Raw genomic sequence first — 56689 nt, forward strand, 5'->3', positions numbered from 1 at the left:
TTTTGTGCATCCGAAGATGCTGGATATCGTCTTGTGAGTGCCCACACAGATTGTCTGATAAATTGTTAAAGAGCAGTGAGTTACGCGCTTTCGCTTGCTAACTCGAGGTGGCGTATATTACGCTTTCCTCTTTCAGAGTCAACCTCTTTTTCAGAAGTTTTTTCTCTTTCGTCCCGGCCGCTTGTGAAGTGAATCACTTGCGCCGTGTCGATGGAGGCGCATTATAGGGAGCTGGCTCAGGATGGCAAGCAAATATCTTCACCTTTATTCTGCATGCTCTCTTTTCAAGCAATACGCTTATCTTTTGCGCTTTTTAATCGCTTCCGGCAGGTCTGCCAGGCTATTTAACACCCAATCGGCGCTATTTTCCCCTGCTTCCGTTACCGGCTTGCCGCTCCGGACCAGGACTTTCGTCCCTACCCCGGCCGCCAGGCCTGCCAGCATATCCTCTGGCTTATCCCCTACCATATAAGAAGCAGCCATATCGATGTTGAGTTCCTGTTGTGCGGCCAGCAGCATACCAGGCTGAGGCTTGCGGCATTCACAGTTCTGGCGATAAGCCTCAACGCTGCCTTCCGGGTGATGCGGGCAGAAATAGATGCCGTCAAGATCCACATCACGATCGGCCAGTGACCAATCCATCCACTCCGTCAGCTGCATAAACTGATCTTCCGTGAACATCCCCCGGGCGATGCCTGACTGGTTGGTCACAACGACCAGCGCAAAGCCCATCTTTTTCAGGGCCTGACAGGCTTCAATGACGCCCTCTATAAACTGGAAGTTATCGATCTCATGCACGTACCCGTGATCAACATTTAAGGTACCGTCACGGTCGAGAAAAATTGCTGGAACTTGTTGTGCCACGTTTTGGCTCCTGATGGCTGGAAAACCCGGTCAGTATCGCATGTTTTTATCCGGCGTAAGAGTGCCGGGGCGCAGCAATCTGCGTTGACTTGGACGTCTAGACACCTTACCATCCGCCCCATGCCCCGGCAGTCATGTCAGGGCCACTTTTATCACGCCACAGGCAACAGCGATAAAATAAGAAGAACATGATTAAACTTTCCAACATTACTAAAGTGTTTCAGCAGGGCTCGCGCACTATTAATGCGCTCTCTGACGTGTCACTTCACGTCCCTGCCGGGCAGATCTATGGGGTTATCGGTGCTTCCGGCGCAGGTAAGAGTACCCTTATCCGCTGCGTTAATCTGCTGGAGCGCCCTACCCACGGGCAGGTCCTGGTGGACGGCACGGATCTGACCACGCTCTCTGAGAGCCAGCTGGTACGCGCCCGCCGCCAGATTGGCATGATCTTCCAGCACTTCAATTTGCTCTCATCGCGTACCGTCGCCGGTAACGTCGCCCTTCCGCTGGAACTGGACAACCAGCCCGCCGCCGAGATCAAACGCCGCGTCACCGAACTGCTGGACCTGGTTGGCCTGGCAGACAAGCATGATGTCTATCCGGCCAACCTTTCCGGTGGCCAGAAACAGCGTGTGGCGATTGCCCGGGCACTGGCCAGCAACCCTAAGGTATTGTTGTGTGATGAAGCCACCAGCGCGCTGGACCCGGCCACCACCCGCGCGATCCTGGAGTTGTTGAAAGACATCAACCGGCGTCTCGGCCTGACGATTCTGCTTATTACCCATGAAATGGACGTCGTGAAACGCATCTGCGATCAGGTTGCGGTCATCAGCGGCGGCAAGCTGATCGAGCAGGATAAAGTCAGCGAGATGTTCTCGCACCCGAAAACCCCGCTGGCCCAGGCCTTTATTCAGTCCACCCTGCATCTGGATATTCCGGATGATTATGCAGAGCGGATGATCCCGGAACCGGCTGCCGGCCGCGTGCCGCTGTTACGGCTGGAGTTCACCGGCCAGTCAGTGGATGCCCCGCTGCTGTCTGAGGCGGTACGCCGTTTCAACATTAATAACAACATTATCAGCGCGCAGATGGATTACGCCGGCGGCGTTAAATTCGGCATTATGCTGACAGAGCTGCATGGTGACGAGGCATCTACGCTGGCGGCAATTCAGTTCCTGAAGGAACATCATGTGAAAGTTGAGGTTCTTGGTTATGTCTGAGGCAATGATGTGGTTATTAGGCCGCGGCATCTGGGAAACCCTGATGATGACCTTCGTCTCCGGTTTCTTTGGGTTTGTGCTGGGGCTGCCGGTGGGCGTACTGCTCTATATTACCCGCCCGGGCCAGATCAGTGACAACAAGAAGCTTTACCGTTTCCTGTCGGCACTGGTGAATATTTTCCGGTCGATTCCTTTTATCATCCTGCTGGTCTGGATGATCCCGTTCACGCGCGTTATCGTCGGCACCTCTATTGGTCTGCAGGCGGCGATTGTGCCGCTGACCGTAGGCGCTGCGCCCTTTATTGCCCGGATGGTGGAGAACGCCCTGCTGGAGATCCCAACCGGCCTGATTGAGGCGGCCCGTGCAATGGGTGCCACCCCGATGCAAATCATCAAAAAGATTCTGCTGCCGGAAGCGCTGCCGGGCCTGGTGAATGCCGCGACCATCACGCTGATCACCCTGGTGGGCTACTCTGCAATGGGGGGTGCCGTCGGTGCCGGCGGTCTGGGGCAGATTGGCTATCAATACGGTTATATCGGTTATGATGCCACGGTCATGAATACGGTCCTGGTGCTGCTGGTTCTGTTGGTTTATCTGATCCAGCTCTGCGGTGACCGCATTGTCAAAACTGTCACACATAAATAACGGTCGTCATAATAGCGCCCTGCGGGGCGCATAATTAATATCCGTCTATAGAGGAAAAGGATATGGCTTTTAAGTTTAAATCTCTCGCGGTAGTGGGTGCGCTTCTGGGTACGCTGGCCCTGGCCGGGTGTGGGCAGGAAGAGAAAGATCCTAACCATATTAAAGTCGGCGTGATTGTCGGTGCTGAACAGCAGGTTGCGGAAGCGGCACAGAAAGTGGCCAAAGAGAAATATGGTCTGGATGTGGAGCTGGTCACCTTTAACGATTATGTCCTGCCGAATGAAGCACTGAGCAAAGGCGACATCGACGTCAACGCCTTCCAGCATAAACCTTACCTGGACCAGCAGATCAAAGATCGCGGGTACAAGCTGGTGTCAGTGGGTAATACCTTTGTCTACCCTATCGCCGGTTACTCTAAAAAGATCAAATCCCTGTCTGAACTGCAGGATGGCTCCCAGATCGCCCTGCCGAACGACCCGACCAACCTTGGCCGCTCCCTGCTGCTGCTGCAGAAACAGGGCCTGATTAAGCTGAAAGAGGGTGTAGGCCTGCTGCCGACCGTGCTGGACGTAGTAGAAAACCCGAAACAGCTGAAACTGGTTGAGCTGGAAGCCCCGCAACTGCCGCGCTCCCTGGACGACCAGCAGATCGCCCTGGCGATCATCAACACCACCTACGCCAGTCAGATTGGCCTGACCCCGGCGAAGGACGGCATCTTTGTGGAAGACAAAGACTCGCCTTACGTGAACATGATCGTTTCCCGTGAAGACAATAAAGACGCGGAGAACGTGAAGAAGTTTATCCAGGCCTATCAGTCTGCTGAAGTGGATGAAGCGGCCAATAAAATCTTCAACGGCGGTGCGGTAAAAGGCTGGTAAATCTCCTGTTTCCGGTTTTTAACCTGATATCTCTGAGACGGGCTGCGGCCCGTCTTGTTATTTGCGCGATAGATTGTTTCAATAACGCCACTTTTTTATAGCAGAGGAACTCCCATGCGCGCTTTACCTCTCTGTTTGCTGGCGCTGCTGCTTGCAGGATGCACCACTACGCCGACCCACCCGCCGGCTTCTGCCAACAAACCGATCTTCTCCTCCCCTAAACCCGCCCGGCCTAAGCCCGTCGTGCATACCGCGCCGGTGAAGCTCTATAACAGCGCCGAAGAGCTGGTCGCCCAGCCGTTCCGCGACCTGGGCCCGGTGTCCGGAGAGTCCTGCCAGGCGACGGCGCAAGCCGCTGCGCCTAACCTCGCCACTGCCCGCAAGAAAATGCAGATCCGCGCCTCCACCATGAAAGCCAATGCGGTGCTGGTCCATAAATGTGAAGTGGTCAGCAATACGGCGGGCTGCTATCAGCAGGCGGTTTGTCAGGGCACCGCACTGGACGTCACCTTTAAATGACCGCTTTCAGCTTTCAGCAGATCGGGGTTATCCGCTCTCCTTATAAAGAGAAATTTGCCGTGCCCCGCCAGCCCGGGCTGGTCGAAGACGGCGGCGGCGAGCTGCATCTGCTGCCCCCCTATAATCAGCCGGAAGCAGTGCGCGGCCTGGAGGCGTTCAGCCACCTGTGGGTGATGTTTATCTTTCACCAGACGATGGAAGGCGGCTGGCGCCCCACGGTACGGCCGCCGCGTCTCGGCGGCAATGCCCGGATGGGCGTGTTCGCCACCCGCTCTACCTTCCGCCCCAACCCGCTGGGCATGTCGTTGATTGAACTGAAAGGCATCCGCCAGCAGGGCAATACGGTGATTTTGCAGCTCGGCAGCCTGGATCTGGTCGACGGCACCCCGGTGGTGGACATCAAACCCTATCTGCCGTTTGCTGAAAGCCACCCCGGCGCGCGCGCTGGCTTCGCCCAGTTGGCCCCGGCGGCGGATATGCCGGTGCGCTTTTCCGCCCTGGCGGAGCAGCAGTTACAGGCGGAAAGCCGTGCTTATCCGCAGTTGCGCCGCTTCCTCACCCAGGTGCTGGCGCAGGACCCCCGCCCCGCCTACCGCAAAGGGGACGAGGAAAATCGTGACTACGCCGTCCACCTGCTGGCGTTTAATGTGCGCTGGCGGGTGCAGCAAAATGAAACGGAAGTGCTCAGCCTCGACAGGGTGTAATTTTCTTGCCGCTCTCTTTTGCGCAAGCCCGCGGCACTGGTAAACTAAGTGACTTTTCATATTTTGGCCGCCCTCCCGGCAGCCTGATGCAATTTGCTGTTCTAATTGGAACCACTACATCATGCGTACTAGTCAATATCTGCTCTCCACCCTCAAGGAGACCCCAGCCGACGCAGAGGTCATCAGCCACCAGCTGATGCTGCGCGCCGGGATGATTCGCAAGCTGGCCTCCGGGTTGTACACCTGGCTGCCGACGGGCCTGCGCGTTCTGAAAAAAGTCGAAAACATCGTGCGCGAAGAGATGAACAACGCCAACGCCATCGAAGTGTCGATGCCGGTGGTACAGCCTGCGGACCTGTGGCAGGAGAGCGGCCGCTGGGAGCAGTACGGCCCGGAGCTGCTGCGCCTGGTTGACCGCGGCGATCGCCCGTTCGTCCTCGGCCCGACGCATGAAGAAGTGATCACCGACCTGATCCGCAACGAAATCAGCTCCTATAAGCAGCTGCCGCTGAACTTCTTCCAGATTCAGACCAAATTCCGTGACGAAGTGCGCCCGCGCTTCGGGGTAATGCGTTCACGTGAATTCCTGATGAAAGATGCGTACTCCTTCCACACCACGCAGGAATCCTTGCAGGAAACCTACGACGCGATGTACGCCGCCTACAGCAAAATCTTCACCCGCATGGGCCTTGATTTCCGTGCCGTACAGGCGGACACCGGCTCCATCGGCGGCAGCGCCTCCCATGAGTTCCAGGTGCTGGCCTCCAGCGGTGAAGATGACATCGTCTTCGCGACCGGCTCCGACTATGCCGCCAACATCGAGCTGGCAGAAGCGGTCGCCCCGAAAGCGGAACGTGACGCGCCGGCTGAAGCGATGCGTGAAGTCGAGACGCCGGATGCGAAAACCATCGCTGAACTGGTTGAGCAGTTTAACCAGCCGATTGAGCAAACCGTCAAAACCCTGCTGGTTCATGCCCGTGAAGAGAGCGGCCATAAACTGGTGGCCCTGCTGATCCGCGGCGATCACGAGCTGAATGAAGTGAAAGCGGAAAAAGTGGCGCTGGTTGCCGCCCCGCTGACTTTCGCGACCGAAGCGGAGATCCGTGAGCTGGTCGGCGCAGGCCCGGGCTCACTCGGCCCGGTCAACCTGCCGGTGCCGGTGGTGGCTGACCGCGCCGTCGCCGTGATGAGCGACTTCAGCGCCGGTGCCAACCGTGACGGTAAGCACCTGTTCGGCATCAACTGGGAGCGCGACCTGCCGCTGCCTCAGGTGGCGGACATCCGCAGCGTCAAAGAGGGCGACATCAGCCCGGATGGCCAGGGTACGCTGCTGATCAAACGCGGTATCGAAGTGGGCCACATCTTCCAGCTCGGCACCAAATACTCCGAGGCGATGAACGCCACGGTTCAGGGCGAAGATGGCCGCAACCAGACCATGACCATGGGCTGCTACGGCATCGGTGTCACCCGTGTGGTCGCGGCAGCCATTGAGCAGAACCACGACGAACGCGGCATCATCTGGCCGGACGCCATCGCGCCGTTCCAGGTGGCGATCCTGCCGATGAACATGCACAAATCTTTCCGTGTGAAAGAAGTGGCCGAAGCGCTCTACAACACCCTGCGTGCCCAGGGTGTGGATGTCATCCTCGACGATCGTAAAGAGCGCCCGGGCGTGATGTTTGCTGACATGGAGCTGATCGGCGTGCCGCACACCATCGTCATCGGCGATCGTAATCTGGACGCTGAAGAGGTGGAGTACAAAAACCGCCGCTCCGGTGAGAAGCAGATGCTGAAAACCGCTGAGATGGCGGACTTCCTGCTGAGCCAGATCCCGCGCTAAGCCAGACTTATACGTAATAAAAAACGCCCTTGATTGGGCGTTTTTTTATGCGCTTTTTTCAAGCGTCACTCACACTGTTTACCGGGGTGAAGCTGCGGCGCGCTGTCCGGCACCACAACCCGTTGCGATGCGTCACTCTCCGGCCCCTGCTGAATGGCATAATGGCCCTCCAGCGTCAGGAAAACCGGCTCCGCTGCCAGATCCTCACCGCGCAATTTGCCCCATGCCTGCGCCAGCGCCCCCTGCTGCTCCACCGGGTAGCGCTGACCTGTGGCACAGTCGTGGAAGGTCGCTTTGCCCGCCTGTTGCCGGAACATGCCGCGCATCGCCATCGGCGTGGACGGCAGCGGCGCAGTTACAGAATGCAGGGTGTAGTTGAACGCGGAAGTGATGGGCGTCCCGTTGCGGTCAAGCATCTCCAGGCTCTTTTCGCGGGCGCGGAAGTACCGCTTTTCACCCTCAGGCGAGGTCAGCACCAGTTTGTCGGCGGTACGCGCCCAGCGGCCATAACCGGCAAACACCCGCTTTTCCGCACCCGCTTTCTCATTGCCGGTATAATTTTCCTGCAAAATATAGGTGCCGTCTTCGGCCAGAAACAGCGTGGTGTCAATGCCGCTGCAATCCGCGCACGGCAGCAGGCCGCGATAGCTCTGCTCCATCGGTTGTAAGGATTGCTCATGCGCATGAAAGGCGCGGTGGCAGCCAAACAGGGAGAGCGCGCCCAATGAAAACAGCAACGCCAGGGTTATTTTTTTCACAGTATCTCCTGCTGTGTGCTTCTTCCTGGTTAAGGTGAAGCCCGCCTAAACCGGCCGGACTTTGCCGCGCAAAGCTTTGGTGGAGGCCTTGCGGCTTTTGCCTTCCAGCCGCCGTACTTTTGAGGCTTTGGTCGGCCGGGTGGCGCGGCGCACCTTCTCCACAACCACGGCCTGCTGAATCAGCGCCACCAGCCGGCTCAGCGCCGCCTCGCGGTTCATCTCCTGGCTGCGGTACTCCTGCGCCTTGATAATCACCACCCCTTCAGCAGTGATGAGATGGTGGGTCATCGCCAGCAGCCGCGCCTGGTAAAAGGGCGGCAGGCTGGAGGCGCGGATGTCAAAACGCAGGTGGATCGCCGTGGAGGTTTTATTCACATTTTGCCCACCCGCGCCCTGCGCGCGGATTGCCGTCAGCTCTATTTCGTGGTCAGGCAGTGTCACACTGTTTGAAATAATTAATGCCACTTAGCTCGCCTGTTGCCATTCGGTGAAATGGATCTCCAGGTTGGTCTGCGCATCAGACAACCAGAGGGTGCCTTCCTGAAGCGTAGCCTGTAAATCCATGTTCCGGTTAGCTAAACCTGCCAGCTTCGCCATCTGGGCATCATCCAGAAAACGCACACTAAGGTTTTTCATCGCCCGTGCTTTCGGCTCCATCTGCGCCCACCAGACGGTGGCGGCCCGTTCGCCATACGCATACAGCACCACGCGCGGCGACTGGTTGCAGGCTTTTTTCAGCCGCTTTTCATCCGGCAGGCCGAGCTCAATCCACAACTCCAGGCCGTTATGGTTGTTGCGCTGCCACAGTTCCGGCTCCCCTTCGGCGCTCAGGCCGCGGGTAAAGTGCAGCCGTTCGTCGGCGTGGCAGATCCAGGCCAGCAGCCGCAGCATCATGCGCTGCTCCGTTTCCGAAGGGTGCTGGGCAACCGTCAGGCTGGCGTCATAAAAAAAATTACGGTCCATGTCGGCAATGTTTATCGCCGCTTTATAAATAGTGGCTTTCAGCGCCATGTTTCATCTCTCCTGTTCAGGGCGACAGTGTACTTGAAAGCGTGGGGCAACGACCAGCGGTGCCCGCTGCGGCTAAATGCCTGATGTCAGATGAAACCCTGAGCGGGGCGCTGAACTCTCAGCGTCGCCTGTGCTATAGTCGTTAGATAATGAGCGTTTATCTTCGTAGGGCAATCGGCACGCTGGGCGCGTAGCCTACTGGGATAAGCGTTCAGGGGAGGATATTGTGCGACAATATTGCGAGTTAGTACGCCGGTTTTATGCCGAGATCGGCAGTGGTGATCTCGGCTATGTGCCCGATGCGCTGGGCTGTGTGTTGCAAACATTGGACGAAGTGGCCGCTAACCCGGCCCTTCCGTCCTCCGTTAGGGACCAGGCGGCATTTGCCGCCGCTAACTTATTGGTGAGCGATTATGTCGATGAATGATGAGTATCAACCCATCAATTGTGATGACTACGATAATCTTGAGCTCGCCTGTCAGAAGCATTATGTATTGACGCTGAAGATGCGAAGCGGAGAGATTGTGGAAGGCAAGGCAAGCGATCTGATTTCACGTAAGCGCGTGGAATATCTGGTGATCGAGGAGGCCGGCAATGCACGGGAAGTGCGGCTGGATTACATTGCCAGCTTCAGCCACCCGGAACTGGGCACCGTGGACGTCAGCATCGACTGACATCCCCCGAAACGACAAGGGCAGCCAGAGGCTGCCCTTTTACTTTTCTGCACACTCAGGGCTTCTGCGCTGCGTACCAGGCGGCCAGATCCTGAATATCCTGATCCGACAGCTCGGACGCATACCCGCTCATAATAGCCGCCTGCCCGGCGCTGCGGTCGCCGCTTTTATACGCGTGTAACGCCGCTTCAAGGTAATCCTGCTGCTGCCCGGCCAGATTAGGGTAAACCGGCGCGGAAGATTTGCCCGCCTCCCCGTGGCACGCCATACAGGCTGCGGCTTTCTCTTTGCCTGCTGCACTGTTGCCCGCTGCCAGCGCCGGGCCGCTCAGCCCGCACGCCAGCATCACTACACCTGCCCACTTCATGCCTGTTCCTCAACGTTATAGGTGACCGCTTTCTGCCAGGTCACGCGCCAGCCCGGCTGACCGGCAGACGCCGCGCCCTCACGGGTAACAAAAATACCGGGGGCGGCAATCAGGTGCTCGCCATAAAAGATCAGCGGCGTACGGTTACGCTCCCACGGCGGAATGGCCAACTCCTGCCAGAGTTTTTTGATCTGCCGCGAATGCGGGCGGCCAACAATATAGAACGATCCTTCCGCATGAAAACGCACGGTCACCGGCTCATCCGGCCGCGCGCGGCGGATCCACTGCGCTTTCTCGGCGGTAAACTGCTCCGTGACCTGCAGGCTGCCCACGCCATCCGGCAGGGTCAGCGCCGTGGGCGGTGCCCATGCCAGCACCTGGTCATCAATCTCCTGCATCGGCGGCAACAGGTAGAGGCGCTGGCGGAAGCGGCGCACCGACCCGCCGCCCAGCTGCAGCTGTGGTTCTGCATCGGCGCGGCTCTCTGCCACTTCCCGCCACAGCCGCTGAAGCTGCTCGCGGGCGGGCATCGGCATGGCGTGGCGCGCCATCCAGCGGCGCAGCAGCGCGGCACGTTTCGCCTCTGACATCGGCCGCAGCGCCTCTATCGCCAGCGAGCCTTGCACATCCAGCAGCGAGGTCAGCGTCTCCTCCAGCAGCTCATCCAGCAGGGCTTCCTGCTCGGCGCAGAGCGCGGCACTGCGGCTGGTGGCCGCGGCAAAGTGCGGCCAGCGCTGGTGCAGCACCGGCAGCACCTGCCGCCGCAGGAAATTGCGGTCAAACCGGTCGTCCTGGTTGCTGTCATCATTGATCCAGCTCAGCCCCTGCTCACCGGCATACCCTTCCAGCTCCTGGCGGGAGACATCCAGCAGCGGGCGCAACAGCCGGTGGCCGTGAAACGTGGTGATGTTTTTCATCGCCGAAAGTCCGGCCGGGCCACTGCCGCGCTTTAGCGCCAGCAGGAACGTTTCACACTGATCGTCGAGATGCTGGGCGGTCAGCAGGGTTTCGCCCGGTTGCAGGGTAGAAGCCAGCGCCTGATAGCGCGCGTCGCGGGCGGCAGCTTCGACCCCACCCTGCCGCGGATCGGGCGTGACGCGCAAGGTGGTCAGCGGGATCTGCCACTGCGCACACAGCGCCTCACAGTGGGCGGCCCACTCATCGGCAAAGCGGCTCAGCCCGTGGTGGATATGCACCGCGCGCAGCGGGAGATCGCGCCCGCCGTGGCGCAGTGCCGCCAGCAGGTGCAGCAGCACGGTGGAGTCCAGCCCGCCACTGAAGGCGACGCAGCAGGCGCGGCTGTCGCCCAGTTGGGTGGTCAGGTGTGATAACAGCGTTTCATCATTCATACAGCGGGTTTTCCTGCGCCTCACTCTTTCATGACGCGCACGTTACCCACTCAGGCCCCGGCAGGCAAGCGCTCGATGGTGGCCGCGTCCTCATTGGCAGCCGGGCGTACCTCATACAGCTCCAGCGGCAGGCCGTCCGGGTCGCTGAAGAAGGTGAACCGCTGGCCGGTCAGGGGATCGATGCGCACCGGCTCACAGGTCACGCCGGACGCCGCCAGCGCTGCCACCGCCTCCGCGATGTTTTCCACCGTAAACGCCAGGTGGCGCAACCCGCAGGATTCCGGGCGGCTTGGGCGCGCCGGAGGCTGCGGGAAGGAGAACAGCTCAATGGTATAGAGACCGTTCAGGGCCAGATCGCCTTTCCAGGAGTCGCGCTCTTCACGGTAAAACTCGCCCAGCAGGCTGAAGCCCAGCACATCACAATAGAACTGTTTGCTGACCTGATAGTTGCTGCTGATGATGGCGATATGGTGCACCTGGCGTAACTTAAGCATTCCTCACTCCTTATGAATGTCGTTCTTATTTTCTAAGACCCCGCACGTTAACCAGCCCGCCAAACAGCGTCAATGCGGTTACTCCGAGAAAGCCCGAAATTCCCGCGCCTGTGCAGAAACAGACAAAGTGAATGTTAATAAACTGTGTAATTTTACTGACTGCGACGTGAAAAAGTTGAGCAAGCCTGAACTTCCGGCACCAAAGTCACAAAGTGCTCGTGCCTTGCTGTACAGGCCTTTTACTATGGTGGCAGGACAAAAAGCGCAGATGCGTTCTGCCTACTGCAATGCGGGAGCATGCCGATGAAAGTTAACTTTTATGTAACCTGTATTGGTGACGCGATCAAAGCCAACATGGCTAAAAAAAGCGTGTTGCTGCTGGAGAAGCTGGGGTGCGAGGTGCTTTTTCCGGAGCGCCAGGGCTGCTGCGGCCAGCCGGCGATTAACGGCGGCTATGTCAACGACGCCAAACCGGCGATGAAATCCCTGATTGCGGCCTTCGAGGAGAATGATTACCCGATCATCTCCCCCGCCGGCTCCTGCACTTATGCGATCAAAAGCTACGCCGGTTACCTGGCGGATGAGCCGGCCTGGGCGCGCCGGGCGCAGGCGATCGGCGACCGGATGCAGGATCTCACCTCCTTTATTGTGAATACCCTGGGGCTGAGCGATGTCGGTGCGCGCCTGCCCGGCCGGGCGGTCTACCACCCGTCGTGCAGCCTGTTCCGTAAGCTGGGAGTCAAAGAGGAACCGCTGACGCTGCTGCGCCATGTCGCCGGGCTAGAGCTTTTACCGATCCGTAACCAGGAGACCTGCTGCGGCTTTGGCGGCACCTTCTCGGTGAAAATGGCGGAGATCTCCGGCGAAATGGTGAAAGAGAAAGTGGTGCATATGATGGATGCCCGGCCGGATTACCTGATCGGCGCGGACGCCAGCTGCCTGATCAATATCGGCGGCCGCCTGCACCGTGAGCGGCAGCCGGTCAAAGTGCTGCATATTGCCGAAGTCCTGATGAGCCGCTGAGGAGCCGCCATGTCAATGAAAACCAGTGCGGTGGCCTTCAAGCCGCGCATCCATATCCAGATGCAGGACAGCGTCATGCGCAATGCGGTGGCGATGGCGCAGGAGCGCATCGGCACCAACCGGCAGATCATGGTCGATGAGCTGGGCAACTGGGAAGCATGGCGCGACCGGGCGGAGCAGATCCGCAACCATGTGCTGGAGAACCTCGACGCTTACCTTTACCAGTTGTCGGAAAATGTCACCCGCAATGGCGGCCACGTCTTTTTCGCCCGCACCAAAGAGGATGCCACCGCCTACATCAGCGACGTCGCGGCGCGCAAGCAGGCGAAAAAGGTGGTGAAGTCAAAATCGATGGTCACGGAAGAGATCGGCATGAATGCCGTGTTACAGCAGCAAGGGATCGAGGTGATTGAAACTGACCTCGGCGAATATATTTTACAGCTCGACGAGGATCCGCCGTCCCACATCGTGGTGCCGGCGATCCATAAAGATCGCTTCCAGATCCGCGACGTGCTGCGTAACAAGCTGGGCTATGACGGCCCGGAAACGCCGGAGGCGATGACGCTGTTTATCCGCGGCAAAATCCGCGAGCATTTCCTGACGGCGGACATCGGCATCACCGGCTGTAACTTCGCGGTGGCGGAAACCGGCTCCATCTGCCTGGTGACCAACGAGGGCAACGCGCGCCTCAGCACCACCCTGCCGAAGACCCACATCGCGGTGATGGGCATGGAGCGCATCGCGCCGACCTTTGAAGAGGTGGATGTGCTGATCACCCTGCTCTGCCGCAGCGCCGTCGGCTCACGCCTGACCAGCTACAACACCTGGCTGACCGGCCCGCGTGAGGCCGGGCATATCGACGGGCCGGAGGAGTTCCACCTGGTCATCGTGGACAATGGCCGCTCCCAGGTGCTCGGCTCTGAGTTCCGCGACATCCTGCGCTGCATCCGCTGCGGGGCGTGCATGAACACCTGCCCGGCCTACCGCCATATCGGCGGCCACAGCTACGGCTCGATCTACCCCGGCCCAATCGGCTCGGTGCTGTCGCCGCTGCTCGGCGGCTATGAGGATTTCAAAGACCTGCCCTACGCCTGTTCGCTCTGTTCGGCCTGTAACCAGGTCTGCCCGGTGAAAATTCCGCTGGCGCAACTGCACCTGAAACACCGGCAGAAGCTGGCCGAACAGGGGATGACGCCGAAAGCGGAACAGCGCATTACCCGGCTGTTCAACTATGCCAACGCCCGCCCCGGCCTGTGGAAAGTCGGGATGAAAATCGGCGCCAAAGCGGCAGGCTGGCTGATTAAAGAGGGCAAAACCCCCTTCAGCCCGGCAGCGATTGGGGAATGGACACAGGCGCGTGACCTGCCGGACGCAGACGGCGAAAGCTTCCGCAGCTGGTTTGCCCGCCATCAGGCCACGGGAGAAGAGTAATGCTGAACCCACAAAACCGTCACGATTTTCTACAAGAGATTGCCCGCCAGCTGGGGCGGCCGGTGCGCCGCGAGGCGGCCGCCCCGCCGCCGCCGGTCAGCAATTTCGCGGCATCACGCCTGACCGAGCTGACGCAGGAGGAACTCTGCGTCGCCTTTTCCGTTTACGCACGGGATGTGCTGAAGGTGAACTGCCAGCGGGTCAATGAGGACCAACTGATCCCCGCGGTGCTGGCCCTGTGCGAAGAGTATGGCCGCGCGCCGGTGATCGTCAGCGGCGACAGCCGTTTACAGGATCTGGGGGTGACGCAGGCGCTGCAACAGCAACTGGGGGCGGCGGTCTGGCAGCCGGACGCCGGGGAGGAGAACCTGACGCGGGCGGAAAAAGCGCAGGTCGGCGTGGTGTATGCCGAAGCGGGGTTGACGGAATCGGGCAGCGTGGTGCTGTTCTCCGCGCCGGAGCGCGGCCGCGCTGTGAGCCTGCTGCCCACCGCCTCGATCTTTGTGCTGCGCAAAAGCGCCATTCTGCCGCGGGTCGCCCAACTGGCGCAGCAGCTTCACCAGCGGGCGCAGCGCGGCGAACGGATGCCGAGCTGCATCAACCTGATTGCCGGGCCAAGTTCCACCGCGGACATTGAACTGATCAAGGTGGTGGGCGTGCACGGCCCGGTGCACGCCGCCTATGTGATTATTGAGGATTGCTGAGTCACACCTGGTGTAACTTGCCCTCTTCCCCTTCGGGGACTTTCAGCACATTCACCAGATAACGGCCATCCTCGGTAAGCTTCGCCCCGTGGATGTCCGTTTCAAAGCCCGGATAGTGCCGGCCGATGGAACAGAGCATCAGCAGGAAATCGAGCACCGCGCGGCTCTGCTCGGTGATCATCTCGCCGGGCATCACCACCGGCACCCCCGGCGGATAGGGCAGGATCATGTTCGCCGAGACTTTGCCCACCAGCTCGCTCAACTCGCACACCTCAACGTTCCCTTTCACCTGCTGCTGGAACATCTCATACGGCGTCATTTCCATCTCCGGCAGCACATCAAAGGCTTTCAGCATCAGCCGGGGCAGATCGTGCCGGACGATCAGGTTATGGATGCCCTTCGCCAGATCCTGAATACGCATGTTGCGGTAGAAATCCGGGTCTTCCGCGTAGAGGTCCGGCAGCATGTTCCGCACCCGCAGGTTGAGGTCAAAAGCGCGCTTGAACTCCGTCAGGCCGCGCAGCAGGCTCAGCGCCTTGGTTTTGTCGATGCCGATACTGAACAGGAACAGCAGGTTATAGGGGCCGGTCTTCTCCACCACCACACCGCGCTCATCCAGGAACTTGGCCACCAGCGCCGCCGGAATGCCGGACGCCTCCAGGTTGCCCTGCTCATCCATGCCCGGCGTCAGAATGGTGACTTTGATCGGGTCGAGATACATGTGCTCCGGGTCGGTCGCGCCGAAGCCGTGCCAGTTATCATCCGGGTTCAGCGGCCAGCACTCCGCCTCGGTGATATTTTCCGGCTGCCAGACATCAAAGAACCAGCTGTCGGACTCCTGGCGCAGCCGCTGGATTTCGCTGCGGAAATGGAGCGCACGCTCCACCGACCGGTTAATCAGCCGCCGCCCCGGGTTGCCGCGCAGCATCGCCGCGGCCGTCTCCATCGACGCCACAATGCTGTAGTTCGGCGAGGTGGTGGTGTGCATCATGTAGGCTTCGTTGAAGGTCTCTTCCCGGTAGTCGCCTTTGATATGGATCATCGACGCCTGCGAGAAGGCCGCCAGCAGCTTATGCGTGGACTGGGTTTCATAGATCACTTTGCCGGGGATGCGCTCGCCGCTCATGCCGCTTTTCCCGGCATAGATCGGGTGGAAATTGGTGTAAGGCACCCAGGCGGAATCGAAGTGGATCGACGGGACATCCAGTTCCTGTTTGATGAAGTCGGTGTTGTAGAGCAGGCCGTCATAGGTGGAGTTGGTGATCACCGCATGGACCGGCCAGCCGGCATTCGGGGTCTGCGCCACTTTCAGGGCGATGCTTTCGCGGCTGAACTCACGGCGCGGAATACCACCCAGAATGCCGTAGGCGTTGCGCACTGGCCGCAGGTAGATCGGGATGATGTTGGTCATCATCATCAGGTGTGCCAGCGACTTATGGCAGTTACGGTCAATCAGCACCGTGCTGCCGGCCGGGGCAGCATACATCCCGACAATTTTATTCGCGGTCGAGGTGCCGTTGGTCACCATGTAGCTCTGTTCAGCATTAAAAGTGCGGGCGATGTACTCCTCCGCCTCCAGATGCGGGCCGGTGTGGTCAAGCAGTGACCCCAGCTCCGTCACCGAGATGGAGACATCCGCCTTCAGGGTATTGGCCCCGAAAAAGTCATAGAACAGCGTACCCACCGGGCTTTTCTGGAAGGCGGTGCCGCCCATATGGCCGGGGGTACAGAAGGTGTATTTCCCCTCCTTAACGTAGTTGAACAGCGCCCGGGTCAGCGGCGGCGTAATCGCCTCGCGGTATTCATCGGTGTATTGCTGGATACGCTGGGCGATATCTTCCGCGGCGTTCAGCGCATACTCGAAGAAATAGAGCACCATGCGCATCTCATTGAGCGTGACGTCCAGCGAGGAGTGGGTGTTGATAAAGGCATAGAGCGGCAGGTATTCATTGAGGTCATTGATCTCGGTGCACAGCTCCATGCTGTACTGATCCCAATCGAAGATCACGCCGCAAATCCGCGCATTGTGCTCGATAAGCTTCAGCAGGTCCGCGGCATTCTGCGGATAGACCAGCTGAAACCCGCGCCGGGTCAGGGCAGCATCCAGCTCACGCATCGGCTCATCTTTATAGTAGGCCGCAGGCGGCGAAAGAATGGCGATGATATTCATGCAATGATCCTTATTGGTTTTCGGATTGTCCTTCATTGAAACATAGCAAAACAGCCGGCGTTACGCCTGCTGTCCGAAAACCGGTTACCGCATAAAAATGGGCGGGTTGCCCCGCCCAGTGACTCCTTGCGTCAATCACACCGCTTATTTACAGCTTTTAATCAGCTTCCATTGTGACCAGTCACCGGTGAAGTCCGGGTTCCCGGGTTCATTGTTTTGTGTCCAGTAGTTTGCGCGGTACTCATTGCCTTTCCAGACAACACTTTCACCCCCGTAATAGATTTTATTCTGCTCCCAGGAGTTGGCGCAGCCGGTAGTTGCATCCGGGATCGGCAGCACTTTCGGCGACACTTTCAGTTCGTAACGGGCAACGCTGCTGCTTTTGCCGTCCGACACGGTCAGGGTAAATTTATAGGTGGTCTCTTTGGTCACGACCGGTGCCACGAAGCTCAGGCTGGTTTTGTCGGCCAGGCTTCTGCCGTTCGGCAGCAACCAGGTATAGCTCAGGGTATTGCCGTCAGCGTCATGGGAGTCGCCCGCGTTCAGCGTTACGTTCGCCTGGCTCTCCACGGCACCAATCGGGCCGGCAATCACGGCAACCGGCGCATGGTTTTCCGGCGTGGCCGGGGTGTCCGGCACCACAGGTTTGGTATCAGGAACCACCGGTTTAGTATCCGGAACCACAGGTTTGGTATCCGGTACGACCGGCTCAGCGGAACCGCCCTCACCCGGCGCGCCTTCAATGGTGACTTTAAAGTTATGCTGAACACAGCGCACATAGTCACCCTCTTTAAAGGCGGTGAACGGCGTCTGGTAACCTACCAGTTTACAGGCGTAAGTACTGCCGTCCGGGGTATCGGGGCTCCATCCCCAGTCCTGCTCCCAGTAGATCGGCAAGGCACCTGCGCCGCCTTCATCAAACTGTTTCATGTTGGCGCAGCCCAGCACCTCATCGGCCGGTACCGGCACTTTCAGGTACTCCGCTTCGCTCTTATAGTAAGAGATACGGTTCAGGCCCTGGGCGATATCCTGCGGCCCGCCGCACTCAACGCCGCCATTAATGATCTGAATCGAGGTGCCGAAGCCGGGGACCAGCCCATTGGCTTTGTCATGGTCGTTGGGCACCCAGGTGCCGTCGATCACATGCAGCATGCTGGGTTTCGGTGGCTGCGGGTAAACGAAGAAGAATACCGCACTGGCCAGGTTCAGCCAGGTGTCGGCGACCAGGTCCGGGCGGTCAAGCAGGGTGCGCACGGTGCCGTACATCGCGTCAGAGAATGGCCCGTAGTTATAGTTATAAGAGAGCTGTTTGGCCCCCCGGCCAAAGTAACTGAGGAAGTTCCCCTCGGCGTCTTTACCGCACGGCCAGGTCTGGCCCTGCCACACGTCCGGGTTACATTCGCCGTTATAGCCGCCCGGCTGGCCTTCGGCCCAGCCCATTTCACGCAGCCACACCAACCCCTGCCGCCACTCCGCTTCCGGCCGCCAGCTTTCATGGCCGCCGGTCTCCTGCGCGAAGTGGGCAAACATGGTCGCCAGCACTTTACGGCAAATTGCCTCGGAATCCCGCCCGTCGGTATAGGTGCCGCACACCGCCGGGAATTTACCCATCGCTTTAAGGAAATTACTGTAGCTGTATTCCGGCGCACGCAGCGGGAAAATATAGTCCCAATCCTTATTCGTTAATATTTTCTCAACCCGTTTTACGTTTTCTGGATTAGAGGGTTTTCCCGGTTCAATCTGTTCCACTAATGTATTATCCAGCGTGCGGATAGATTCTTTTACGCTCAGCATTAATGGGTCGGTCGTCAGCTCTTTTTCTTTATTAACTAAATCACTGTATTTTACAACGTAAGGTTCAGCCGTTTTGGTGGTTGTGGTTTCTGCTGCCTGAAGCGGCAGATAAGCACACAGCCCCAGTGAAAGCGCAATCGAATTCAGCGCTATTTTTTGCGTGGATGTCATTGTCATAGTTAACCCCTTTGAGAACAAAATAGCGGCCGCCACGCTAATGTCTGCCATCGCGCCGGCCGCCGTAATTATTCCGCCTGACGCGAAACATGTTCAGCTTAAATAGCGCCGGCCGGGTGACAAACTCAATTCATCTCAATGGCGAACATGATGAATGAAGGGGGAATAAAATAAAGAAAAGTGAAAGGCATAAATAATAAAAAGAGAAACCCGCCGGGAGTGAATGAGAATAAATCATTTATCTCTGCCGGCAGCGGCAATAAAAAAGCCCGCCCCCTTGCGGGGGCGGGCTGTCTGCGTACGTTAACCTGTCAGCAGTAGCCGTAGGTCATCAGACGCTGGTAGCGGCGATTGCGCAGCTCTTCTTCATTCAGCACGTCGAGGTCGCTGAGGTCAGCCAGCAGCTGGGCTTTCAGGGACGCCGCCACCGCCGGGATGTCGCGGTGCGCGCCGCCCAGAGGCTCCGGGATCACCGAGTCGATCAGCTTCAGCTCTTTCAGGCGCGGGGCGATGATGCCCATCGCTTCTGCGGCCAGCGGCGCTTTGTCGGCGCTTTTCCACAGAATGGAGGCACAGCCTTCCGGCGAGATCACCGAGTAGGTGCTGTATTCCAGCATGTTGACTTTGTCACCCACGCCGATGGCCAGAGCGCCGCCGGAGCCGCCTTCACCGATCACGGTGCAGATGACCGGCACCTTCAGGCGAGACATCTCACGCAGGTTACGGGCGATCGCTTCTGACTGGCCGCGCTCTTCCGCGCCAACGCCCGGGTAAGCGCCCGGGGTGTCGATGAAGGTGATGATCGGCATTTTGAAGCGCTCGGCCATCTCCATCAGACGCAGGGCTTTGCGGTAACCTTCCGGTGCCGGCATACCAAAGTTACGGCGGATCTTCTCTTTGGTCTCGCGCCCTTTCTGGTGGCCGATGATCATCACCGGGCGGCCATCGAGGCGGGCGATGCCGCCGACAATCGCTTTGTCATCCGCGTAGGCACGGTCACCGGCCAACTCGTCAAACTCAGTGAAAATATGTTCGATATAATCCAGCGTATAAGGGCGGCGCGGATGGCGCGCCAGCTGGGCGATCTGCCAGGCCCCCAGATCGGAGAAGATTTTGCGGGTCAATTCCACGCTTTTCTCACGCAGGCGCTGAACCTCTTCGTCCAGATTAATATCTAATTTTTCGTCTTGACGACTGACTGCAGTCAGCGAGTCAATTTTCGCTTCAAGCTCTGCAATCGGCTGTTCAAAATCAAGAAAATTCAGACTCATAGTATTCCTATATTAGTCAAATTCCAGTTCCACCTGCTCATTACCGACCAAGGTGCGTAAATCCAGCAATAAGCGATCGGTCGGCGTGACGCGCCAGGTTGCCCCGAAGCGCAACCGTGCGCGTGCATCTTCGCGCTGGTAATACAGATGCACTGGAATCGTCCCCGATCGGTGGGGTTCCAACGATTGACGGAGACGGTTCAAAAGCTGGTCATCAATTTGCCTGTCAGTCAGCGAGATAGCAAGCCCGCGAGCATATTTTTCCCGGGCTTCACTGATGTCCATGAGTTCACGGGCCGTCATTTTAAGGCCGCCGCTGAAGTCATCAAAGCTGACCTGTCCGGTGGCAATCAGGATACGGTCTTTTTCCAGCAAATGCTGGTATTTTTCCAGCGCATCGGTGAACAGCATCACCTCCAGACGCCCTGAGCGGTCATCCAGCGTACAAACCCCGATGCGGTTACCCCGTTTGGTCACCATAACGCGTGATGCCACCACTAATCCTGCCGCAGTGGTCATTTTGCCCCGTTCCGTCGGGTGCATATCTTTCAAACGTTGCCCGCCGGCATAACGTTCGATCTCCTTCAGGTATTGCGTGATGGGGTGGCCGGTGAGGTATAACCCCAGCGTTTCGCGCTCCCCATCCAGCACTTTCTGTTCCGGCCACGGCGCGACGCTGGCGTAGGACTGCTCCACCTGCTCCGGGGCCTCGGCCAGCACGCCGAACATGTCCACCTGGCCGATCGCTTCCGCTTTCGCGTGCTGATCGGCGGCTTTCAGCGCGTCGCCCAGCGAATTCATCAGCGCGGCGCGGTGCGGCCCCAGGCGGTCAAACGCCCCGGACATGATCAGCTTCTCCAGAATCCGCCGGTTCAGCTTTTTGATGTCAGAGCGGGCGCAGAGGTCAAACAGCTCTTTGAAGTAGCCGTCTTTATTACGCGCCTCGATGATCGCCTCAATCGGCCCTTCCCCGACGCCTTTGATCGCGCCGATGCCATAAACAATCTCACCGTCATCATTGACGTGGAAATGATAGAGGCCGCTGTTGATGTCCGGCGGCAGGATTTTCAGCCCCATGCGCCAGCATTCGTCCACCAGCCCGACCACTTTTTCGGTGTTGTCCATGTCGGCGGTCATCACCGCGGCCATGAACTCCGCCGGGTAGTGCGCCTTGAGCCACAGCGTCTGGTAGGAGACCAGCGCATAGGCGGCAGAGTGGGATTTGTTAAAGCCGTAGCCGGCAAACTTCTCCACCAGGTCGAAAATTTTCACCGACAATTCGCCGTCGATGCCGCGTGATTTCGCGCCGTCCTCAAACCCGCCGCGCTGCTTGGCCATTTCGACCGGGTTCTTTTTCCCCATCGCACGGCGCAGCATGTCTGCGCCGCCCAGCGTGTAACCCGCCAGCACCTGCGCAATCTGCATCACCTGCTCCTGATAGAGGATGATGCCGTAGGTCGGCTCCAGCACCGGCTTCAGCGACTCATGCTGCCACTGGATGTCCGGGTAGGAGATCGCTTCGCGGCCATGTTTACGGTCGATGAAGTTGTCCACCATGCCCGATTGCAGCGGGCCGGGGCGGAACAGCGCCACCAGGGCGATCATATCTTCGAAGCAGTCGGGTTTCAGGCGCTTGATCAGATCCTTCATGCCGCGCGATTCGAGCTGGAACACCGCGGTGGTCTCCGAGCGTTGCAGCATGTCGAAACTTTTCTTGTCATCAAGCGGGATCGAGGCGATGTCGATCGGCTCCAGCCCCTGTTTGGCGCGCCGGGCGTTGATCATCTCCAGCGCCCAGTTGATGATGGTCAGGGTACGCAGGCCGAGGAAGTCAAACTTCACCAGCCCAGCGTACTCCACGTCATTCTTGTCGAACTGGGTAACCGGCTGGTTCCCTTCCGCATCGCAATAGAGCGGCGCAAAATCGGTAATTTTCGTGGGCGCAATCACCACGCCACCGGCGTGTTTACCGGCGTTACGCGTCACCCCTTCCAGCTTGCGGGCCATGTCGATCAGTGCGCGGACTTCCTCATCCGCCTCGTAGATCTCCGGCAGCTGCGGCTCGGCGGCAAAGGCTTTCTCCAGCGTCATGCCCGGGTCGGGCGGCACCAGCTTGGAGATGCGGTCCACAAAGCCATAGGGGTGGCCCAGCACCCGGCCGACGTCACGGATTACCGCTTTGGCCGCCATGGTACCGAAGGTGATGATCTGGGAGACCGCGTCACGGCCATACAGCTCCGCCACGTGCTCAATCACCAGGTCACGCTTCTCCATGCAGAAGTCGACATCGAAGTCGGGCATCGAGACACGTTCCGGGTTCAGGAAACGTTCGAACAGCAGGTCAAATTCCAGCGGATCGAGGTCGGTGATTTTCAGCGCGTAAGCCACCAGTGAACCGGCACCCGAACCACGCCCCGGCCCCACCGGCACGCCGTTGTCTTTTGACCACTGGATAAACTCCATCACGATCAGGAAGTAGCCGGGGAAGCCCATCTGGTTGATGACGTTCAGCTCAACCTCAAGGCGATCGTCATACTCCGGCCGCTTCTGCGCCCGCACCTCCGGGTCAGGGAACAGGAATTCCAGCCGCTCCTCCAGCCCCTCGCGGGATTTCATCACCAGGAAATCTTCGGTGGTCATCTCCCCGGTGGGGAACTGCGGCAGGAAGTACTCGCCGAGCCGGATCGTCACGTTACAGCGTTTGGCGATCTCCACGCTGTTTTCCAGCGCCTCGGGGATGTCGGCAAACAGCTCACACATCTCCTCTTCGCTGCGCATGTATTGCTGCGGGCTGTAATTGCGCGGCCGTTTGGGATCGTCGAGGGTAAAGCCGTCATGGATAGCCACGCGGATTTCATGCGCATCAAAATCGTCGGCCACCAGGAAGCGTACATCGTTGGTCGCCACGACCGGCACACCGCGTTCTGTGGCCAGTGCTACGGCCGCATGGAGATAGGCCTCCTCATCCGCGCGCCCGGTGCGGATCAGCTCCAGGTAGTAGCGGTTGGGGAAATGCTCGGCATAAAACGCCAGCGCCTGATCGACCAGCACCTGGTTGCCGCGCAGCAGGAATTTGCCGACATCACCCAGGCGGCCGCCGGAGAGCAGCAACAGCCCCTCTTTCTGCTCGGCCAGCCACTCCCGGTCAATGATCGGGCCGGCTGCGCCATAACCGCGCTGATAGGCGCGCGAAATCAGCAGGGTGAGGTTCTGATAACCTTCATTATTCATCGCCAGCACGGTGAGCTGGGCCAGCTCGTCGCCCAGCTCCGCGCTCTGCACATGGAAATCCGCGCCGATGATCGGTTTGATCCCAGCGCCGTGTGCGCTGCCGTAAAACTTCACCAGCCCGCAAAGGTTGGTGAAATCCGTTATTGCCAGGGCAGGCATAGCGAGGGCAGCCGCTCGCTTAACCAACGGGCCCACTTTGGCTAGCCCATCGATCATGGAATAGTCACTGTGTACACGCAGGTGAACAAAACGAGGTTCGGCCATATCGAAATACCAGAATAGAATGAATAGAAGCCTGCGCACCGGCGGGTGCACAGGGCATGATATTACTGCGCGGTCAGCGTCAGTAAGCGCCTGACCGGGCCAAAACTGCGCCGGTGGTGGATTGTCGCACCGAACTGCGCCAGCCTCTCCAGGTGAAAGGCGGTAGGGTACCCTTTATGCTGGGCAAAACCGTAGTCCGGGAACTGCTGATCCAGCTCGGCCATCTCGCGGTCACGGGTCACTTTAGCCAGGATCGACGCGGCGCTGATCTCCGCGACCCGGCTGTCCCCTTTGACCACCGCCTGGGCGGCCATCGGCAACGGCGGGCAGCGGTTGCCGTCAATCAGCACCATATCCGGTGTCACGGCCAGCCCGGCGACCGCCCGCTGCATCGCCAGCATGGTGGCGTGGAGAATATTCAGCTCATCAATCTCTTCCGGCTCGGCGCGCCCGAGGCTCCAGGCCAGCGCCTTCTCCGTGATCTCATCAAACAGCGCCAGGCGGCGCTTTTCACTGAGTTTTTTGGAATCTGCCAGCCCGGCAATCGGGCGGGCCGGGTCGAGGATGACGGCAGCCGTCACCACCGCCCCTACCAGGGGGCCGCGGCCTACTTCATCCACACCGGCGATACAGCGTGCGGCGGGATAGACAAAAATTTCACTCATGGATGAGCCAGTTCCAATACGGCTTGCGCCGCCTGTTCATCGGCGTCGCAGCGGATGTGCTGATGTAATTCGAGGAAAGTCTGCTTCAGTGCCTCGCTCTGCCCGCCCCCGGCCAGCAGCGGCAACAAGGCGGCGGCCAGTTTCTCCGGCACGCAGTCGTGCTGCAACAGCTCGGTGACAATCTCACGCCCGGCCAGCAGGTTGGGCAGTGACACATACGGCGTTTTGATCAGCCGCTCGGCCAGCCAGAAGGTGAAAGGTTTCATCCGGTAACCCACCACCATCGGGCATTTTGCCAGCATACACTCCAGCGCGGCAGTGCCGGACGCCAGCAGCGCGGCGTCACTGGCGATCATCGCATCCCGTGACTGGCCGTCCAGCAGGTGCATTGGCAACGCAGGCGCTACCTCCGCTTTGATACGCTCAAACTGCTCACGGCGCCGGGCATTCACCAGCGGCACCACGATTTCCAGATCGGGATAGGTCTCACGCAGTAACAGCGCAGTACGCAGGAAATCGGCGCTGAGCATCTCTACTTCGGCATTGCGGCTGCCCGGCAATAACGCCAGGCAACGCGCCCCGGCCGCGATACCGAGCCGCTGGCGCGCCTGCTGTTTATCCGGCTGCAACGGCATCGCATCAGCCAGGGTATGGCCGATAAAGCGGCAAGGCACATTAAATTTATCGTAAAACGCTTTTTCGAAAGGCAGGAAAGCCAGCACCAGATCGGTGGCTTTGCCGATTTTGAAAACGCGTTTTTGCCGCCAGGCCCAGACGGAGGGGCTGACGTAGTGAATAGTACGGAGGCCGCGCTGCTTCAACCGCCCTTCCAGGGTGATGTTGAAATCCGGGGCATCAATACCGACAAACACATCGGGTTGTAACTCGCTGAAGCGCCGGGTCAGGTCGCGGCGGATTTTCAACAGGCGTGGCAGCCGTTCAACCACTTCCACCACGCCCATCACCGCCAGCTCTTCCATCTCATACCAGGCTTCACACCCTTCGGCCTGCATCAGCGGCCCTGCGACACCCACAAAGCGGGTGTCGGGGTGGTGTGCTTTCAGCGCGCGAATCAAACCGGCGCCAAGAATGTCGCCGGAAGTTTCACCGGCCACCAGGCCGATCGTCAATGGACGCTTTTGCATAGGTCAGCGAATAATGCCGCGCTTGGAACGGGCAAAGAACTCACTGAAAGGTTTGACCGCAGGATGTTGCTCAGCGATAGCAGCAATCTCCGGCAACGCCTCTTCCAGCGTTTTCCCGCTGCGATAGAGCACTTTGTAGGCATTACGGATAGCGTGCAGTGACTCTTTCTCAAAACCGCGGCGTTTCAGCCCTTCGATATTGATGCCGAACGGCGTGGCATGGTTGCCCTGCGCGATGACAAACGGCGGCACATCCTGCGCCACACCGGAACACCCGCCTACCATCACATGCGCACCAATCACACAGAACTGGTGAATCGCCGTCATGCCGCCGATGATCGCGAAATCATCGATATGCACATGGCCGCCCAGGGTGGCGTTATTGGCCAGAATACAGCGGTTACCGATCACACAGTCGTGCGCCACATGCGCATTAACCATCAGCAGATTGTCATTGCCAATCTTCGTCAGGTTGCCGCCCTGGGTGGTGCCGCGGTGAATGGTGACGCTTTCACGGATGCTGTTGCGATCGCCGATCTCAGTGCGCGTCGGTTCCCCGGCGTACTTCAGATCCTGGTTAACTTCACCAATGGTAGCGAACTGATAGATCGTGTTATCACGGCCAATTTTGGTGACGCCATTGACCACAACATGCGATTTCAGCACCGTCCCTTCACCGATCTCAACGTCTGAGCCGATATAGCAGAAAGGGCCGATATGCGCGCCGGCACCGATAACGGCACCCTCTTCAACAATAGCGCTGGGATGGATATAGGCGGATTTGTCAGTCACGAATTAACTCTCCCGACGACGGGCGCACATCATTGTAGCTTCGCAGGCCACTTCACCGTCAACTTTGGCGACACCTTTGAAACGCGCTACGCCACGACGTTCTTTAATGAATTCAACTTCCAGAATCATCTGGTCACCCGGTAATACTGGACGTTTGAAGCGGGCGTCGTCAATGGCAGCGAAGTAGTAGAGTTCACCCGGCTCGAGTTTTCCGACGCTTTTAAAGGCCAGAATACCGGTAGCCTGAGCCATAGCCTCAAGGATCAGTACACCTGGGAAAATCGGCTTACCAGGGAAATGGCCCTGGAAAAACGGTTCGTTGACTGAAACGTTTTTCACTGCACGAAGGAATTTACCTTCCTCGAAATCCAGAACGCGATCGACCAGCAAAAAAGGATAGCGGTGCGGAAGCAAGTCCAGAATCTCTTCAATATGCAGAGTATGAGTGTCAGTAGTCAAAATACTCTTCCTGTCTAAAAAAACTGATGGCATTAATAACACGGCCTGCTTAACCCCCAAAAGGAGGGCATAAGGCAGGCCGCAAATAGGGGTATGTATAGGCAAAATGCTGCTGCACTTTGCGGCCCTGCCCACTGCTTAGCGGGCAAGGGGTGGTGATTAGTCTTTTCCGACTTTACGCTCAACAGCTTTTAAGCGCTTGTTTATTTCGTCAATATTCATCACCAGCGCGGCAGTTTTGCGCCACGCTTTATTGGTTTGCAACGGAATGCCCGAAGAGTATACCCCAGGTTCAGTGATTGGTCTCATAACCATTCCCATTCCGGTGACCACCGCCTGATCGCAGATCTCCATGTGACCATTGATCACACTGGCCCCGCCAATCTGGCAGTAACGGCCGATTTTCAGGCTGCCGGCCATGATAACACCGCCCGCAACCGCCGTATTGTCGCCAATCACGACGTTATGCGCAATCTGACATTGGTTATCAATGATAACACCGTTGCCGATCTGGGTGTCATCCAGTGCACCACGGTCGATGGTAGTGCAGGCACCAATCTCTACCCGGTCACCGATTTTTACCGTGCCGAGCTGAGGAATTTTGATCCAGTTACCACGATCGTTAGCATAGCCGAAACCGTCTGCGCCAATGACCGTGCCGGATTGTATCAGGCATTGCTGGCCGATTTCGATATTGTGGTAAACCGACACATTGGCCCACAGACGGGTGCCTGCGCCAATCCGGGTATTTTTACCGATAAAACATCCCGCGCCGATCACCACGTTGTCGCCCAGGACAACGCCGGACTCAATCACCGCGTTGGCACCAATGGCCACATTGGCCCCCAGGCTCGCCTGCGGGGAGATCACCGCACTCGGTGCGATATCTTCCGCCGGTGACGGGGTCGTATCCATCAGCTGCGCCATGCGCGCGTAGGTCAGGTAAGGGTTTTTCACTACCAGTGCAGCCCCGTGCCAGAACGGCAGGTCAGCTTCCGTTAAGACCACAGCGCCCGCCCGGCAGGCGGCAAGTTGGTCACGGTAGCGGCTGTTGGAAAGGAAAGTGATGTGCTCAGAATCTGCGGAATGCATAGAAGCAATGCCGGTGATGGCGAGATCGCCATCACCGTGCACGTGTGCATCCAACTGCTGCGCAAGATCAGCCAGTCGAATTGAAGACATGGATTATTTAACCTGTTTCAGCACGTCAGCCGTAATGTCTTTGTCAGCATTTGCGTAAGCCACGGCGTTTGCGTCGATGACCACGTCATAGCCTTCTTTGCTGGCAACGGATTTCACTGCATCCTGAATACGGCTCAGGATCTTGTTACGCTCTTCCATCTGGCGGCGGCGGTTATCCTGCTCGAACGCCTGCGCTTTGCTGGAGAAGGTTTCACGCTGGGCCATCACGCTTTTTTCCAGTTTGCTGCGCTCACTGGCTTTCATGGTAGAGCCATCGCGTTGCAGTTTTTGCATCTGGGTTTGCAGATCACGTTCCATTCCCTGCAATTCAGTGGCACGGCTTTTGAACTCGCCTTCCAGTTGCTTGGCAACTGCATCACGAGCAGGAAGCTGCTGGAAAATGCTGGAAACGTTAACGACTGCAATTTTGTCAGCAGCCTGAACGCCTGCAGACGCAGCCATTGCTAAACCGAGGCTCGCGGCACACAACCACTTTTTCACTATAAACTCCTTAACATCACCCGTTTGTGTCAGAGACACTTGAATTACACAACCCATCAAGCAAAACACACTGCCTTTTCCCAGAGCTCGCCTGGGAAAGGGCGCGGCCGCGTGATGTCGTCGTGATCTAACTGGGTACGCAGCCCGCAGGCTGCATTACCACGTTTTCCCAATATTAAACTGGAACTGCTCCGCCTTGTCGCCATCATATTTCTTAATTGGCTGTGCGTAGGAGAAGACCAGCGGCCCCAGCGGAGACATCCACTGCAGCGCGATACCAGACGACACGCGGAAGTTATCCGGCGAGCTGTAATCCGGCACACCGGCAGCATCCGTCGCGGAGGTGTTTTCCCAGTTGGTATCCCAGACCGTACCGCCATCCACAAACAGGGAGGTGCGCACAGAGTTGGCATATTTATCACTGATAAACGGCGTCGGTACGATAAGTTCAGCACTCAGAACCGCCATGGCGTTACCGCCCACTGCGTCATCCGAGTTCTCCACCGGGCAACCTGCATAGCTGGTGTTACCGCTGTTACAACGGTAATACGCCGCTTTCGGGCCAATGGTGTTGGACTGGAAGCCACGCACGGTGCTTGAACCACCGGCATAGAAGTTGTCGTAGAACGGCACTTCTTTGCCGCCCAGGCCATCGGCATAACCGGCACGGGCACGGCCCATCAACACCCACTCGCGGTTTTCGCTCAGCGGCAGGTAGGAGGTCGAGTCGAAGGTGATTTTGTAGTATTCGTTATCGGAACCCGGCACCGTGACCTTGCCGTTCAGGCTGGCACGCGTCCCGGAAGTCGGGAAGTAGCCGCGGTCAAGGTTGTTGTAGGTCCAGCCGAGGTTCAGCATGAAGTCATCTGCGCTGAAGTCGGTGGTGTTGGTATCTTCACCTACGGTCACCGCCGGGTTAACACCGACGGAGTTCAGGTAACGCCACATATTGACCTGCGGCTCCATATCGGACAAGTCGTTATGGACGTAATCCAGCCCCAGGCGCAGCGAGTTATTCTCGTTGACCGGGAAGCCCAGCGTGGTGCCGAGGCCATAGCTGCGGTTGGTATAGTCCGACAGGTCGGCGTCGTCTGCTTTAAAGTCGTTATAGAACAGACGACCGCCCAGGCTGACCCCGTCCACCGTAAAGTACGGGTCGGTCAGGGAGAGTTCTGCGTAGGTCTGGTAGTCGTTCTTGGTGCCGCTGATGCCCACGGTATTCCCGGTGCCCAGCCAGTTGTCCTGTTGAACGCCAACCTGGAAACTCACGCCGCTTTCGGTACCGTAACCCACACCAAAGTTAAAGGTACCGGTGTTGCGCTCTTTCACCTTATAGGTCACATCGACCTGATCGGCCGTGCCCGGAACACGCTGGGTGTCCACGTCCACGCTTTCAAAGTAGCCGAGGCGGTTAAGACGCTCTTTACCCTGGTCAACCTGATCGTTGCCCAGCCAGGCCCCTTCCATCTGGCGCATTTCGCGGCGCAGGACGGAGTCCTTGCTGGTGTCATTGCCTTCAAAGCGGATATGACGCACGTAGAAGCGGTTGCCGGCATCCACTGCAATATGCAGTTTTACCGTTTTGTCCGCATCGTTGATTTCCGGCTGGGTAATCACGCGCGGGTAGGCGTAACCATAACGGCCCAACATCTGTTTGATGTCGTTTTCCATTTTGGTCACTTTGGTGCCGTTATAAAGCTCGCCCGGCTCGATTTTAGTCAGGCTGGTGACTTCCGCCGAGTGCCCGGCCATGTTGCCGTTAATTTCTACGCCGGAGAGTTTGTACTGCTCGCCTTCGGTGATATTCAGGGTGATGTAAATGCCCTTCTTATCCGGCGTCAGGCTCACCTGGGTAGAGTCGATATTGAAACGGGCGTAGCCACGGTCCAGGTAGAAACTGCGCAGGGTTTCCAGATCTCCGGCCAGCTTCTGCTTCTGGTATTTACGGTCACCTACCAGATTCCACCACGGCACTTCATCACGCAGCTGGAAGCGCGAGATAAGCTCATCGGTCGGGAACGCATGGTTACCCACGATGTTAATCTGCTGGATTTTGGCAGAGACGCCTTCCGTAAAGACCAGTTTCAGGTCAACACGGTTACGCGGCAACGGCGTGACCACTGCTTTCACAGAGGCGCTGTATTTACCGACGCTGTAATAGAAATCCTCCAGGCCTTTCTCAATGCTGGAGAGAGTCGTGCGATCGAGCGCTTCACCAACGCGGACGCCGGAGGCTTCCAGGTTCTGTTTGAGCATGTCATCTTTCACCGATTTATTTCCGGAGAAAGTGATGCTGGCGATTGTCGGGCGCTCTTTCACTTGGACGATTAAGGTATCACCATCACGCAGGACACGGACATCCTCGAAGTTCCCTGTGGCAAACAGGGCACGGATGGTGCTGCTGATATCTTCATCATTCACCGTATCGCCTACGCGAACCGGCATATTGAGTAACGCCGCACCGACGGCAACTCGTTGCAGGCCTTCGAAATGAATGTCCTTCACTACGAACCCGTCTGCACCGTATACGGTGGCGCTGCCAAACAGCAGCGACGCTATGAGCAACTTTTTCATCGCCATCGTTGTTATGCGTTCTTCCTAACCTATCCCCCACCTCAGAGGCGGGAGAAATCATTGAAAAGTGCAAGCCCCATCAACAGCACCAGCAATACCGAGCCGATGCGATAGCTGAAGTCTTGTACTCGCTCAGAAACCGGCCCACCCTTCAGCTTTTCAATCGCCAGGAAGAGCAGGTGTCCACCATCCAGTACCGGCAGTGGGAACAGGTTAATAATCCCGAGGTTCACGCTGATAAGCGCCAGGAACATCAGGTAATAGACCAACCCAAACTCCGCTGACATCCCGGCGCCCTGTGCAATCGAAATCGGGCCACTCAGGTTGTTCAGCTTGACATCACCGGTAATCAACTTGCCCAGCATCCCGACCGTCAGCTTCATGAGCTGCCAGGTTTTATCCCCGGCCTCATAAAATGCGGTAAACGGCCCATACTGGCGGATCGTCTTGTATTCATCAGGCAGCGGGATCACCTTAGGAACCACACCGGCAAACCCTTCCCCCCCAGCCTGACCTGCCGGCTTTGTATCCGGAATCAGGGTCAAAGACAAGGGGGAACCGCCCCGCTCAATCTCAAGCGCCAGTGGTTTACCCGGATTATCACGCACCAGCGTGACAAAACGTTGCCACTGCCCCAAAAGCTGACCATTGACTTTAACGATCCTGTCACCGGGTTGCAAACCCGCTTTTACCGCAGCTGACCCGGCCTGCACCTCAGCCAGTACCGGTTCAATCTGCGGGCCGCGCGGCATAATGCCCAGTGCCACGACGGGATCCTGCTTGTCCGGCTCGAACTGCCATTGGCGTAAATCCAGTGTCTTCTCAGTGACCTGCGAAGACCCGAACGGTGCCACACCTACCGTGGTTTGTGCATCGCCAATTTTACCAATCAGCTCCAGACGCACTGAATCCCAATCAGGCGTTTCGATGCCGCCAAGTGACTTAAGTTCCATGCCCGGCGAAATTTCCGCGCGTGCGGCAACGGAATCCGGGGCTATCTCCCCGACTACCGGGCGCAGGCTCGGCACGCCGATGATGAACACCAGCCAGTAGGCAAAAATCGCGAAGATAAAGTTGGCCACCGGCCCGGCGCTGATAATCGCTGCACGCTGCCAGACGGTTTTATTGTTGAAGGATTGATGACGTAATTCAGGCGGGACGGCCTCGACCCGCTCGTCGAGCATTTTGACGTAGCCGCCCAGGGGAATAAGCGCGATAACATATTCCGTCCCCTGCCGGTCGGTCCGCCGCCAGAGCGCGCGGCCGAAACCGATAGAGAAACGTTCAACACGGACACCACAGCGACGGGCGACCCAGAAATGGCCGAACTCATGCACGGTGATCAACACCCCCAGCGCAACGATAAACGCCGCCAGGCTCCAGAGTATGTTCATCATATTCCCTAAACTCCCCGTCTCAGACGGCTTAAAACACCAACAGCATCAGGCAGGCAAACACCGGTACTGCCGCTGTCAGGCTGTCAATCCGGTCGAGAATCCCGCCATGGCCGGGGATAAGACTGCCGCTGTCCTTGATACCGGCTTCACGCTTGAACATGCTTTCGGTCAGGTCGCCCAGCACGGAGGCCAGCGCCGCCACGATGGAGCAGACCAGCAGGGTCATCGGCTGGATGCTCAGCGGCGCGTAGCGGCCGAAAGCCCAGGCGATCACGGCCGAGGTCACCAGCCCGCCAATCAGCCCCTGCCAGGTTTTCCCCGGTGAAACTTTAGGAGCGAGCTTATGTTTTCCGAACAGTTTGCCGAAGATATAGGCCCCGGAATCCGCACCCCAGACCAGCAGCATCACATACAGCAGCCACCATGCGCCGGTGGCCGGGTTTTCGTCATACCCATACTGGCGCAGCGACACCATGCCCCAGAAGAACGGCACGATGGTCAGCAGGCCAAACAGCAGCCGCAGCGGCGTTGAGTTGCGCCACGCCCCGGCTGATTTGGGGTAGAACAGCACCAGCAGCAGTGCCGCGCCCCACCACACCAGGGAGGCCCACAGAGAGAGGCTCACCTGCGGGACATGCGCCGTCTGGTGGTACGCCGGAATGGTCAGCATCATAAGTGCCAGCAGGAAGCCGCACAGAATAGCCAGCCAGACGCGCTGGTTCCGTGAGGTAAAACCGGCGAGCTGCCCCCACTCCCAGGCCGCCAGCATACAGACGACCAGGGTAACGACAGCGAACCCAACCGGCGGAAGCAGAAACAGCGCAGCGATGACGATCGGGATTAAAATAAACGCGGTGATGAGGCGATACTTCAGCAAAAGTTCTCCCTAGGACGCATCGGCGCCGATAGGTGTTGTTCCCCCGAAGCGGCGCTCGCGATGTGCAAATGCATTCAGCGCACCTTCAAAGACATGTTCATCAAAATCAGGCCAGAGGACATCAGTAAAGTAAAGCTCAGCGTAGGCAATCTGCCACAGCAAAAAATTACTGATACGGTGTTCCCCGCCCGTCCGGATCACCAGATCCACAGGCGCCTGCTCATGCAGGCAGACCAGCTCGCTCAGGCCCTCTTCGGTAATCTGCTCCGGCAGAAGCTCACCGGCCTGAACCTGTCGCGCCAGCGTTCTCACTCCCTGAATAATATCCCAGCGGCCGCCATAGTTCGCGGCAATGTTAAGCGTCAGGCCATCATTATTTTCAGTCAGCGCTTCGGAACGCCGGATCCGCTCTTGCAGACGGGCGCTGAACCGGCTGGTATCGCCAATGACCCGTAAGCGGACGTTATGTTTATGCAGGCTTTTGACTTCGCTGTCCAGCGCCCTGACAAACAGCTCCATCAGTGCGGTCACTTCCTGTGCGGGACGATTCCAGTTTTCACTGCTGAAGGCATAAAGCGTGAGTGCATCAAGATGGTGGTTGGCAGCGAAACTCACTGCGCGGCGCACCGATTTCACCCCTGCTTTATGACCAAAGATCCGTAACTTTCCCTGACGTTTAGCCCAACGCCCATTGCCGTCCATAATAATGGCGACGTGGCGTGGTCCCGGGATGGGCAGGTCAGCCCCTTGTTGATTTGCGGACGACATAACGCGTACTTATTTCCTCAATCAGAAATACAACAGTGCTACCGGAACATAAGGCCCTGTGTGCGCAAAAAAGCCGTGAACAGGCACGGCTTACCCTAAAAAGCCCCCGGTCTGCCGGTCGCAGCGCGCCGCTGAAAATCCTTTTTACTGATATTCATGACAGGTGCCGGGAGGCGCTGACTATACCATTTTCACCTATCGGCGACAAATTGCCGTAAATGCAAGCAGATAGCTCAGCGTGAGGACACGTTCAGCTGCCGCAGGGCGGCGTCACGTGCCTGGCGGTCAATCTCCAGCACATCCCCGACGCTTTGCGGCTCAGTCAGTGCCAGTGTATCAAGCACGCCACGGTTTATTGCGGCAATGTCAGTGAAGCGGATCTCATTATCCAAAAATGCCGCCACGGCAATTTCATTAGCCGCGTTCAGGGCGGTGGTCGCCGCCTGGCCGGCATTGCAGGCATCAATGGCCAGCTTCAGACAGGGGTAGCGCTGATAGTCCGGCTCCATAAAGGTCAGCGCGCCGGTGCGGCAGAAATCCAGCGGCGCCACGCCCGCCTCAACCCGTTGCGGGTAGGCCATCGCATGGGCGATCGGCGTGCGCATGTCCGGGGAGCCGAGCTGGGCCAGGACGCTGCCGTCACGGTAGCGCACCATGGAATGAATGACCGATTGCGGATGCAGGATCACTTCCATCTGTTCAGCCGAGGCATTGAACAGCCAGCGGGCCTCAATATATTCCAGTCCTTTATTCATCATGGTGGCGGAATCGACGGAGATTTTACGGCCCATCGACCAGTTAGGGTGCGCGCAGGCCTGCGCCGGGGTGACGGCCGGGAAATCGGCCAGCGGCGTATCGCGGAACGGGCCGCCCGAACCGGTCAGGATGATGCGCGAGACACCATGATCTTCCAGGGAAGCATACCCCAGACGGCGCTGAATACTTTCCGGTAAACTCTGAAAAATCGCGTTATGTTCGCTGTCGATAGGCAGGAGCTGGGCGCCGCTCTGGGCCACGGCATCCATGAAGATGCGCCCGCAGGTCACCAGGGACTCTTTATTCGCCAGCAACACCTGTTTGCCGGCCCGGATCGCGGCCAGCGTCGGCAGCAGGCCGGCCGCGCCGACAATGGCCGCCATCACCTGATCAACCTCAGGCAGGCCCGCCAGGGCGCAGGCGGCCTGTTCGCCCGCCATCACCTCAACGCGGACACCCATCTCCGCCAGCCGCTCACGCAGCTGCCCGGCCGAGGGCTCATCCGCCATCGCGGCATATTCAGGCCTGAATTCAGCACACTGTTGTGCCATGACATCGACATTGCGCCCGGCAACCAATGCCTTAACCGCAAATTGCTGAGGGTTGGCACGAATAACAGCCAGCGTGCTGGTGCCAATAGACCCGGTAGAACCCAGAATGGTCAGTTGCTTCATGAGGATGCTCTGAATAACTGTTTATTATGATAGGAAGGCGTCCAGTCTGAAACCTGCAACCTCTGTTGTCTATGGGATTTCAGCGACAAACAGAAATATCACCTTATAAAATAATAAAGCGCCGCCGGGGCGACGCTTTATTTCACAGCGGGAATCAGAATTCCATCAATTCCGCTTCTTTATCTGCCAGCGCGGCATCGATTTTCTTAATGAAAACATCGGTCATTTTCTGGATATCATCCTGAGAACGACGCTCTTCATCTTCGCTGATCTCTTTATCTTTCAGCAGGACTTTCACTTTTTCATTCGCATCACGGCGGACGTTACGCACAGAAACGCGGCCCTGCTCAGCTTCGTTACGCACGACTTTGATCAGGTCCTTACGGCGCTCTTCCGTCAGTGCCGGCAGCGGCACACGGATCACGGTACCCGCAGAGGACGGGTTCAGGCCGAGGTCAGAGGCCATAATGGCTTTCTCAACGGCCGGGCCGAGGCTACGGTCAAAGACGGTAATCGCCAGGGTGCGTGAATCTTCAGCCACGATGTTGGCCAGCTGACGCAGCGGCGTTGCGGAACCGTAATATTCCACCTGAATACCGTCCAGGATATTCGGGGAAGCACGGCCGGTACGGATTTTACTGATGTGGTTTTTAAACACTTCCACGCATTTTTCCATACGCGTTTCAGCATCTTTTCTGATTTCGTTAATCACGTTGCGAACCCTTGAAAACTGGTTACTTGGCAGACTCTACACTCAGTATAGTCGGTAAATATTCAAACCAGCAGCGAGACTGGCTAAAGATAACAGGGGAGCACCGGCAGCCTGTGCCGCTCCCGCGTGCGCCCATGATACCAAAATTACGGGTACGCCGTTATTTACAGATCAGCGTGCCTTCTTTTTCGCCCATCACGACGCGGCGCAGCGCGCCCGGTTTGTTCATATTGAACACACGGATCGGCAGGTTATGGTCACGTGCCAGGGTAAAGGCCGCGAGGTCCATGACTTTCAGCTCACGTTCCAGCACATCGGCATAGGAGAGCTGGTCGTACAGCGTGGCGTCCGGGGTTTTCACCGGGTCAGCGGAGTAGACACCGTCTACTTTGGTCGCTTTCAGTACCACGTCAGCTTCGATTTCGATGCCGCGCAGGCAGGCTGCGGAGTCAGTGGTAAAGAATGGGTTACCGGTACCGGCAGAGAAGATGACCACGCGGTTGTTACGCAGCAGGCTGATCGCTTCGGCCCAGCTGTAGTTGTCACACACGCCGTTCAGCGGAATTGCAGACATCAGGCGGGCATTCACATAGGCACGGTGCAGCGCATCACGCATCGCCAGGCCGTTCATCACGGTGGCCAGCATTCCCATGTGATCGCCCACTACGCGGTTCATGCCGGCCTGAGCCAGGCCCGCACCGCGGAACAAGTTACCCCCGCCAATGACCACACCGACCTGGATGCCCAGCTCGACCAATTCCTTTACTTCCTGTGCCATACGATCCAAAACGCTAGCGTCGATACCAAAACCTTCTGCGCCTTGCAGGGCTTCGCCACTCAGCTTTAGCAGGATACGCTGATATACGGGTTTTGCATTGGTTGCCATGGTGTTCTGTCCTAAGAAGCAGTGAGAGTAGTGGGGTTTTTTGTGTATCACATCACAACTTTGTTGCAGGCGCTACAAGGCAGGATGTCATTGGGATTAATCTGGCTGGATAAAACGGAACCGCCTGATGGCGGCTCCGTAACGTCATTAAGACTGCTTGCTCATGGCTGCAACTTCAGCAGCGAAGTCAGTTTCGACTTTCTCGATGCCTTCGCCCACTTCAAAGCGGATGAAGTTGATCACGTCAGCGTTGTGCTCTTTCAGCAGCTGGCCAACGGTTTTGTTCGGGTCCATAACGAAGTTCTGGCCGGTCAGAGAGATCTCACCGGTGAATTTACGCATACGGCCTTCAACCATTTTCTCAGCGATTTCGCGCGGCTTGCCGGACTGCATGGCGATGTCCAGCTGGATCTGGTGCTCACGGGCAACCACGTCAGCCGGGACGTCTTCAGACTTCACGTATTCCGGTTTGCTTGCAGCGATGTGCATCGCTACGTGCTTCACCAGCTCTTCGTCAGCGCCGGTTGCAGCAACCATCACGCCGATACGCGCGCCGTGCAGGTAGGTACCCAGCACGTCGCCTTCCAGCACAGCCAGGCGGCGGATATTGATGTTTTCACCAATTTTTGCCACCAGCGCGGTGCGCTGCTCTTCGAATTTCGCTTTCAGCACTTCAACGTCGCTGATTTTTTCGTCCATCGCCGCAGCGATAACGTCATCACCGAAGGCTTTGAAGCCGGCGTCTTTGGCAACGAAGTCAGTTTCGCAGTTCAGCTCAACGATCACGCCATATTTACCGTCTGCAGACACTTTGGTCAGAATCACGCCTTCAGCAGCCACACGGCCTGCTTTCTTAGCAGCTTTCGCCTGACCGGATTTACGCATGTTGTCGATAGCCAGCTCGATGTCGCCGTTAGCTTCAACCAGTGCTTTCTTACATTCCATCATGCCTGCGCCGGTACGTTCACGCAGTTCTTTTACCAGGGAAGCGGTAATATCAGCCATTCTATTTTCCTCGGTTATCTCGTGGGGGAGCGAGAGGCTCTCACAGAGACGGTTCTCGCATTTAAGATAAGCAAAGGGGGCCTATAAAGGCCCCCTAACCAACCATATTCAATACCTGGTTAATAAGGGCTCAGTGGTGAGCTTGCCTTATTATTCAGCTTCTACGAAGCTGTCTTCTGCCTGAACAGCCAGATCTTGCGAACGGCCTTCACGTACAGCGGCAGCCACGGCGCTCAGGTACAGGTTTACTGCACGGATTGCATCGTCGTTACCTGGGATGATGAAGTCAACGCCATCCGGATCGGAGTTGGTATCAACGATGGAGAATACCGGGATACCCAGGTTGTTTGCTTCTTTGATCGCGATGTGTTCGTGGTCAGCGTCGATAACAAACAGTGCGTCCGGCAGGCCGCCCATGTCTTTGATACCGCCCAGGCTGTTTTCCAGCTTGTCCAGCTCACGGGTACGCATCAGCGCTTCTTTCTTGGTCAGCTTGTCGAAAGTACCGTCTTGAGACTGGATTTCCAGATCTTTCAGGCGCTTGATGGACTGACGAACAGTTTTCCAGTTGGTCAGCATGCCGCCCAACCAGCGATGGTTCACGAAGAACTGGTCGCAGTTGTTGGCTGCTTCTTTTACCGCTTCGCTTGCAGCGCGCTTGGTACCAACGAACAGGATCTTACCTTTACGGGAAGAGATCTTGGTCAGCTCAGCCAGAGCTTCGTTGAACATCGGTACGGTCTGCTCAAGGTTGATGATGTGAACCTTGTTACGTGCGCCGAAGATGAATGGCTTCATTTTCGGGTTCCAGTAACGGGTCTGGTGACCGAAGTGAACACCAGCCTGGAGCATGTCGCGCATGGAAACAGTTGCCATGATAAAACCTCTATAGTAGATGTTGGGGTTATGCCTCCACGTATCCCATACCGCCGACCTGTCAGAGCATGCTGCTCCTCAAGGCACCCCGGCGTATGTGCCGATACGTGTGTGTTATACACATATGAGTTTAGTTGGCCGATACCGTCTGGTCATTATTCACGACGCAGATGCGGTTCGCCGGCGCGCTTTATACCATAAACCCGCACCTGACTCCACTACTTGTTATCCTCCCGCGGGCGGGAAAATCAGCGTTTGGCAGCCCATTGCCGGGCTGATACCATATTGTGATGCACGTTATTTTTGCCGGCTGACCGGCCGGCCCCCTGAACATCTGCGGAATATTTCATGGCAATTTCGATTAAAACCCCTGAAGACATTGAAAAAATGCGCGTCGCCGGCCGCCTGGCCGCGGAAGTGCTGGAAATCATTGAACCTTATGTCAAACCCGGTGTGACCACCGGCGAGCTTGACCGCATCTGCCACGACCACATCACCAACAAGCAGCAGGCCATCTCCGCCTGCCTGAACTACCACGGCTTCCCGAAATCGGTCTGTATTTCGGTGAATGAAGTGGTCTGCCACGGCATCCCGAGTGAGGAGAAGGTGCTGAAAGAGGGTGACATCGTGAACATCGACGTCACGGTGATCAAAGACGGCTTCCACGGCGACACCTCCAAAATGTTTATCGCCGGGAAACCGACTATCCAGGGCGAGCGCCTCTGCCGCATTACCCAGGAGAGCCTCTACCTGGCCATTAAGATGGTGCGCCCCGGCATCCGCCTGCGCAGCCTCGGCAAAGCGATCCAGGCCTTTGTGGAAGCGGAGAAGTTCTCAGTGGTGCGTGAATATTGCGGCCACGGCATCGGCGAAGGGTTCCACGAAGAGCCGCAGGTGCTGCATTACGATGCGGATGACGGCGGCGTGGTGTTGCAGCCGGGCATGGCCTTCACCATCGAGCCGATGGTCAACGCCGGTGACTACCGCATCCGTACCATGAAAGATGGCTGGACGGTAAAAACCAAAGACCGCAGCTTGTCCGCACAGTATGAGCATACTATTGTGGTGACCGAGAACGGTTGTGAAATAATGACCCTGCGCAAGGATGACACCCTGCCGGCGGTGATTACGCACGAACAGTAAGAGAACAAGCCGGCGGTTGCCGGCTTTTTAATGGGCGGCGCTTATGTCTGAGAATTTCCCCGATCACGAAATCCCTGTTATTCCCCCGCGCTCCGTGCCTGAGCAGCCCCCCTCCCCTACCCACCTCACCGATGAACAGATCACCTGTGCCTCTCTGAAGCAGCGCCTTGAGGCGTTCCAGCTCTGGCTGGCGGCGGCCTTCAATGCCGGTGAGAGTGCGGAGACGCTGGTGGCGGCCCGCAGCCTCTATATCGATCGCCTGCTGCGCCGGCTCTGGACCTTTTACGGCTTTGATGATGTGCCGGAAACCGCGCTGGTGGCGGTGGGCGGCTATGGGCGCGGTGAGCTGCACCCGCTCTCCGACATTGATGTGCTGCTGCTGAGCCAGCAGCGCCTCAGCGACGCCCAGGCCCAGCGCGGCGGTGAGCTGATCACCCTGTTGTGGGATCTGAAGCTTGAGGTCGGGCACAGCATGCGCACCCTGGAAGAGTGCCTGCTGGAAGGGCTGGCGGATCTCACCGTCGCCACCAACCTGATCGAGTCCCGGATGATCTGCGGGGATGTCGCGCTGTTCCTCTCCATGCAGAAGCACATCTTCAGCGAAGGGTTCTGGCCGTCGCCCGATTTCTTCCGCGCCAAAATCAAAGAACAGCACGAGCGCCACCTGCGCTACCACGGCACCAGCTACAACCTGGAGCCGGACATCAAAAGCAGCCCCGGCGGCCTTCGCGACATCCACACCCTGTTGTGGGTGGCCCGCCGCCACTTCGGGGCCACCTCGCTGGATGAGATGGTGGGCTTCGGCTTCCTCACTGAAACAGAGCGCAGTGAATTGAATGCCTGCCAGAGCTTCCTGTGGCGCATCCGCTTTGCGCTGCATCTGGTGCTGACGCGCTATGACAACCGCCTGCTGTTCGACCGCCAGCTGAACGTGGCCCAGCTGTTGCAGTACCAGGGCGACGGCAATGAGCCGGTCGAGCGGATGATGAAAGACTTCTACCGCGCCACCCGCCGCGTGGGTGAACTGAACCACATGCTGCTGCAGCTGTTTGATGAGGCGATCCTGGCGCTGGACGCCACCGAGAAGCCGCGCCCGCTGGACGATGAGTTCCAGCTGCGCGGCAACCTGATCGACCTGCGTGACGAAAGCCTGTTTGAGCGCAAGCCCGAAGCGATCGTGCGCATGTTCTACCTGATGGTCAGAACCCGCGATATCGAAGGCATCTACTCCACCACCCTGCGCCGGCTGCGCCATGTGCTGCGGAACCTGCACACCCCGCTCTGTGCCATCCCTGAGGCGCGTGAGCTGTTTATGGCGATTCTGCGCCACCCCGGCGCGGTTTCACGTGCGCTGGTGCCGATGCACCGCCACAGCGTGCTGCTGGCCTATATGCCGCAGTGGGGCAACATCGTCGGGCAGATGCAGTTTGACCTGTTCCACGCCTATACCGTGGATGAGCACACCATCCGGGTGCTGCAAAAGCTGGAGAGCTTTGCTGACGAAGCCACCCGCCCGCGCCATCCGCTCTGCGTGGAGATCTACCCGCGCCTGCCCCATCCGGAGCTGTTGCTGGTGGCGGCGCTGTTCCACGACATCGCCAAAGGGCGCGGCGGCGACCACTCGATCCTCGGCGCGCAGGATGTGCTGGCCTTCGCCGAGCTGCACGGCCTGAACTCGCGCGAGAGCCAGCTGGTGGCCTGGCTGGTGCGCTGCCACCTGCTGATGTCGGTGACCGCCCAGCGGCGTGACATCCAGGACCCGACGGTCATCCAGCAATTTACCGCCGAAGTGCAGAGCGAAACCCGGCTGCGCTACCTGGTAAGCCTGACGGTGGCGGACATCTGCGCCACCAATGAAACCCTCTGGAACAGCTGGAAGCAGAGCCTGTTGCGCGAGCTCTATTTTGCCACCGAAAAACAGCTGCGGCGCGGCATGCAGAACAGCCCGGACCTGCGCGAGCGGGTGCGCCACCACCGGTTGCAGGCACTGGCGCTGCTGCGGATGGACAACATCGACGAAGAGTCGCTGCACCGCATCTGGAGCCGCTGCCGCGCCGACTACTTCCTGCGCCACTCGCCGAACCAGCTGGCGTGGCACGCCCGCCACCTGCTGGAGCATGACTCTGCCCTGCCGCTGGTGCTGGTCAGCCGGCAGGCCACGCGCGGCGGCACGGAGATCTTTATCTGGTCGCCTGACCGCCCCTACCTGTTTGCCGCCGTGGCCGGTGAGCTTGACCGCCGTAACCTGAGCATCCATGACGCCCAGATCTTCACCAACCGTGACGGCATGGCGATGGACACCTTTATCGTGCTGGAACCGGACGGCAGCCCGCTGGCCGCAGACCGCCATGAGGCGATCCGCCAGGCGCTGGTGCAGGCGATGACCCAGGAGTACCAGCCGCCGCGTGCGCGCCGCCCCTCACCGAAGCTGCGCCACTTCAGCGTGCCGACCAACGTCAATTTCCTGCCGACCCACACTGACCGCCGCAGTTATCTGGAGCTGGTGGCACTTGACCAGCCCGGCCTGCTGGCGCGGGTCGGCGAAGTCTTCTCCGATCTGGGGCTGTCGCTGCATGGCGCGCGCATCACCACCATCGGCGAGCGGGTCGAGGATCTGTTTATTCTGGCGGACCGCGATCGCCGCTCCCTGAACCGGGAAACACGGCGAAAACTGGAACAACGGTTGACAGAAGCCCTCAACCCAAACGATAAAGTGTCATAGAAATTTTCCCTAAACGACAAATCAGGACAGATAACAGGATGCAGCAATTACAAACCGTTATTGAAAACGCCTTCGAGCGCCGCGCAGAGATCACCCCGGCGAACGTGGACACCGTAACGCGCGAAGCGGTTAACCAGGTCATTGGTCTGCTGGACAGCGGCGCCCTGCGCGTTGCCGAAAAGATCGACGGTCAGTGGGTAACGCATCAGTGGCTGAAAAAGGCCGTGCTGCTCTCTTTCCGCATCAATGACAACCAGGTGATTGACGGCGCAGAAACCCGTTATTACGACAAAGTACCGATGAAATTTGCCGGGTACGACGAAGCCCGTTTCCAGAAAGAGGGCTTCCGCGTGGTGCCGCCGGCGGCCGTGCGCCAGGGTGCCTATATCGCCCGCAATACCGTGCTGATGCCTTCTTACGTCAACATCGGTGCCTATGTGGATGAAGGCTCCATGGTGGACACCTGGGCCACTGTGGGTTCCTGTGCGCAGATCGGTAAAAACGTGCACCTCTCCGGCGGCGTCGGCATCGGCGGCGTGCTGGAGCCGCTGCAGGCTAACCCGACCATCATCGAAGACAACTGCTTCATCGGTGCCCGTTCAGAAGTGGTGGAAGGGGTGATTGTTGAAGAAGGTTCCGTGATCTCCATGGGCGTCTACCTCGGCCAGAGCACCAAGATTTATGACCGTGAAACTGGCGAAGTGCACTACGGCCGCGTCCCCGCCGGCTCGGTGGTGGTCTCCGGTAACCTGCCGTCCAAAGATGGCAGCTACAGCCTCTACTGTGCGGTGATCGTGAAGAAAGTGGACGCGAAAACCCGCGGTAAAGTCGGCATCAACGAGCTGCTGCGCTCTATCGACTAAGCGTCAAACCAGGATAGCGGGTGATTCACCCGCTATTTTTTTGCCTGCCGTACATCACGCATCGCCTCTGGTCACATCTTATCCCGCCGGTTTGGGCCATACTTCCCTGTGGAAAATAACCAAAAAGGTGCTGCTATGTATGAAAACCTGAAAAGTTTAGGGATCCCCAACCCGGACGATGTTGACCGTTACAGCCTCCGCCAGGAAGCCAACAACGATATTCTCAAAATCTATTTCAGAAAGGATAAGGGTGAATTTTTCGCCAAAAGCGTGAAGTTCAAATACCCGCGCCAGCGCAAAACGGTGGCGGCGGACAATGCCGGCCAGGGGTTCAAAGAGATCCACGAGATCAACCCGAACCTGCGCTATGTGATCGATGAGCTGGACCAGATCTGCCAGCGGGATCAGGTCGAAGTGGATCTGAAACGCAAAATCCTGGATGACCTGCGCCACCTGGAATCGGTGGTGGCCAATAAGATTTCTGAGATCGAGTCCGATCTGGAAAAGCTGACCCGTAACGGCCGTTAAGGGCGCGGCTCAGGCGAAAAAAAAGCACAGCCTGCGCTGTGCTTTTTTATGCCCGCAGGGTCAGTTCAGCAGGGTGCTCCACTGCTGCACCCAGGGGCCGCTGACCACTTCCGGCTCCGGCTGCTCGATCGCGTCGATCTCCAGCCGCTCGCCAATACGGGTGGCCCCCTGCTCCTGCAACAGCGCATCAAAAGCGCGCCCGCCGCCACAGAAGTGGTCATAGCTGCTGTCGCCCAGCGCAATCACGCCGTAGCGCAACTCCGGCTGATAGCCGACATGCTCACGGATCGCCTCAAACAGCGGCACAATGGAATCCGGCAGGTTGCCCTGGCCGGTGGTAGAGGTGACCACCAGCGCGTAGTGCGACCGGTAATATTGCCACGCCTCCAGCGTGCCCTCTTCAAACAGCTTCACCTGATGCCCCTGCTTCGTGAGAATGGCTTCCGCCTCCTCTGCGACCATCAGCGCGTTGCCATACACGGTTCCGACAAAAATCCCCACCTGAGCCATGCCGCTCCTCCCTTCGGGGTGAATGAATCAGCCGTTATCCTGACCCGCCTGCGCCGGAAACTCAACCCTTTCCAGCGCGGGCACGCGACCCTGCCAGCCAAAGGCGGTGACGAGCTGCTGCCAGCGGCTGTCCCAGCGGGCGGTGAGGGAGAGCGGTTCGCCGGTCACCGGGTGCGTCAGCGCCATGTGGCTGGCATGCAGCATCAGGCCGGGGCAGTCAAAATGGCCGGCGATGCCGCGGTTCTGGCGCAGATCGCCGTGGGTGGTATCGCCGATGATGGGGTGTCGCAGGTGCGCCATATGGCGGCGCAACTGGTGCTTACGGCCGGTTTCCGGCGTCAGCTCCAGCAGGCTGAAACGGGAGGTCGGGTAGCGCCCCAGGGCCAGCGGCACCTCCGCCTGCGCCAGCGCACGGTAGTGGCTGACGGCAGGCTGCGGGGCTTTGTCCGGGTTGCTGAACTTGTCGGCGATCTTGTCCAGCTCTTCGGTCAGTGCGTAATCCACGGTGCCGTCCTCCAGCACATAGCCGCGCACCACCGCATGGTAGGTTTTCTGCACTTCACGCCGCTCAAACTGTTGCGAGAGCAGGCGCGCCACCTCACTCGACAGGCCCATCAGCAGCAGGCCGGAGGTCGGGCGGTCAAGGCGGTGGACGGTAAACACATGCTGGCCAATCTGGTCGCGCAGGGTCTGCATAACGAACACGGTTTCATGGCGGTCAAGCCAGCTGCGGTGTACCAGCCAGCCGGCGGGCTTATTGACGGCGACCAGATGCGCGTCCTGATAAACGATTTCCAGCATCTCAGTCTTCTTGGTTCAGCAGGTCGTCCAGCCGCTGCAACGCCGCCAGCAGGCCGTGCGGCACGTCAGTGTGCCCGGTAAAAGCCATCTCAAAATAGGGGGTAAGGGCAAAACGGGCCGGCAGCGTGCCCCGCTGCGCCAGCAGCGCCTGCATACGCGGCAGGAACACCCACTGCAGCCACTGCTCCGCCTGCATGGTGTCCACGCTGAACGGCTCGGTGCTGTTAAAGGCGGCCGGCTCCGGCGGCATCGCCTGCCATAATCCGGCGCTTTTCATCGCCTGCTCAATCTCCAGCAGGTGTTGTTGAACCTGGTTTTCTGTGCTCATGATCTCTCCCGGCATCTCTACGCCTGCAGCGTGCATTATCATCCGGCAGCGGGGTTCTGCGCCTTCCGCGTCACTCATCCGGCCGGGCCGCAGAGCATACCATCAATTCTCTGCCCCTCAAGGGCACAAAAAAATGGGGGTACTGTAAAAACAGTACCCCCGGTTCGTTTTGCAGCGCTCCCGCTACCTGTGTGCTCCCTGCTCAATCCTTGAAAACTTTTCCAACGGTTATCCTAACCTGCCATCCCTTTCCGGCGTCCCTCTTTCATCCTGACGTGTCATCCTGCACCCTGCCGGTGCGTACTCCTTTAGTCTTCCTGACCCACCTGTCTGCTCCGTGGACAAGCTCTCGTTCTCCATCCTGGAGGTGTCCCTTACTTCTTCCTGAAGTATCCTGAGCATCATCCTGATACTCTCCTGCATTCATCCTGAATGCTCTCCTACTGAAGCGGGGATCATCCTGATTAACCTGCTTCACCGCGTTCCCTCGTGGTGGTAATACAATCGCTGATTTGCCCCGGCGTCGCAAGCCACTGTAAGCAGAACCCGTAACAAGGCGCTGTAATCCCTGCGGGACACCATAATTTAATTATCTGAATAGATTAACTTTTTATTTATCACGCAGATAATAACACCTGAAATTAAAAGCGATGTCTCACAGGCTGTGTGAGAGATCTCTCACACGCCCGTAAGCCAGAAGCGTAAGCCGGCAGTCACCCCACCACCGGTTGCAGCTGCGCAAGGAAGGTCGGCAGGTCGGGGGCCAGCACCGGGCGGCGAGAAGTGCCGAACTCCTCCAGCACCACGTTGCCGGTCAGGTTGCAGAGTGACACCATCGTCATGTCGGAGTCCGTGGTGCCGATAAACAGCGTCGGCGAGAGCTTCAGCCGCTTTTGCGTCACCAGGTGGCCGATCAGGTTCTCCTGCAGGCGGATGAAATCCTCCTCACTCCAGACCTGCAACAGCGTCAGCGCCTGATCGTTAAAGGTCGCGTCCATGTCCCCGGCATACTGGCTGGCATAAAAGGCGTGGATCTCGTCACGCAGCTGAATCTCCAGCGCCCGTTCGACGTTGGCCAGCGTGCCCGGCCGGGCCAGGGGCTGCGCCTGCCAGTAGACCGCCTCATCGCTGCTGCGCAGCACACAGGGGGACGGCACCCCCAACAGCGCCTCGCTGGCGGGCGCGAAGCCGGTCTCAGCCTGCCAGCGATCGGCATAACGCCGGGTAAAGGCAGATAGCGCCTCAACAGTCTCTCTCATATTTTCTCTCATCTCTGGGGCGGGGTACGGTAAACTGGGCACTATTGTACCTATCCCGACGTAAGGTGACAGCATGTCCTCCTATCAGGAGCATCAGGCTCTGCAAAAACTGACTCTGGGGAAACCCACCGCATACCAAGACCACTATGACGCCTCCCTGCTGCAGGCGGTGCCGCGCAGCATGAACCGCGAACCGCTGGGGCTCTATCCGGATAACCTGCCGTTCCACGGCGCGGATATCTGGACGCTGTACGAACTCTCCTGGCTGAACGCCAAAGGCCTGCCGCAGGTCGCAGTGGGTGACGTCCGGCTCAATGCCGGCAGCCTCAACCTGGTGGAGTCCAAAAGCTTCAAGCTCTACCTCAACAGCTTTAACCAGACCCGTTTCGCCGATTGGGACGAGGTACAGGCGACGCTGCAACGCGACCTCGCCCACTGCGCCCAGGGCGAGGTGCAGGTCACGCTGTTCCGGCTGAATGAGGTGGAAGGCCAGCCCATCAGCCGCTTTGAGGGTGACTGCATTGACGATCAGGATATTGAGATCGACAACTACCAGTTCAGCACCGATGTACTGGCGCAGGCCGCGGGCGGCGAGCCGGTGGAGGAGACGCTGGTCAGCCACCTGCTGAAATCCAACTGCCTGATCACCCACCAGCCGGACTGGGGCTCAGTGCAGATCCACTACCGCGGCAACCGCATCGACCGCGAAGCGCTGCTGCGCTACCTGGTCTCGTTCCGCCACCACAACGAGTTCCATGAGCAGTGCGTGGAGCGCATCTTCAACGATTTGATGCGCTTTTTCCGCCCGGAGAAGCTGGCGGTCTATGCCCGTTATACCCGCCGCGGCGGTCTGGACATCAACCCGTGGCGCGCCAATTTCGCCTTTGAACCGGCCGCGGGCCGTCTGGTACGGCAATAATTGCGAGACGCCGCTCAACAAACAACCGAACACTGAACCGGTATTGGTAAAAAGGCTGGGGCATCGTTAAGGTTAAGGAAACAACAACGGCATCACACAGGATGTAAGGAGCAATTTTGATTACTCATATCAGCCCGCTTGGCTCTATGGATCTGTTGTCACAACTGGAAGTCGATATGCTGAAACGGACCGCCAGCAGCGACTTATACCGCCTTTTCCGTAACTGTTCCCTGGCCGTGCTGAACAGCGGCAGCCAGACGGACAACAGCAAGCAGTTGCTGGACCGTTATCAGTCTTTTGATATCAACGTGCTGCGCCGCGAGCGCGGCGTGAAGCTGGAGCTGGTCAACCCGCCGGAAGAGGCGTTTGTGGACGGGAAGATTATCCGCTCCCTGCAGGCGAACCTGTTCGCGGTGCTGCGCGATATTCTGTTCGTCAATGCGCAGATGACCAGCGCCGGGCGTCTCCACCATCTCGATCTGGAGAACCCGGCCCACCTTACCAACCTGGTTTTCTCCATCCTGCGTAATGCGCGCACGCTCCACCTGGATGAAGACCCGAATATGGTGGTCTGCTGGGGCGGCCACTCGATCAATGAAACCGAATACCTCTATGCCCGCCGCGTCGGCAGCGAGCTGGGGCTGCGTGAGCTGAACATCTGCACCGGCTGCGGGCCGGGAGCAATGGAAGCGCCGATGAAAGGCGCGGCCGTGGGCCATGCGCAGCAGCGCTACAAAGGCGGGCGTTTTATCGGCATGACCGAGCCGTCGATCATCGCCGCAGAGCCGCCTAACCCGCTGGTGAATGAGCTGATCATCATGCCGGACATCGAAAAGCGGCTGGAAGCCTTTGTGCGCATCGCCCACGGGATCATCATCTTCCCCGGCGGCGTGGGTACGGCCGAAGAGCTGCTCTACCTGCTGGGTATTCTGATGAACCCGGAGAACCAGGATCAGGTATTACCGCTGATCCTCACCGGGCCGAAAGAGAGCGCCGACTATTTCCGCGTGCTGGATGAGTTCATCTTCAATACGCTGGGTGAAGAGGCCCGCCGCCACTACACCATCATCATTGATGACGCGGCAGAGGTGGCCCGTCAGATGAAGCTGGCGATGCCGCGGGTGAAAGAGAACCGCCGCAACACTGGCGATGCCTACAGCTTCAACTGGTCGATCCGCATTGAGCCGGATCTCCAGTTGCCGTTCCTGCCGACCCACGAAAACATGGCCAACCTCAACCTCTACCCGGACCAGCCGGCGCAGGAGCTGGCGGCGGCGCTGCGGCGCGCCTTCTCCGGCATCGTGACCGGTAACGTCAAAGAGTTCGGCATCCACGCGATTGAGACGTTCGGCCCCTATAAACTGCACGGCGATCCGCGCCTGATGAAGCAGATGGACAGCCTGTTGCAGGGCTTTGTGGCGCAGCACCGCATGAAACTGCCGGGCAGCGCTTACATCCCCTGCTATGAGATCTGTGCCTGATCCCCGTGCCCCCGGCGCCGCTGCGGCGGCGTCTTTTCCCCTTTCTGCCGGTCGCCCGGCAGAGTCTGACACCAGGTCTGCCCGCCATGATCCACCTTTTGATTGTTGATGCCCTCAACCTTATCCGGCGCATCCATGCTGTGCAGGGGTCACCGTGCCGGGATGCCTGCCGCCACGCCCTGAGCCAGCTTTGCCAGCATGCGCAGCCCACCCACGCCGTCGCCGTGTTTGATGAGGATGACCGTGCCGACAGCTGGCGGCACCGCTGCCTGCCGGAGTACAAGGCCGGGCGCAACCCGATGCCGGACAACCTGCAACAGGAGCTGCCGCAGCTGCGCGCCGCGTTTGAGGCGGCAGGCGTGGCCTGCTGGCAGTCGCCGGGCCACGAAGCGGATGACATCGCCGCCACGCTGGCGGCCAAAGTGGCCGGTGCCGGGCATCAGGTCACTATCGTCTCTACTGACAAGGGTTATTGCCAGCTGCTGGCACCCCAGGTGCAGATCCGGGATTATTTCCAGAAGCGCTGGCTGGACCTGCCCTTTGTCATGCAGGAGTTCGGCGTTGCCCCGCCGCAACTGCCCGATTTCTGGGGGCTGGCCGGCATCAGCAGCAGCAAAATCCCGGGTGTCAGCGGCATTGGGCCGAAAACAGCCGTGACCCTGCTGCAACAGGCGGGCACGCTGGAGGCGCTTTATGAGAATCTGGAGGCGGTGCCGGAGAAGTGGCGCAGCAAGCTGGCGCAGCACCGTGAGGCAGCGTTTGCCAGCAAACAGGTGGCGACGCTGCGCACGGATGTGCCGCTGCACGGGAACCTGCAACAGCTGCGTTTACCGGTGCAATAAAACGCGGTGTTAAAAAAAGCGGCACGCCTGTGCGTGCCGCCGGGGATTACCGCTCGTCGCGGCGGCCGGGAACGGCCGACCACATGCGGCGCACATGTACCGTCACCTCTTCACGATCGTGGTAGAGCTGCTTGGCGTGGATCTCTGAGTTGATGCCGTGCTCATCCAGCTGTTCGCGGATCGCCTGCAGGTTCTGGCTCACCTCTTCATAGCGCTTTTTCATCGGCAGCTTCAGGTTGAAGATTGCTTCGCGGCACCAGCCTTTGACCAGCCAGTCCGTCATCAGCTGGGCCACTTTCGCCGGTTTCTCCACCATGTCGCACACCAGCCAGGAGATGTTGCTGCGCGGCGGCTCAAAGCGGAAACCGTCGGCTCTGTAGTGCGTCACCTGCCCGGTCTCCATCAGGCTCGGGGCCATCGGGCCGTTATCCACCGCATGCACCATCATGCTGCGCTGCACCAGCTGATAGGTCCAGCCGCCGGGGCAGGCCCCGAGATCCACCGCGTGCATCCCACTCGCCAGCCGTTCGTCCCACTCGTCCGCCGGGATAAAGACATGGAACGCCTCTTCCAGTTTCAGCGTCGAGCGGCTCGGCGCATCCGCCGGGAACTTCAGGCGCGGGATGCCCATATAGAACGGGGAGTTGTTATTGCTGTAGGAGTAGCCGACATAGCAGCAGCCGGGCGCAATAAAGAAGACGTGCACCACCGGGCGGTGCGGGTTTTCACGCTGGGCCATCACGTTCTGCTCACGCATCCCGGCGCGCAGCGGCACCGTGAGTTTACGGCAGAATTTGGTCAGCTCTTTGGCGTCGTTGGTGTCCGGCACTTCCACACGCAGCTCACCCGCGCCCTGCACCACGCCCACCAGCATCCCGACAATCGGCGAGACCCGGTCATCCACCGGCAGGTCTTTGAGCAACTCCCCGACCACCAGCATCTGGCGCGCGAAGATCAGCTCACGGAACGGCAGCTCACGCGCCAGCTTGTCCGCCTCTTCCGGCTGGTAGCACTCAAACAGCACGTAGCCGCTGTTCTCTTTTACCCGGGCGAAACCGAACACTTCGCGGGCAGCCGCTTTTTCGGTGATCTCCGCCGCACACTCTTTCTCAAAACCGGGACGACAATACAACGCTAACTTATTCATGGCGATCTGCCTTTCTCTTAAGACGCAACGCGCCAATCAACATCAAAACCCAGCCCGCCAGGAAGCAAAGCCCCCCAACCGGCGTCACAAAGACCCACATATGCAGCTGTGACAGCGCCAGGCAGTAGAGGCTGCCGCTGAACAGCACGGTCCCCAGTGCCAGCAATGCGCCGCTCCAGTAGAACCAGAGGCAGGCGCGGCGCTGCATCGCCAGGGAGAGGCCCATAATCGCCAGGGTGTGGAACCCCTGGTAATTGAGGCCGGTCTGAATCCAGGCCATCTCTTTTGCGCCCAGCGAGACGCTCAGCACATGGGCACCAAATGCCCCCAGCGCCACAAAAACAAAGCCGCTCACGGCGGCGAAAATCAGCATAAACCGGCTGCTCATGGTATGACCCATCTGTCTGTAAAACGGCGTGTGTGAGTGAAACCCAAAAAACGCGCGGTCGTCTCAGGCACGACGCGCGCTCAATGTTCGTAACGGAAACGGAATTTTTCCTGTTCGCTGGCCGCACGGGCCAGGATCCATTGCCGGAAGGCGGCTATTTTACCGAGTTCTGCCTGACTGTCATGACATACCAGATAAAAAGCGTTTTTACTGACCAGCACATCATTAAACGGGCAGACCAGCCGCCCCGCCTCGATCTCCATCTGCGTCATCACATTGTTGACCAGCGCCACCCCCTGGCCGTGGACCGCGGCCTGCACCACCATCGCACTGTGGCTGAAGATCGGCCCCTGTTGCACGTTGATATGTTGCAGCCCCAGCTGGCGGGTATAGGCCAGCCAGTCGCGGCGGGAGGAGTCGTGCAGCAGGGTGTGATAGGCCAGATCGGCCGGGGTTTTCAGCGGGTGATCGCCGGTGGTCAGCAGCAGCGGCGAACAGGCGGGCAGCAGGTATTCGGCGTAGAGGCGCTCGGCACGCAGCCCCGGCCAATTGCCGCGGCCGTAGAAGATCGCCACATCCACGTCGTCCGCCAGCTTATCCTCTTCACGGTCAACCGCCTGGATGCGCACATCAATGCCCGGGTAGGCGGAGTTAAAGCCGGAGAGGCGCGGCACCAGCCACTGGATGGCAAAGCTCGGCGGCAGGCTGACGGTCAGCGCGCCTTTGGCACTGCGGGCCTGCAACTTGCGGGTCGCATCATTGAGCGCGGTAAAGATCTCTTTGATGTCAAGGTAGTAGCTCTGGCCCTCTTCCGTCAGCAACAGCGAGCGGTTGCGGCGGCGGAACAGTTTCAGCCCGAGGAAATCTTCAAGTGACTTGATCTGATGACTGACGGCAGCCTGGGTAACAAACAGTTCCTCAGCCGCTTTGGTAAAGCTCAGATGGCGGGCGGCCGCATCAAATACCCGCAGGGCATTGAGCGGTGGTAGTCGTTTTGACATGGTAAACTGCTTATGAGTTGACGTGTGATTACAACAAATAATTTTTAGTTACTTATTAGATTTTTTTATCCGAGCCATTATAAATTGTCCGTTGAGGATGCGCCAGCAAATACCTATAGTGGCGGCACTTCCCGGGCCGGAACGAAAAGTTGATGGGTATGAGGATACCGAGAGGCTTTTGGCTTGTGGTTGTGATGTTGTGTTTGCACGTTGTCTGGCACTCCAGACGCAGTAGCGAAAGCTACTCTTTTTCACTTCCTGTACATTTACCCTGTCTGTCCATAGTGATTTTATGCAGCACCGCACTTTGCGGTGCTTTTTTTTTGCGTGTGGCGGAGCAGCGCCCCGCCCGGCACCGGGTAAATTACTCCCCTTTTACCATCTCTTTCACGTCTGCGCGGTTGATCTGCTGTTCATTGCCATAGGCATCTTTGTAGCTGATCATCCCGGTATCATCATCCACCTGCGGTTTGCCCTCAGAGACGATGGTACGGCCATCATTGGTGTGCATTACATAGTTGCTGGAGCAGGCAGCCAGGGTACACGTCAACATTACGGCAGAAACCACTGCGGCTAATTTTTTCATCATGAACTCCTTGTAGAGAGATGTTTTCTCGAACGCATTCTGTTATCAGGCAAATTATTCAGCCCGTCATAAATCAGCATAACAAAGTTCCGGGAGTTTGCCAGAAAAGTGCCCCCGGCCCCCGCCCGGCCTTGTGCCGCCGCGTTAAATCGGCGAGGATCGGCGCCGTAACCAGGAGAGCCTATTCCCATGACCCCTTTTGATCCCGCCGGCTTCCGCCGCCACTTTCCGGCACTGGCCCATGCCGGCACCTATCTTGACAGTGCTGCCACGGCGCTGAAGCCGCAGGCGATGATCGACGCCACCACCGCCTTTTACCAGCAGAGCGGCGTCACGGTACACCGCAGCCAGCACGCCCAGGCCCAGGCGCTGACCCGGCAGTATGAATCAGCGCGTGAACAGGTGGCCGCCCTGATCAATGCGGCAGAACCGCAGGAGATCGTCTGGACGCGCGGTGCCACCGAGGCACTGAATCTGGTGGCACAGGGCTACTTCCGCCCCCGCCTTCAGCCCGGCGATGAGCTGCTGGTGAGCCAGGCGGAGCATCACGCCAACCTGCTGCCGTGGCTGATGCTGGCTGAGCAGACCGGCGCGGTGGTGGTGCCGCTGCCGCTCGATCACCAGCAGATCCCGGACATCGACGCATTAGCTGAGCTATTGCGTCCGCGCACACGGTTGCTTGCGCTGGGGCAGATGTCGAACGTCACCGGCGGCTGCCCCGATCTGGCGCGCGCCATCGCCCTGGCCCATGCCAATAACACCCTGGTGGTGGTCGACGGCGCGCAGGGGGTGGTGCATAACCCGCCGGATGTGCAGGCGCTGGGCGTGGATTTTTACGCCTTTTCCGCCCATAAACTTTACGGCCCGACCGGGCTCGGCATGTTGTACGGCAACCGGGCGCGGCTGGAGGAGATGGCTGCCTGGCAAGGCGGCGGCAAAATGATCAGCGAAGTCTCTTTCGCCGGTTATACGCCGCAGCCGGTGCCGCACCGCTTTGAGGCGGGCACACCCAACATCGCCGGGGTGATTGGGCTTTCTGCCACGCTGGGCTGGCTGGCGGAACAGGATCTGGCCGCCGCCGAGGCTTACAGCCGCGGGCTGGCGCGCAGTGCGGAGCAGCAACTGGCCGCGATCCCTGGCTTCCGCAGCTTCCGCCGCTCGGATGCCAGCCTGCTGGCCTTCGATTTTACCGATGTGCACCACAGCGATATGATCACCCTGCTGGCCGAACAGGGTATTGCCATGCGTGCCGGCCAGCACTGCGCACAACCACTGATGGCGCAGCTCGGCGTAACGGGCACCCTGCGTGCCTCTTTTGCCCCTTATAACACTCCGCAGGATGTGGATGCGCTGGTTGCTGCCGTACGGCAGGCGCGCGCCCTGCTGCTGGAGTGACCTGACCGGAGTTAACATAATGATGCTTGCCCCTCACCCGTTCGGCCATGAAATCACGCTGGACACCCTGACGGCCACCTTCACCGGCTTCAGCCAGTGGGAAGATCGCTACCGCCAGCTGATCCAGCTCGCCCGGCAATTGCCGCCGCTGGATGAGGCGCTGAAAACGCCGGACCGTGAACTGAGCGGCTGCGAAAACCGCGTCTGGCTGGGTTACCAGCGCAAGGAGGACGGCACGCTGCACTTCTATGGCGACAGCGAAGGCCGGATTGTGAAAGGGTTACTGGCGGTGGTGCTGACGGCGGCCGAGGGGAAGACCCCGGCCGCATTGCGCGCGCTTGATGTGCCGGCGCTGTTTGACACCCTCGGCCTGCGCCAGCAGCTCAGCGCCACCCGCGCCGGGGGGTTACAGGCGCTGGCGGACGCGGTGGCCCGCATTGCGGTGGCCGAGGGCGGCTGACGTTTTACGCCTGGGCGGCCAGGTGTTCCGCTTTTGCCACCATCTTCTTCAGCGCGTGGGACACCGCCACAAAGCCAAAGGTGGCGGTGACCATCGTCGCCGCGCCAAACCCGGCGGCACAATCCATGCGCTTCGGCCCCTCGGCGGTGCTGCGTGAGGCGCACACCGAGCCGTCCGGCTGGGGGTAGACCAGCGGCTCGCTGGAGAAGACGCAGTCGATCCCCAGTTTCCCTTTGCTGTTTTTCACCACGTTAAAATCACTCTTCAGGCGTTCACGCAGCTTGGCGGCCAGCGGGTCCTGGATGGTTTTAGCCAGATCGGTGACCTCAATCCGCGTCGGGTCGATCTGCCCGCCCGCCCCGCCGGTGGTCACCACCGGGATTTTGAACCGGCGGCAGTAGGCCAGCAGTGCCGCCTTCGGCCGCACGCTGTCAATGGCGTCAATCACGTAGCTGAAGTTGTTGTCCAGCAGCGCCGCGACGTTGTCCGGCGTGATGAAATCGTCGATGCAGGTGACGCGGCACTCCGGGTTAATCGCCAGAATGCGCTCGGCCATCACCTCAGTTTTCGCCTGGCCGACGCTCTGTTTCAGCGCGTGGATCTGGCGGTTGGTATTGGTGACGCAGACATCGTCCATGTCGATCAGCGTAATCGCACCGATGCCGGTACGTGCCAGCGCCTCCGCTGCCCAGGAGCCGACACCGCCGATGCCGATCACGCAGACGTGCGCCTCGGCAAACACCGCCAGCGCCGACTGGCCGTAAAGCCGGGCCGTGCCGCCGAAGCGTTGCAGATAAGCGTCAGAATAGGCCGCTGTTGTCACGTTCATTACCTCAACACTGTAACCGGGAATCCCGGCGAAAAATAAAAAAGCAGCCCGCAGGCCGCTTCATTCAAAAATTGCCTGACCGGCGGGTTACTGCGGGTTGTTTATCTGCGGATTGTTTACCTGCGGATTGCTGACCAGCAAAGTTTCGCCCTGGCCACCGCTGCTCAGAACCGGTTTGGCCTGGCTCTGGTAGGCGGTAAACAGCGGGCCGCCGCTCTGTTTGGATTTCAGCACCCACACCCGGCCATAGTGGTTGTAATAACCAGCGGCGTGGCCTGCTTCCGGGCCGATGCCCTGGTAGATGTCAAAGTGCTGGCCCTTGATCGCCCCGCCGACATCCAGCGCCACCATCAGCCGCATATGGTATTTGCCGGTAAACTTGCCGTTGTTGTCCAGCTCCGGCACTTCCGCCAGCAAGGTGGTGCCCGCCGGGATCAGCGAACGGTCCGACGCTACCGAGGCTTTGGCGATCAGCGGCACCGCGCTCGCCCCTTTCACCGGCGCAAACATCTCCGGTTTAAAGAAGACAAAGGAGGGGTTCTGCTCCAGCAGTTCGCGCACTTCAGCCGGGGAGTGGCTGTCCGCCCATTTGCGGATCGCCTGCATCGACATATCTTCGCGCGCCACTTCACCGCGATCAATCAGCACTTTGCCAATGCTGCGATAGGCGTGGCCATTCTTGCCGCCGTAGCCGAAGAACATCAGCGGGCGGCCGTCGCCGTAATCGACATACCCACTGCCCTGCACTTCCATCATGAAGTTGTCCATCAGGGAGTTGGTATAGGCCACCGCGTAACGCTCATCCAGCGCGCCGCTGTAAATGGCGGCG

At 58.8% G+C, this 56689-nt stretch carries 56 protein-coding genes (1 of these 56 cut by a window edge); 20 read left to right on the forward strand and 36 right to left on the reverse strand.

The genetic code is table 11. The features are described 5' to 3' along the window. Nucleotides 1–297 precede the first annotated feature (297 nt). Nucleotides 298–864, reverse strand: coding sequence for a D-glycero-beta-D-manno-heptose 1,7-bisphosphate 7-phosphatase (gene gmhB, locus CYR32_RS16075; RefSeq protein ID WP_101826174.1), 567 nt, complete (start codon nt 862–864; stop codon nt 298–300). A 188-nt stretch (nt 865–1052) separates the two neighbouring features. On the opposite strand from gmhB, the gene metN reads away from it, so the two are divergent. From metN to proS, 6 genes are all read left to right on the forward strand, one after another. Next, the gene (gene metN, locus CYR32_RS16080) at nt 1053–2084 is read left to right on the forward strand and encodes a methionine ABC transporter ATP-binding protein MetN (protein WP_101826175.1); all 1032 of its coding nucleotides are present in this window, start codon (nt 1053–1055) and stop codon (nt 2082–2084) included. Next, the gene (locus CYR32_RS16085) at nt 2077–2730 is read left to right on the forward strand and encodes a methionine ABC transporter permease MetI (RefSeq protein ID WP_101826176.1); all 654 of its coding nucleotides are present in this window, start codon (nt 2077–2079) and stop codon (nt 2728–2730) included. The genes metN and CYR32_RS16085 overlap by 8 nt, the downstream gene beginning before the upstream one ends. 62 nt (nt 2731–2792) lie before the next feature. Next, a complete protein-coding gene (locus tag CYR32_RS16090; RefSeq protein ID WP_101826177.1) occupies nt 2793–3608 on the forward strand; it encodes a MetQ/NlpA family lipoprotein in 816 nt (271 codons plus the stop codon). Nucleotides 3609–3722: 114 nt separating this feature from the next. Beyond that, the gene (rcsF, locus tag CYR32_RS16095; RefSeq protein ID WP_101826178.1) at nt 3723–4127 is read left to right on the forward strand and encodes an Rcs stress response system protein RcsF; all 405 of its coding nucleotides are present in this window, start codon (nt 3723–3725) and stop codon (nt 4125–4127) included. Next, nucleotides 4124–4831 (forward strand): tRNA (N6-threonylcarbamoyladenosine(37)-N6)-methyltransferase TrmO, encoded by a 708-nt coding sequence (gene tsaA, locus CYR32_RS16100; RefSeq protein ID WP_101826179.1) that lies wholly within the window; start codon nt 4124–4126, stop codon nt 4829–4831. The genes rcsF and tsaA overlap by 4 nt, the downstream gene beginning before the upstream one ends. 121 nt (nt 4832–4952) lie before the next feature. Then, the gene (proS, locus tag CYR32_RS16105; protein ID WP_101826180.1) at nt 4953–6671 is read left to right on the forward strand and encodes a proline--tRNA ligase; all 1719 of its coding nucleotides are present in this window, start codon (nt 4953–4955) and stop codon (nt 6669–6671) included. A 65-nt stretch (nt 6672–6736) separates the two neighbouring features. Here the strand turns inward: proS and nlpE are convergent, their stop codons facing one another. Genes nlpE through CYR32_RS16120 form a run of 3 tightly spaced genes read right to left on the reverse strand, consistent with a single transcriptional unit; the run spans nt 6737 to nt 8440 of the window. Beyond that, nucleotides 6737–7429 carry an envelope stress response activation lipoprotein NlpE gene (gene nlpE / locus CYR32_RS16110; protein WP_101826181.1) on the reverse strand — a complete coding sequence of 231 codons (693 nt, stop codon included), beginning with the start codon at nt 7427–7429 and terminating at the stop codon, nt 6737–6739. Between the two features lie 45 nt (nt 7430–7474). Beyond that, entirely contained in the window at nt 7475–7894 is a 420-nt protein-coding gene (arfB, locus tag CYR32_RS16115) for an alternative ribosome rescue aminoacyl-tRNA hydrolase ArfB (RefSeq protein WP_101826182.1), read from the reverse strand. Continuing rightward, a complete protein-coding gene (locus CYR32_RS16120) occupies nt 7895–8440 on the reverse strand; it encodes a YaeQ family protein (protein WP_101826183.1) in 546 nt (181 codons plus the stop codon). Nucleotides 8441–8666: 226 nt separating this feature from the next. On the opposite strand from CYR32_RS16120, the gene CYR32_RS16125 reads away from it, so the two are divergent. Together CYR32_RS16125 and rof are read left to right on the forward strand one after the other, a co-directional pair. Then, nucleotides 8667–8867 carry a YaeP family protein gene (locus CYR32_RS16125; RefSeq protein ID WP_072932421.1) on the forward strand — a complete coding sequence of 67 codons (201 nt, stop codon included), beginning with the start codon at nt 8667–8669 and terminating at the stop codon, nt 8865–8867. After that, nucleotides 8854–9114 (forward strand): Rho-binding antiterminator, encoded by a 261-nt coding sequence (gene rof / locus CYR32_RS16130; RefSeq protein WP_101826184.1) that lies wholly within the window; start codon nt 8854–8856, stop codon nt 9112–9114. Before CYR32_RS16125 ends, rof begins: the two co-directional genes overlap by 14 nt. 55 nt (nt 9115–9169) lie before the next feature. Here the strand turns inward: rof and CYR32_RS16135 are convergent, their stop codons facing one another. From CYR32_RS16135 to CYR32_RS16145, 3 genes are read right to left on the reverse strand one after another with little or no spacing between them, the layout of a single operon-like run. Further along, the gene (locus tag CYR32_RS16135) at nt 9170–9481 is read right to left on the reverse strand and encodes a c-type cytochrome (protein WP_101826185.1); all 312 of its coding nucleotides are present in this window, start codon (nt 9479–9481) and stop codon (nt 9170–9172) included. After that, the gene (gene tilS / locus CYR32_RS16140) at nt 9478–10830 is read right to left on the reverse strand and encodes a tRNA lysidine(34) synthetase TilS (RefSeq protein ID WP_101826186.1); all 1353 of its coding nucleotides are present in this window, start codon (nt 10828–10830) and stop codon (nt 9478–9480) included. Before tilS ends, CYR32_RS16135 begins: the two co-directional genes overlap by 4 nt. A gap of 50 nt (nt 10831–10880) precedes the next feature. After that, nucleotides 10881–11324, reverse strand: a complete 444-nt coding sequence (locus CYR32_RS16145; RefSeq protein ID WP_101826187.1) for a VOC family protein — start codon at nt 11322–11324, stop codon at nt 10881–10883. 303 nt (nt 11325–11627) lie between these two features. On the opposite strand from CYR32_RS16145, the gene CYR32_RS16150 reads away from it, so the two are divergent. From CYR32_RS16150 to CYR32_RS16160, 3 genes are read left to right on the forward strand one after another with little or no spacing between them, the layout of a single operon-like run. After that, nucleotides 11628–12347 carry a (Fe-S)-binding protein gene (locus CYR32_RS16150; RefSeq protein WP_101826229.1) on the forward strand — a complete coding sequence of 240 codons (720 nt, stop codon included), beginning with the start codon at nt 11628–11630 and terminating at the stop codon, nt 12345–12347. A gap of 9 nt (nt 12348–12356) precedes the next feature. Continuing rightward, entirely contained in the window at nt 12357–13778 is a 1422-nt protein-coding gene (locus tag CYR32_RS16155) for a LutB/LldF family L-lactate oxidation iron-sulfur protein (protein ID WP_101826188.1), read from the forward strand. Then, on the forward strand, nt 13778–14482 hold the full coding sequence (locus CYR32_RS16160; RefSeq protein WP_101826189.1) for a LutC/YkgG family protein: 705 nt from the start codon (nt 13778–13780) through the stop codon (nt 14480–14482). Before CYR32_RS16155 ends, CYR32_RS16160 begins: the two co-directional genes overlap by 1 nt. A 1-nt stretch (nt 14483) precedes the next feature. Here CYR32_RS16160 and CYR32_RS16165 read toward each other — a convergent pair whose 3' ends face one another. The 19 genes from CYR32_RS16165 to rpsB all read right to left on the reverse strand — a co-directional run bounded on the left by CYR32_RS16165 (nt 14484) and on the right by rpsB (nt 38658). Then, nucleotides 14484–16652 carry a lysine decarboxylase LdcC gene (locus tag CYR32_RS16165; protein ID WP_101826190.1) on the reverse strand — a complete coding sequence of 723 codons (2169 nt, stop codon included), beginning with the start codon at nt 16650–16652 and terminating at the stop codon, nt 14484–14486. A 144-nt stretch (nt 16653–16796) separates the two neighbouring features. Further along, on the reverse strand, nt 16797–18623 hold the full coding sequence (locus CYR32_RS16170; protein WP_420912847.1) for a glycoside hydrolase family 19 protein: 1827 nt from the start codon (nt 18621–18623) through the stop codon (nt 16797–16799). Nucleotides 18624–18934: 311 nt separating this feature from the next. Beyond that, nucleotides 18935–19894: an acetyl-CoA carboxylase carboxyl transferase subunit alpha gene (gene accA / locus CYR32_RS16175; RefSeq protein ID WP_101826192.1), complete on the reverse strand. Its 960-nt coding sequence runs from the start codon at nt 19892–19894 to the stop codon at nt 18935–18937. A gap of 12 nt (nt 19895–19906) precedes the next feature. Next, nucleotides 19907–23389, reverse strand: a complete 3483-nt coding sequence (dnaE, locus tag CYR32_RS16180; RefSeq protein ID WP_101826193.1) for a DNA polymerase III subunit alpha — start codon at nt 23387–23389, stop codon at nt 19907–19909. 62 nt (nt 23390–23451) lie between these two features. After that, nucleotides 23452–24054, reverse strand: coding sequence for a ribonuclease HII (gene rnhB / locus CYR32_RS16185; protein ID WP_101826194.1), 603 nt, complete (start codon nt 24052–24054; stop codon nt 23452–23454). Next, nucleotides 24051–25199, reverse strand: coding sequence for a lipid-A-disaccharide synthase (lpxB, locus tag CYR32_RS16190; RefSeq protein WP_101826195.1), 1149 nt, complete (start codon nt 25197–25199; stop codon nt 24051–24053). The genes rnhB and lpxB overlap by 4 nt, the downstream gene beginning before the upstream one ends. Nucleotides 25200–25202: 3 nt before the next feature. Further along, the gene (lpxA, locus tag CYR32_RS16195) at nt 25203–25991 is read right to left on the reverse strand and encodes an acyl-ACP--UDP-N-acetylglucosamine O-acyltransferase (RefSeq protein ID WP_101826196.1); all 789 of its coding nucleotides are present in this window, start codon (nt 25989–25991) and stop codon (nt 25203–25205) included. 3 nt (nt 25992–25994) lie between these two features. After that, on the reverse strand, nt 25995–26450 hold the full coding sequence (gene fabZ / locus CYR32_RS16200; RefSeq protein WP_101826197.1) for a 3-hydroxyacyl-ACP dehydratase FabZ: 456 nt from the start codon (nt 26448–26450) through the stop codon (nt 25995–25997). Between the two features lie 159 nt (nt 26451–26609). Beyond that, nucleotides 26610–27632 (reverse strand): UDP-3-O-(3-hydroxymyristoyl)glucosamine N-acyltransferase, encoded by a 1023-nt coding sequence (gene lpxD / locus CYR32_RS16205; RefSeq protein WP_101826198.1) that lies wholly within the window; start codon nt 27630–27632, stop codon nt 26610–26612. A 3-nt stretch (nt 27633–27635) separates the two neighbouring features. Then, nucleotides 27636–28133, reverse strand: a complete 498-nt coding sequence (skp, locus tag CYR32_RS16210) for a molecular chaperone Skp (RefSeq protein WP_101826199.1) — start codon at nt 28131–28133, stop codon at nt 27636–27638. Nucleotides 28134–28289: 156 nt separating this feature from the next. Next, the gene (gene bamA / locus CYR32_RS16215; protein ID WP_101826200.1) at nt 28290–30713 is read right to left on the reverse strand and encodes an outer membrane protein assembly factor BamA; all 2424 of its coding nucleotides are present in this window, start codon (nt 30711–30713) and stop codon (nt 28290–28292) included. Between the two features lie 35 nt (nt 30714–30748). Further along, nucleotides 30749–32104: a sigma E protease regulator RseP gene (rseP, locus tag CYR32_RS16220; protein ID WP_101826201.1), complete on the reverse strand. Its 1356-nt coding sequence runs from the start codon at nt 32102–32104 to the stop codon at nt 30749–30751. Nucleotides 32105–32132: 28 nt separating this feature from the next. Beyond that, nucleotides 32133–32981, reverse strand: coding sequence for a phosphatidate cytidylyltransferase (cdsA, locus tag CYR32_RS16225; protein WP_101826202.1), 849 nt, complete (start codon nt 32979–32981; stop codon nt 32133–32135). A 9-nt stretch (nt 32982–32990) separates the two neighbouring features. Further along, nucleotides 32991–33749 carry a (2E,6E)-farnesyl-diphosphate-specific ditrans,polycis-undecaprenyl-diphosphate synthase gene (ispU, locus tag CYR32_RS16230; protein ID WP_101826203.1) on the reverse strand — a complete coding sequence of 253 codons (759 nt, stop codon included), beginning with the start codon at nt 33747–33749 and terminating at the stop codon, nt 32991–32993. Between the two features lie 233 nt (nt 33750–33982). Next, on the reverse strand, nt 33983–35179 hold the full coding sequence (gene ispC / locus CYR32_RS16235; protein WP_101826204.1) for a 1-deoxy-D-xylulose-5-phosphate reductoisomerase: 1197 nt from the start codon (nt 35177–35179) through the stop codon (nt 33983–33985). 154 nt (nt 35180–35333) lie between these two features. Next, nucleotides 35334–35891 carry a ribosome recycling factor gene (gene frr / locus CYR32_RS16240; RefSeq protein WP_101826205.1) on the reverse strand — a complete coding sequence of 186 codons (558 nt, stop codon included), beginning with the start codon at nt 35889–35891 and terminating at the stop codon, nt 35334–35336. Between the two features lie 160 nt (nt 35892–36051). After that, nucleotides 36052–36777 carry a UMP kinase gene (pyrH, locus tag CYR32_RS16245; protein WP_101826206.1) on the reverse strand — a complete coding sequence of 242 codons (726 nt, stop codon included), beginning with the start codon at nt 36775–36777 and terminating at the stop codon, nt 36052–36054. A 147-nt stretch (nt 36778–36924) separates the two neighbouring features. Further along, complete coding sequence (tsf, locus tag CYR32_RS16250) at nt 36925–37782, reverse strand: translation elongation factor Ts (protein WP_101826207.1); 858 nt, start codon at nt 37780–37782, stop codon at nt 36925–36927. A gap of 150 nt (nt 37783–37932) precedes the next feature. Beyond that, a complete protein-coding gene (gene rpsB, locus CYR32_RS16255) occupies nt 37933–38658 on the reverse strand; it encodes a 30S ribosomal protein S2 (protein ID WP_101826208.1) in 726 nt (241 codons plus the stop codon). 348 nt (nt 38659–39006) lie between these two features. Here rpsB and map point away from each other — a divergent pair, with 348 nt between their 5' ends. The 4 genes from map (at nt 39007) to CYR32_RS16275 (ending at nt 43914) form a co-directional block, all read left to right on the forward strand. Continuing rightward, nucleotides 39007–39801: a type I methionyl aminopeptidase gene (map, locus tag CYR32_RS16260; RefSeq protein WP_101826209.1), complete on the forward strand. Its 795-nt coding sequence runs from the start codon at nt 39007–39009 to the stop codon at nt 39799–39801. Between the two features lie 43 nt (nt 39802–39844). Then, nucleotides 39845–42523 carry a bifunctional uridylyltransferase/uridylyl-removing protein GlnD gene (gene glnD, locus CYR32_RS16265; RefSeq protein WP_101826210.1) on the forward strand — a complete coding sequence of 893 codons (2679 nt, stop codon included), beginning with the start codon at nt 39845–39847 and terminating at the stop codon, nt 42521–42523. Nucleotides 42524–42561: 38 nt separating this feature from the next. Continuing rightward, entirely contained in the window at nt 42562–43386 is an 825-nt protein-coding gene (dapD, locus tag CYR32_RS16270; RefSeq protein ID WP_101826211.1) for a 2,3,4,5-tetrahydropyridine-2,6-dicarboxylate N-succinyltransferase, read from the forward strand. Nucleotides 43387–43521: 135 nt separating this feature from the next. Further along, nucleotides 43522–43914, forward strand: a complete 393-nt coding sequence (locus tag CYR32_RS16275) for a DUF3461 family protein (protein ID WP_101826212.1) — start codon at nt 43522–43524, stop codon at nt 43912–43914. A gap of 60 nt (nt 43915–43974) precedes the next feature. Here CYR32_RS16275 and CYR32_RS16280 read toward each other — a convergent pair whose 3' ends face one another. From CYR32_RS16280 to syd, 4 genes are all read right to left on the reverse strand, one after another. Further along, a complete protein-coding gene (locus CYR32_RS16280; RefSeq protein WP_101826213.1) occupies nt 43975–44424 on the reverse strand; it encodes a flavodoxin in 450 nt (149 codons plus the stop codon). Nucleotides 44425–44451: 27 nt separating this feature from the next. Further along, nucleotides 44452–45225, reverse strand: a complete 774-nt coding sequence (gene truC / locus CYR32_RS16285) for a tRNA pseudouridine(65) synthase TruC (RefSeq protein ID WP_101826214.1) — start codon at nt 45223–45225, stop codon at nt 44452–44454. A 1-nt stretch (nt 45226) separates the two neighbouring features. Beyond that, nucleotides 45227–45553 (reverse strand): YqcC family protein, encoded by a 327-nt coding sequence (locus CYR32_RS16290; protein ID WP_101826215.1) that lies wholly within the window; start codon nt 45551–45553, stop codon nt 45227–45229. A 713-nt stretch (nt 45554–46266) separates the two neighbouring features. Further along, nucleotides 46267–46812: a SecY-interacting protein gene (syd, locus tag CYR32_RS16300; RefSeq protein ID WP_101826217.1), complete on the reverse strand. Its 546-nt coding sequence runs from the start codon at nt 46810–46812 to the stop codon at nt 46267–46269. A gap of 73 nt (nt 46813–46885) precedes the next feature. Here syd and queF point away from each other — a divergent pair, with 73 nt between their 5' ends. The 3 genes from queF (at nt 46886) to xni (ending at nt 50054) form a co-directional block, all read left to right on the forward strand. Then, entirely contained in the window at nt 46886–47731 is an 846-nt protein-coding gene (gene queF / locus CYR32_RS16305; RefSeq protein WP_101826218.1) for an NADPH-dependent 7-cyano-7-deazaguanine reductase QueF, read from the forward strand. Between the two features lie 116 nt (nt 47732–47847). Next, the gene (gene ppnN, locus CYR32_RS16310) at nt 47848–49212 is read left to right on the forward strand and encodes a nucleotide 5'-monophosphate nucleosidase PpnN (protein ID WP_101826219.1); all 1365 of its coding nucleotides are present in this window, start codon (nt 47848–47850) and stop codon (nt 49210–49212) included. Between the two features lie 86 nt (nt 49213–49298). Then, the gene (gene xni, locus CYR32_RS16315) at nt 49299–50054 is read left to right on the forward strand and encodes a flap endonuclease Xni (protein ID WP_101826220.1); all 756 of its coding nucleotides are present in this window, start codon (nt 49299–49301) and stop codon (nt 50052–50054) included. Between the two features lie 46 nt (nt 50055–50100). Here xni and rlmM read toward each other — a convergent pair whose 3' ends face one another. The 4 genes from rlmM to CYR32_RS16340 all read right to left on the reverse strand — a co-directional run bounded on the left by rlmM (nt 50101) and on the right by CYR32_RS16340 (nt 53176). Beyond that, on the reverse strand, nt 50101–51201 hold the full coding sequence (rlmM, locus tag CYR32_RS16320; RefSeq protein ID WP_101826221.1) for a 23S rRNA (cytidine(2498)-2'-O)-methyltransferase RlmM: 1101 nt from the start codon (nt 51199–51201) through the stop codon (nt 50101–50103). After that, entirely contained in the window at nt 51194–51589 is a 396-nt protein-coding gene (locus CYR32_RS16325) for a DUF423 domain-containing protein (protein ID WP_101826222.1), read from the reverse strand. The genes rlmM and CYR32_RS16325 overlap by 8 nt, the downstream gene beginning before the upstream one ends. Nucleotides 51590–51669: 80 nt before the next feature. Further along, a complete protein-coding gene (locus CYR32_RS16330; RefSeq protein ID WP_101817772.1) occupies nt 51670–52590 on the reverse strand; it encodes a transcriptional regulator GcvA in 921 nt (306 codons plus the stop codon). A gap of 364 nt (nt 52591–52954) precedes the next feature. After that, complete coding sequence (locus CYR32_RS16340; RefSeq protein ID WP_072932547.1) at nt 52955–53176, reverse strand: YgdI/YgdR family lipoprotein; 222 nt, start codon at nt 53174–53176, stop codon at nt 52955–52957. A 189-nt stretch (nt 53177–53365) separates the two neighbouring features. Here CYR32_RS16340 and csdA point away from each other — a divergent pair, with 189 nt between their 5' ends. Next, nucleotides 53366–54571, forward strand: a complete 1206-nt coding sequence (csdA, locus tag CYR32_RS16345) for a cysteine desulfurase CsdA (RefSeq protein ID WP_101826223.1) — start codon at nt 53366–53368, stop codon at nt 54569–54571. Between the two features lie 22 nt (nt 54572–54593). Beyond that, complete coding sequence (gene csdE / locus CYR32_RS16350) at nt 54594–55031, forward strand: cysteine desulfurase sulfur acceptor subunit CsdE (RefSeq protein ID WP_101826230.1); 438 nt, start codon at nt 54594–54596, stop codon at nt 55029–55031. A 4-nt stretch (nt 55032–55035) separates the two neighbouring features. Here the strand turns inward: csdE and tcdA are convergent, their stop codons facing one another. Next, nucleotides 55036–55860, reverse strand: coding sequence for a tRNA cyclic N6-threonylcarbamoyladenosine(37) synthase TcdA (gene tcdA, locus CYR32_RS16355; RefSeq protein ID WP_101826224.1), 825 nt, complete (start codon nt 55858–55860; stop codon nt 55036–55038). Nucleotides 55861–55947: 87 nt separating this feature from the next. After that, nucleotides 55948–56689, reverse strand: partial view of a murein transglycosylase A gene (gene mltA, locus CYR32_RS16360; RefSeq protein ID WP_101826225.1) — the 3' portion only. 461 nt of this gene lie beyond the right edge of the window; the window shows 742 of its 1203 coding nt (coding positions 462–1203); its start codon lies off the right edge, out of view; it ends in the stop codon at nt 55948–55950.

It is taken from the genome of Chimaeribacter coloradensis (assembly GCF_002858715.1).
Taxonomy (GTDB): Bacteria; Pseudomonadota; Gammaproteobacteria; order Enterobacterales; family Enterobacteriaceae; genus Chimaeribacter; species Chimaeribacter coloradensis.

What these genes read in the sequence shown, in the direction of transcription:
- metN (WP_101826175.1), top strand. Translation starts at nt 1,053, where the DNA reads ATGATTAAACTTTCCAACATTACTAAAGTGTTTCAGCAGGGCTCGCGC.
- CYR32_RS16085 (WP_101826176.1), top strand. Translation starts at nt 2,077, where the DNA reads ATGTCTGAGGCAATGATGTGGTTATTAGGCCGCGGCATCTGGGAAACC.
- CYR32_RS16090 (WP_101826177.1), top strand. Translation starts at nt 2,793, where the DNA reads ATGGCTTTTAAGTTTAAATCTCTCGCGGTAGTGGGTGCGCTTCTGGGT.
- rcsF (WP_101826178.1), top strand. Translation starts at nt 3,723, where the DNA reads ATGCGCGCTTTACCTCTCTGTTTGCTGGCGCTGCTGCTTGCAGGATGC.
- tsaA (WP_101826179.1), top strand. Translation starts at nt 4,124, where the DNA reads ATGACCGCTTTCAGCTTTCAGCAGATCGGGGTTATCCGCTCTCCTTAT.
- proS (WP_101826180.1), top strand. Translation starts at nt 4,953, where the DNA reads ATGCGTACTAGTCAATATCTGCTCTCCACCCTCAAGGAGACCCCAGCC.
- CYR32_RS16120 (WP_101826183.1), bottom strand. Translation starts at nt 8,440, where the DNA reads ATGGCGCTGAAAGCCACTATTTATAAAGCGGCGATAAACATTGCCGAC.
- rof (WP_101826184.1), top strand. Translation starts at nt 8,854, where the DNA reads ATGTCGATGAATGATGAGTATCAACCCATCAATTGTGATGACTACGAT.
- CYR32_RS16135 (WP_101826185.1), bottom strand. Translation starts at nt 9,481, where the DNA reads ATGAAGTGGGCAGGTGTAGTGATGCTGGCGTGCGGGCTGAGCGGCCCG.
- tilS (WP_101826186.1), bottom strand. Translation starts at nt 10,830, where the DNA reads ATGAATGATGAAACGCTGTTATCACACCTGACCACCCAACTGGGCGAC.
- CYR32_RS16145 (WP_101826187.1), bottom strand. Translation starts at nt 11,324, where the DNA reads ATGCTTAAGTTACGCCAGGTGCACCATATCGCCATCATCAGCAGCAAC.
- CYR32_RS16150 (WP_101826229.1), top strand. Translation starts at nt 11,628, where the DNA reads ATGAAAGTTAACTTTTATGTAACCTGTATTGGTGACGCGATCAAAGCC.
- CYR32_RS16155 (WP_101826188.1), top strand. Translation starts at nt 12,357, where the DNA reads ATGTCAATGAAAACCAGTGCGGTGGCCTTCAAGCCGCGCATCCATATC.
- CYR32_RS16160 (WP_101826189.1), top strand. Translation starts at nt 13,778, where the DNA reads ATGCTGAACCCACAAAACCGTCACGATTTTCTACAAGAGATTGCCCGC.
- CYR32_RS16165 (WP_101826190.1), bottom strand. Translation starts at nt 16,652, where the DNA reads ATGAATATCATCGCCATTCTTTCGCCGCCTGCGGCCTACTATAAAGAT.
- CYR32_RS16170 (WP_420912847.1), bottom strand. Translation starts at nt 18,623, where the DNA reads ATGACAATGACATCCACGCAAAAAATAGCGCTGAATTCGATTGCGCTT.
- accA (WP_101826192.1), bottom strand. Translation starts at nt 19,894, where the DNA reads ATGAGTCTGAATTTTCTTGATTTTGAACAGCCGATTGCAGAGCTTGAA.
- dnaE (WP_101826193.1), bottom strand. Translation starts at nt 23,389, where the DNA reads ATGGCCGAACCTCGTTTTGTTCACCTGCGTGTACACAGTGACTATTCC.
- rnhB (WP_101826194.1), bottom strand. Translation starts at nt 24,054, where the DNA reads ATGAGTGAAATTTTTGTCTATCCCGCCGCACGCTGTATCGCCGGTGTG.
- lpxB (WP_101826195.1), bottom strand. Translation starts at nt 25,199, where the DNA reads ATGCAAAAGCGTCCATTGACGATCGGCCTGGTGGCCGGTGAAACTTCC.
- lpxD (WP_101826198.1), bottom strand. Translation starts at nt 27,632, where the DNA reads ATGTCTTCAATTCGACTGGCTGATCTTGCGCAGCAGTTGGATGCACAC.
- bamA (WP_101826200.1), bottom strand. Translation starts at nt 30,713, where the DNA reads ATGGCGATGAAAAAGTTGCTCATAGCGTCGCTGCTGTTTGGCAGCGCC.
- rseP (WP_101826201.1), bottom strand. Translation starts at nt 32,104, where the DNA reads ATGATGAACATACTCTGGAGCCTGGCGGCGTTTATCGTTGCGCTGGGG.
- ispU (WP_101826203.1), bottom strand. Translation starts at nt 33,749, where the DNA reads ATGTCGTCCGCAAATCAACAAGGGGCTGACCTGCCCATCCCGGGACCA.
- ispC (WP_101826204.1), bottom strand. Translation starts at nt 35,179, where the DNA reads ATGAAGCAACTGACCATTCTGGGTTCTACCGGGTCTATTGGCACCAGC.
- pyrH (WP_101826206.1), bottom strand. Translation starts at nt 36,777, where the DNA reads ATGGCAACCAATGCAAAACCCGTATATCAGCGTATCCTGCTAAAGCTG.
- tsf (WP_101826207.1), bottom strand. Translation starts at nt 37,782, where the DNA reads ATGGCTGATATTACCGCTTCCCTGGTAAAAGAACTGCGTGAACGTACC.
- rpsB (WP_101826208.1), bottom strand. Translation starts at nt 38,658, where the DNA reads ATGGCAACTGTTTCCATGCGCGACATGCTCCAGGCTGGTGTTCACTTC.
- map (WP_101826209.1), top strand. Translation starts at nt 39,007, where the DNA reads ATGGCAATTTCGATTAAAACCCCTGAAGACATTGAAAAAATGCGCGTC.
- glnD (WP_101826210.1), top strand. Translation starts at nt 39,845, where the DNA reads ATGTCTGAGAATTTCCCCGATCACGAAATCCCTGTTATTCCCCCGCGC.
- dapD (WP_101826211.1), top strand. Translation starts at nt 42,562, where the DNA reads ATGCAGCAATTACAAACCGTTATTGAAAACGCCTTCGAGCGCCGCGCA.
- CYR32_RS16275 (WP_101826212.1), top strand. Translation starts at nt 43,522, where the DNA reads ATGTATGAAAACCTGAAAAGTTTAGGGATCCCCAACCCGGACGATGTT.
- CYR32_RS16280 (WP_101826213.1), bottom strand. Translation starts at nt 44,424, where the DNA reads ATGGCTCAGGTGGGGATTTTTGTCGGAACCGTGTATGGCAACGCGCTG.
- truC (WP_101826214.1), bottom strand. Translation starts at nt 45,225, where the DNA reads ATGCTGGAAATCGTTTATCAGGACGCGCATCTGGTCGCCGTCAATAAG.
- CYR32_RS16290 (WP_101826215.1), bottom strand. Translation starts at nt 45,553, where the DNA reads ATGAGCACAGAAAACCAGGTTCAACAACACCTGCTGGAGATTGAGCAG.
- syd (WP_101826217.1), bottom strand. Translation starts at nt 46,812, where the DNA reads ATGAGAGAGACTGTTGAGGCGCTATCTGCCTTTACCCGGCGTTATGCC.
- queF (WP_101826218.1), top strand. Translation starts at nt 46,886, where the DNA reads ATGTCCTCCTATCAGGAGCATCAGGCTCTGCAAAAACTGACTCTGGGG.
- xni (WP_101826220.1), top strand. Translation starts at nt 49,299, where the DNA reads ATGATCCACCTTTTGATTGTTGATGCCCTCAACCTTATCCGGCGCATC.
- rlmM (WP_101826221.1), bottom strand. Translation starts at nt 51,201, where the DNA reads ATGAATAAGTTAGCGTTGTATTGTCGTCCCGGTTTTGAGAAAGAGTGT.
- CYR32_RS16325 (WP_101826222.1), bottom strand. Translation starts at nt 51,589, where the DNA reads ATGAGCAGCCGGTTTATGCTGATTTTCGCCGCCGTGAGCGGCTTTGTT.
- CYR32_RS16330 (WP_101817772.1), bottom strand. Translation starts at nt 52,590, where the DNA reads ATGTCAAAACGACTACCACCGCTCAATGCCCTGCGGGTATTTGATGCG.
- CYR32_RS16340 (WP_072932547.1), bottom strand. Translation starts at nt 53,176, where the DNA reads ATGAAAAAATTAGCCGCAGTGGTTTCTGCCGTAATGTTGACGTGTACC.
- csdA (WP_101826223.1), top strand. Translation starts at nt 53,366, where the DNA reads ATGACCCCTTTTGATCCCGCCGGCTTCCGCCGCCACTTTCCGGCACTG.
- csdE (WP_101826230.1), top strand. Translation starts at nt 54,594, where the DNA reads ATGCTTGCCCCTCACCCGTTCGGCCATGAAATCACGCTGGACACCCTG.
- tcdA (WP_101826224.1), bottom strand. Translation starts at nt 55,860, where the DNA reads ATGAACGTGACAACAGCGGCCTATTCTGACGCTTATCTGCAACGCTTC.